General features: G+C 65.5%; 48 protein-coding genes, 1 tRNA gene and 1 pseudogene (2 of these 50 cut by a window edge). 27 read left to right on the plus strand and 23 right to left on the minus strand.

The annotated features are described in order from the left end of the window. Window positions 1-2987, plus strand: partial view of a DEAD/DEAH box helicase gene (locus ASF90_RS15180; protein WP_055851892.1) — the 3' portion only. The gene continues 1408 nt to the left of window position 1, outside the view; only the last 2987 of its 4395 coding nucleotides appear in the window; the start codon falls outside the window, past its left edge; the stop codon is at window positions 2985-2987. Here ASF90_RS15180 and ASF90_RS15185 read toward each other — a convergent pair. Beyond that, window positions 2927-3545, minus strand: a pseudogene (locus tag ASF90_RS15185) (DNA-3-methyladenine glycosylase). The gene ASF90_RS15180 and the pseudogene ASF90_RS15185 overlap by 61 nt on opposite strands. A 299-nt stretch (window positions 3546-3844) precedes the next feature. On the opposite strand from ASF90_RS15185, the gene ASF90_RS15190 reads away from it, so the two are divergent. Together ASF90_RS15190 and ASF90_RS15195 are read left to right on the plus strand one after the other, a co-directional pair. Next, window positions 3845-5503, plus strand: a complete 1659-nt coding sequence (locus ASF90_RS15190) for a methyl-accepting chemotaxis protein (RefSeq protein WP_055851896.1) — start codon at window positions 3845-3847, stop codon at window positions 5501-5503. An 11-nt stretch (window positions 5504-5514) separates the two neighbouring features. Next, window positions 5515-6024: a chemotaxis protein CheW gene (locus tag ASF90_RS15195; RefSeq protein ID WP_055851899.1), complete on the plus strand. Its 510-nt coding sequence runs from the start codon at window positions 5515-5517 to the stop codon at window positions 6022-6024. Window positions 6025-6362: 338 nt separating this feature from the next. Here ASF90_RS15195 and ASF90_RS15200 read toward each other — a convergent pair whose 3' ends face one another. The 5 genes from ASF90_RS15200 to rnd all read right to left on the minus strand — a co-directional run bounded on the left by ASF90_RS15200 (window position 6363) and on the right by rnd (window position 10148). Further along, on the minus strand, window positions 6363-7448 hold the full coding sequence (locus tag ASF90_RS15200; RefSeq protein ID WP_055851903.1) for a diguanylate cyclase: 1086 nt from the start codon (window positions 7446-7448) through the stop codon (window positions 6363-6365). Between the two features lie 188 nt (window positions 7449-7636). Then, complete coding sequence (locus ASF90_RS23895) at window positions 7637-7813, minus strand: hypothetical protein (protein WP_162847468.1); 177 nt, start codon at window positions 7811-7813, stop codon at window positions 7637-7639. Window positions 7814-7966: 153 nt separating this feature from the next. Continuing rightward, window positions 7967-8042, minus strand: a tRNA-Ala gene (locus ASF90_RS15205). Window positions 8043-8127: 85 nt separating this feature from the next. Next, window positions 8128-8529, minus strand: a complete 402-nt coding sequence (locus tag ASF90_RS15210; protein ID WP_055851906.1) for an H-NS family nucleoid-associated regulatory protein — start codon at window positions 8527-8529, stop codon at window positions 8128-8130. Window positions 8530-9053: 524 nt separating this feature from the next. Further along, window positions 9054-10148, minus strand: a complete 1095-nt coding sequence (gene rnd / locus ASF90_RS15215; protein WP_055851909.1) for a ribonuclease D — start codon at window positions 10146-10148, stop codon at window positions 9054-9056. A gap of 148 nt (window positions 10149-10296) precedes the next feature. On the opposite strand from rnd, the gene ASF90_RS15220 reads away from it, so the two are divergent. Continuing rightward, window positions 10297-12114, plus strand: a complete 1818-nt coding sequence (locus ASF90_RS15220) for a formylglycine-generating enzyme family protein (RefSeq protein ID WP_055852314.1) — start codon at window positions 10297-10299, stop codon at window positions 12112-12114. A 437-nt stretch (window positions 12115-12551) separates the two neighbouring features. Further along, window positions 12552-13799, plus strand: a complete 1248-nt coding sequence (locus tag ASF90_RS15225; protein ID WP_055851912.1) for a virulence factor — start codon at window positions 12552-12554, stop codon at window positions 13797-13799. Window positions 13800-14116: 317 nt separating this feature from the next. Here ASF90_RS15225 and xseA read toward each other — a convergent pair whose 3' ends face one another. Further along, a complete protein-coding gene (xseA, locus tag ASF90_RS15230; protein ID WP_055851915.1) occupies window positions 14117-15454 on the minus strand; it encodes an exodeoxyribonuclease VII large subunit in 1338 nt (445 codons plus the stop codon). 54 nt (window positions 15455-15508) lie between these two features. Continuing rightward, window positions 15509-16576: a tRNA epoxyqueuosine(34) reductase QueG gene (gene queG, locus ASF90_RS15235; RefSeq protein WP_055851918.1), complete on the minus strand. Its 1068-nt coding sequence runs from the start codon at window positions 16574-16576 to the stop codon at window positions 15509-15511. A 24-nt stretch (window positions 16577-16600) separates the two neighbouring features. On the opposite strand from queG, the gene ASF90_RS15240 reads away from it, so the two are divergent. From ASF90_RS15240 to ASF90_RS15265, 6 genes are all read left to right on the plus strand, one after another. Next, window positions 16601-18088, plus strand: a complete 1488-nt coding sequence (locus ASF90_RS15240) for a bifunctional ADP-dependent NAD(P)H-hydrate dehydratase/NAD(P)H-hydrate epimerase (RefSeq protein WP_055851922.1) — start codon at window positions 16601-16603, stop codon at window positions 18086-18088. After that, window positions 18085-18585, plus strand: a complete 501-nt coding sequence (tsaE, locus tag ASF90_RS15245) for a tRNA (adenosine(37)-N6)-threonylcarbamoyltransferase complex ATPase subunit type 1 TsaE (protein WP_055851926.1) — start codon at window positions 18085-18087, stop codon at window positions 18583-18585. The genes ASF90_RS15240 and tsaE overlap by 4 nt, the downstream gene beginning before the upstream one ends. Before the next feature lie 70 nt (window positions 18586-18655). Beyond that, window positions 18656-20323: an N-acetylmuramoyl-L-alanine amidase gene (locus ASF90_RS15250; RefSeq protein ID WP_193552597.1), complete on the plus strand. Its 1668-nt coding sequence runs from the start codon at window positions 18656-18658 to the stop codon at window positions 20321-20323. A 138-nt stretch (window positions 20324-20461) separates the two neighbouring features. After that, entirely contained in the window at window positions 20462-22333 is a 1872-nt protein-coding gene (gene mutL, locus ASF90_RS15255; RefSeq protein ID WP_055852319.1) for a DNA mismatch repair endonuclease MutL, read from the plus strand. Next, a complete protein-coding gene (locus ASF90_RS15260; RefSeq protein WP_055851931.1) occupies window positions 22333-23268 on the plus strand; it encodes a DUF1684 domain-containing protein in 936 nt (311 codons plus the stop codon). The genes mutL and ASF90_RS15260 overlap by 1 nt, the downstream gene beginning before the upstream one ends. Before the next feature lie 33 nt (window positions 23269-23301). Then, entirely contained in the window at window positions 23302-24264 is a 963-nt protein-coding gene (locus ASF90_RS15265; protein ID WP_055851933.1) for a TraB/GumN family protein, read from the plus strand. Between the two features lie 47 nt (window positions 24265-24311). Here the strand turns inward: ASF90_RS15265 and phaR are convergent, their stop codons facing one another. From phaR to gluQRS, 3 genes are all read right to left on the minus strand, one after another. Then, on the minus strand, window positions 24312-24887 hold the full coding sequence (gene phaR, locus ASF90_RS15270) for a polyhydroxyalkanoate synthesis repressor PhaR (protein ID WP_005994381.1): 576 nt from the start codon (window positions 24885-24887) through the stop codon (window positions 24312-24314). Between the two features lie 159 nt (window positions 24888-25046). Continuing rightward, entirely contained in the window at window positions 25047-25787 is a 741-nt protein-coding gene (locus ASF90_RS15275) for a beta-ketoacyl-ACP reductase (protein WP_055851936.1), read from the minus strand. Between the two features lie 85 nt (window positions 25788-25872). Further along, window positions 25873-26772: a tRNA glutamyl-Q(34) synthetase GluQRS gene (gene gluQRS / locus ASF90_RS15280; protein WP_055851939.1), complete on the minus strand. Its 900-nt coding sequence runs from the start codon at window positions 26770-26772 to the stop codon at window positions 25873-25875. Between the two features lie 97 nt (window positions 26773-26869). On the opposite strand from gluQRS, the gene htpX reads away from it, so the two are divergent. Then, window positions 26870-27748 carry a protease HtpX gene (htpX, locus tag ASF90_RS15285; protein WP_055851942.1) on the plus strand — a complete coding sequence of 293 codons (879 nt, stop codon included), beginning with the start codon at window positions 26870-26872 and terminating at the stop codon, window positions 27746-27748. Between the two features lie 227 nt (window positions 27749-27975). Here the strand turns inward: htpX and ASF90_RS15290 are convergent, their stop codons facing one another. The 4 genes from ASF90_RS15290 to ASF90_RS15305 all read right to left on the minus strand — a co-directional run bounded on the left by ASF90_RS15290 (window position 27976) and on the right by ASF90_RS15305 (window position 32431). Beyond that, window positions 27976-30045, minus strand: coding sequence for an EAL domain-containing protein (locus ASF90_RS15290; RefSeq protein ID WP_055851949.1), 2070 nt, complete (start codon window positions 30043-30045; stop codon window positions 27976-27978). A 117-nt stretch (window positions 30046-30162) separates the two neighbouring features. Next, complete coding sequence (locus ASF90_RS15295; RefSeq protein ID WP_055851953.1) at window positions 30163-31344, minus strand: NAD(P)/FAD-dependent oxidoreductase; 1182 nt, start codon at window positions 31342-31344, stop codon at window positions 30163-30165. Next, on the minus strand, window positions 31341-31889 hold the full coding sequence (locus ASF90_RS15300; RefSeq protein WP_055851955.1) for a YaeQ family protein: 549 nt from the start codon (window positions 31887-31889) through the stop codon (window positions 31341-31343). Before ASF90_RS15300 ends, ASF90_RS15295 begins: the two co-directional genes overlap by 4 nt. Before the next feature lie 56 nt (window positions 31890-31945). Next, window positions 31946-32431, minus strand: a complete 486-nt coding sequence (locus ASF90_RS15305) for a YaiI/YqxD family protein (protein WP_055851959.1) — start codon at window positions 32429-32431, stop codon at window positions 31946-31948. Between the two features lie 268 nt (window positions 32432-32699). On the opposite strand from ASF90_RS15305, the gene ASF90_RS15310 reads away from it, so the two are divergent. After that, window positions 32700-32909 carry a cold-shock protein gene (locus tag ASF90_RS15310; RefSeq protein ID WP_055851961.1) on the plus strand — a complete coding sequence of 70 codons (210 nt, stop codon included), beginning with the start codon at window positions 32700-32702 and terminating at the stop codon, window positions 32907-32909. Window positions 32910-33293: 384 nt separating this feature from the next. Continuing rightward, window positions 33294-33992 (plus strand): glutathione S-transferase, encoded by a 699-nt coding sequence (locus ASF90_RS15315; protein ID WP_055851964.1) that lies wholly within the window; start codon window positions 33294-33296, stop codon window positions 33990-33992. Between the two features lie 117 nt (window positions 33993-34109). Here the strand turns inward: ASF90_RS15315 and ASF90_RS15320 are convergent, their stop codons facing one another. Next, window positions 34110-34985, minus strand: a complete 876-nt coding sequence (locus tag ASF90_RS15320; RefSeq protein WP_055851966.1) for an alpha/beta hydrolase — start codon at window positions 34983-34985, stop codon at window positions 34110-34112. A gap of 280 nt (window positions 34986-35265) precedes the next feature. On the opposite strand from ASF90_RS15320, the gene ASF90_RS15325 reads away from it, so the two are divergent. Both ASF90_RS15325 and ASF90_RS15330 read left to right on the plus strand, forming a co-directional pair. Beyond that, window positions 35266-36822 (plus strand): YdiU family protein, encoded by a 1557-nt coding sequence (locus tag ASF90_RS15325; protein WP_055851969.1) that lies wholly within the window; start codon window positions 35266-35268, stop codon window positions 36820-36822. A 92-nt stretch (window positions 36823-36914) separates the two neighbouring features. Beyond that, complete coding sequence (locus ASF90_RS15330) at window positions 36915-37475, plus strand: adenine phosphoribosyltransferase (RefSeq protein WP_055851973.1); 561 nt, start codon at window positions 36915-36917, stop codon at window positions 37473-37475. Between the two features lie 354 nt (window positions 37476-37829). Here ASF90_RS15330 and dbpA read toward each other — a convergent pair whose 3' ends face one another. Further along, a complete protein-coding gene (dbpA, locus tag ASF90_RS15335; protein ID WP_055851976.1) occupies window positions 37830-39206 on the minus strand; it encodes an ATP-dependent RNA helicase DbpA in 1377 nt (458 codons plus the stop codon). A gap of 108 nt (window positions 39207-39314) precedes the next feature. Here dbpA and ASF90_RS15340 point away from each other — a divergent pair, with 108 nt between their 5' ends. Then, window positions 39315-41210 (plus strand): ATP-binding cassette domain-containing protein, encoded by a 1896-nt coding sequence (locus tag ASF90_RS15340; RefSeq protein ID WP_055851979.1) that lies wholly within the window; start codon window positions 39315-39317, stop codon window positions 41208-41210. A 190-nt stretch (window positions 41211-41400) separates the two neighbouring features. On the opposite strand, the gene ASF90_RS15345 is transcribed toward ASF90_RS15340, so the two are convergent. Next, window positions 41401-41826 (minus strand): barstar family protein, encoded by a 426-nt coding sequence (locus ASF90_RS15345; RefSeq protein ID WP_055851981.1) that lies wholly within the window; start codon window positions 41824-41826, stop codon window positions 41401-41403. Then, on the minus strand, window positions 41823-42263 hold the full coding sequence (locus ASF90_RS15350) for a ribonuclease (protein ID WP_055851983.1): 441 nt from the start codon (window positions 42261-42263) through the stop codon (window positions 41823-41825). Before ASF90_RS15350 ends, ASF90_RS15345 begins: the two co-directional genes overlap by 4 nt. 263 nt (window positions 42264-42526) lie before the next feature. Between ASF90_RS15350 and ASF90_RS15355 the strand changes: the two genes are divergently transcribed. After that, on the plus strand, window positions 42527-43138 hold the full coding sequence (locus ASF90_RS15355) for a superoxide dismutase (RefSeq protein WP_039407641.1): 612 nt from the start codon (window positions 42527-42529) through the stop codon (window positions 43136-43138). A 536-nt stretch (window positions 43139-43674) separates the two neighbouring features. Here ASF90_RS15355 and ASF90_RS15360 read toward each other — a convergent pair. Continuing rightward, window positions 43675-44508: an inositol monophosphatase family protein gene (locus tag ASF90_RS15360; protein WP_005994417.1), complete on the minus strand. Its 834-nt coding sequence runs from the start codon at window positions 44506-44508 to the stop codon at window positions 43675-43677. A gap of 116 nt (window positions 44509-44624) precedes the next feature. On the opposite strand from ASF90_RS15360, the gene ASF90_RS15365 reads away from it, so the two are divergent. From ASF90_RS15365 to ASF90_RS15375, 3 genes are read left to right on the plus strand one after another with little or no spacing between them, the layout of a single operon-like run. Then, window positions 44625-45389, plus strand: a complete 765-nt coding sequence (locus ASF90_RS15365) for an RNA methyltransferase (protein WP_055851986.1) — start codon at window positions 44625-44627, stop codon at window positions 45387-45389. Window positions 45390-45440: 51 nt separating this feature from the next. Further along, window positions 45441-46370 (plus strand): phosphate/phosphite/phosphonate ABC transporter substrate-binding protein, encoded by a 930-nt coding sequence (locus tag ASF90_RS15370; RefSeq protein ID WP_055851989.1) that lies wholly within the window; start codon window positions 45441-45443, stop codon window positions 46368-46370. Next, window positions 46367-48484: an EAL domain-containing protein gene (locus ASF90_RS15375; protein WP_055851992.1), complete on the plus strand. Its 2118-nt coding sequence runs from the start codon at window positions 46367-46369 to the stop codon at window positions 48482-48484. The genes ASF90_RS15370 and ASF90_RS15375 overlap by 4 nt, the downstream gene beginning before the upstream one ends. A gap of 253 nt (window positions 48485-48737) precedes the next feature. On the opposite strand, the gene epmB is transcribed toward ASF90_RS15375, so the two are convergent. Further along, on the minus strand, window positions 48738-49766 hold the full coding sequence (gene epmB, locus ASF90_RS15380) for an EF-P beta-lysylation protein EpmB (RefSeq protein WP_055851996.1): 1029 nt from the start codon (window positions 49764-49766) through the stop codon (window positions 48738-48740). 101 nt (window positions 49767-49867) lie between these two features. Between epmB and efp the strand changes: the two genes are divergently transcribed. The 6 genes from efp (at window position 49868) to ASF90_RS15410 (ending at window position 54889) form a co-directional block, all read left to right on the plus strand. Then, complete coding sequence (efp, locus tag ASF90_RS15385) at window positions 49868-50434, plus strand: elongation factor P (RefSeq protein WP_055851998.1); 567 nt, start codon at window positions 49868-49870, stop codon at window positions 50432-50434. 5 nt (window positions 50435-50439) lie between these two features. Next, the gene (locus tag ASF90_RS15390; protein ID WP_055852001.1) at window positions 50440-51288 is read left to right on the plus strand and encodes a hypothetical protein; all 849 of its coding nucleotides are present in this window, start codon (window positions 50440-50442) and stop codon (window positions 51286-51288) included. 18 nt (window positions 51289-51306) lie between these two features. Further along, window positions 51307-52644 carry a TRZ/ATZ family hydrolase gene (locus ASF90_RS15395; RefSeq protein ID WP_055852004.1) on the plus strand — a complete coding sequence of 446 codons (1338 nt, stop codon included), beginning with the start codon at window positions 51307-51309 and terminating at the stop codon, window positions 52642-52644. Between the two features lie 29 nt (window positions 52645-52673). Further along, complete coding sequence (gene ubiG / locus ASF90_RS15400; RefSeq protein WP_055852321.1) at window positions 52674-53393, plus strand: bifunctional 2-polyprenyl-6-hydroxyphenol methylase/3-demethylubiquinol 3-O-methyltransferase UbiG; 720 nt, start codon at window positions 52674-52676, stop codon at window positions 53391-53393. A gap of 112 nt (window positions 53394-53505) precedes the next feature. Then, window positions 53506-54171: a phosphoglycolate phosphatase gene (locus ASF90_RS15405; protein ID WP_115560267.1), complete on the plus strand. Its 666-nt coding sequence runs from the start codon at window positions 53506-53508 to the stop codon at window positions 54169-54171. Window positions 54172-54199: 28 nt separating this feature from the next. Then, window positions 54200-54889 carry a hypothetical protein gene (locus tag ASF90_RS15410; RefSeq protein ID WP_055852011.1) on the plus strand — a complete coding sequence of 230 codons (690 nt, stop codon included), beginning with the start codon at window positions 54200-54202 and terminating at the stop codon, window positions 54887-54889. 176 nt (window positions 54890-55065) lie between these two features. Here ASF90_RS15410 and ASF90_RS15415 read toward each other — a convergent pair whose 3' ends face one another. Both ASF90_RS15415 and ASF90_RS15420 read right to left on the minus strand, forming a co-directional pair. Beyond that, window positions 55066-56736, minus strand: a complete 1671-nt coding sequence (locus ASF90_RS15415) for a glycoside hydrolase family 28 protein (protein ID WP_055852014.1) — start codon at window positions 56734-56736, stop codon at window positions 55066-55068. A gap of 386 nt (window positions 56737-57122) precedes the next feature. Beyond that, window positions 57123-57193 carry the end of a putative acyl-CoA thioester hydrolase gene (locus ASF90_RS15420; protein ID WP_055852017.1) on the minus strand. The gene runs 1111 nt beyond the window's last position, so the window shows 71 of its 1182 coding nt (coding positions 1112-1182); its start codon lies beyond the right edge, outside the window — the gene reads right to left on this strand; it ends in the stop codon at window positions 57123-57125.

Below are 57193 nucleotides of genomic sequence, written 5' to 3' on the forward strand. Positions count from 1 at the left end.
CGCGTGCCGGGTATCTGCATCGCGATGCGGTGCATCGGCGGCTGCATGCGCGCCGCGGTGCGCGCATGACCGCGCTGACCTCCGGCGGCACCATTCCCGAAACCGGCGATTACAGCGTGGTGCTGGAGCCGCAGGCCGAAAAGATCGGCACGGTGAACGAAGATTTTGCGGTCGAAAGTCTCACCGGCGACGTGTTCCAGCTCGGCAATGCCAGCTACCGCATCCTGCGCGTGGATGCCGGGCGCGTGCGCGTGGAAGATGCCAAGGGCGCGCCGCCGAATATCCCGTTCTGGCTGGGCGAAGCGCCTGGCCGCAGCGACGAGCTGTCAGCAGCGGTGTCGCGCCTGCGCGGCGAGATTGCGGCCCGACTCGACAACGCACCGCATCAGGCAGCACGTGATTGGCTATGCAGCACGCTGGGCTGCTCTGCAGAAGCGGCGCAGCAACTGGTGGACTATCTGGCGCATGCCTGCGCGGCGCTGGGCGCCATGCCCACGCAGCAGTGTTTGGTGATGGAACGGTTTTTCGATGGCAGCGGCGGAACGCAATTGGTGATCCACTCGCCTTACGGCAGCCGCATCAATCGCGCATGGGGGCTGGCATTGCGCAAGCGCTTCTGCCGCACCTTCAATTTTGAATTACAGACCGCAGCGACAGAAGACGCGATCGTGTTGTCGCTGTCGACCAGTCACAGTTTTGCGCTGGAAGAGGTTGGCCGTTATCTGCATTCGTCGTCGGCCGAGCATGTGCTGATCCAGGCGCTGCTGGATGCGCCGCTGTTCGGCGTGCGTTGGCGCTGGAATGCGACCAACGCAATGGCGCTGCCGCGTTTCACCGGTGGCAACAAGGTGGCGCCGCAGTTGCAGCGGATGAAGTCCGAAGACCTGTTGGCGACCGTGTTCCCGGATCAGGTGGCCTGTGCGGAGAATCTGGTTGGCGAGCGCGAGGTACCGGATCATCCGTTGGTGACGCAAACGCTGGACGATTGCCTGCATCAGGCGATGGACAGCGAAGGCTGGTTGCAGGTGCTGCGCGGGCTGGAATCGGGTGCCATCACGCTGGTGGCGCGTGATCTGGCGGCGCCGTCACCGCTGGCGGCCGAAGCCTTGAATGCGCGTCCGTACGCATTTCTGGACGATGCGCCGCTGGAAGAACGCCGCACCCAGGCGGTGCAAAGCCGCCGTTACACCCCGCAGAACAGCGACGACCTGGGGCGCTTGGACCCACAGGCCATCGCGTCGGTGCGTGAGGAAGCCTGGCCGCAGCCCCGCGATGCCGAAGAGATGCACGAGGCCCTGGTCGGGCTGGGCGTGCTGCCGGTCGATGAAATGGCCGGTGCGCAGTGGCAGCCGTGGTTGACGGCACTCGCCGCCGATGGTCGCGCCAGTTGCCTGCTGATGGACGGCGCTCCGGCACTGTGGATCAGCGCAGAGCGGATCGATTGGTTCATGCCGTTGTATCCGCACGCCTCGGCGCAGCCGCCATTGAAAGCGCCGGCCGACTGCGGTGTGACCGACTGGGAGCGCGACTGGGCGGTGCGCGAGCTGTTGCGCGGGCGCTTGTCGGCAGTGGGCCCGGCACAAGTGTCGGCATTGGCCGCCGCATTGCGCTTGCCCGAAGACGAGATCGCGCTGGCATTGCTGGCATTGCAGCGCGAGGGCTATGTCATGGCCGGCCAATTCAGTGCGCATGCGCCGTCGGAAGAATGGTGCGAACGCCATTTGCTGGCGCGCATCCATCGCTACACGCTGGGGCGTTTGCGGCGCGAGATCGAGCCGGTGTCGCAGCGCGATTACGCGCGCTTTCTGTTCGAGTGGCAGCATGTGGACAGCGATAGCCGGGTTGCCGGACCGGACGCATTGGCGGGGGTTGTCGGGCAACTGGAAGGCTTCGAAGCGCCGGCCGTGCTGTGGGAAAGCGAAGTGCTGCCGGCGCGTGTGCGCGACTATCAACCTGCCTGGCTAGATGATTTATGCACCGCCGGACGCACCGTGTGGGCGCGCTTGCGGCCGGGCGGTGGACGCAGCGGCGCCGCGTTGCGGGCGACTCCAATCGTGCTGCTGCCGCGCCGTGACGCGCAGCGCTGGAGTGGCCTGGCACGTGCGGTCGACGACGCACCGCTGGGGTCGCGCGCGCAGCGTGTGGTGGAGGTCTTGCAGCAGCAGGGTGCGTTGTTCTTCGACGAGATTTCCGATGCCGCGCACCTGATGAGCACCGAGCTGGAAGACGCCCTGAGCGAACTGGTGATGCGTGGCCGTGCGCATTGCGACAGTTATGCCGGGCTGCGCGCGCTGCTGGTGCCGGCCTCCAAGCGGCCGTCGGCGCTCTCGCGGCAGCGGCGTCGTGCCACTGCTCTGGGCATACGCGATGCCGGGCGATGGGCGCCGGTGCGTGCGCTTGCCGAGCTACCGCTGGCCGAAGCCGGCGAGCGGCATCAAGAGATGCTTGAACACGTCGCGCGCACGCTGCTGCGCCGCTACGGCGTGGTGTGCTGGCGCTTGCTCGAGCGCGAGGCGGCGTGGTTGCCGCCCTGGCGCGAACTACTGCGCATGTATCAACGCCTGGAAGCGCGCGGCGAAATCCGCGGCGGCCGTTTCATCGCCGGTCTGTCTGGCGAGCAGTTTGCATTGCCGGATGCGATCGCGGCCCTGCGCCGCGTGCGCGCCCAGGCTCCGCAGCAGCGCTGGGTGTGCGTGAGCGCAAGCGATCCCAGCAATCTGTTGGGCAGCATCCTGCCTGGCGAGCGCGTGGCACGCGTGCCGGGCAATCGCGTCGCATCGCTCGACGGCGTGCCGATGGCGGTGTGGGCTGCCGATCGCTTCCAACCGCTGCAGGACCTCACCGCCGAACACACCGAGCAGGCCTTGCGCCTCCTGCAACGCGGGCCAGGTGCGGCCGAGCCGACGCCGATGCAGCAATGGCTGGCTCAGTCGCCTGGCAGCGCCGCACGCGTGCCGGTCACGCGTGGTAGCGGACGCGACAAATAGGCGCTGTCGGGCACCACCCAGCGCCATGGCTGGTCGACGGCCTTGCGGATGCCGATGCGCGGCGTCGCGAGCGCAACCGCCGGCGGCGGGGTGCCATCGTCTTCGATCCATAGACGTGCGCCAGCATCGGTCAGGTCCAGTCCGTTGTCGGCCGCAGTGACGCCGAACGCCTGCGCCAGACGGCCGGGGCCAGTGGTCAGTGCCTTGGCCGGTGCGGCGCCGCGTGCCGCCTGCATGGCCTGCACGCCAGCGAGCGGCTGCAGCGCGCGGATCAGCACGGCGTGCCCGGGGGCGCCGCCGCAGACTGCATTGATCGCCCAGTGCATGCCATAGATGAGACACATACAGATGCCCGGGTGGGCCGAACATCACCTGCGTGCGCGGGGTGATGCCACGGAACGAATGCGCGGCTGGATCGTCGCTGCCGCAATAGGCCTCGACCTCGGTGATGCGGCCGCGCCGGCCATCGGCACTGACCAGCACCTTGTTGAGCAGGCGCGGCGCAACCTTGCGCGAATCGTGTGCGTAGAAAGCGCGGGGCAGTGGCGTGGGCGACATGGCATCAGCCTAGCCGCCCGGTCGTGATGTCTCTGCGGACTGTCCCGGACATCCCGCGGAGCGTGGGTAGGGTTTTTCCGAATGCGCCAGGTCAGGAGCGCCGGACCTGTCACAAAACTGCATATCCAATCTCATGAATAGGCGCTGTACCGATCGAAGCATATCAAGCGTGTTTTGCCAGCGCCGATAGCTATCAACGATTGGTTAGACGAGTCCGCATCGTGCGATCGGCACGCGCAGCACCGTCGATTGCCCATGCAACGCATGCAGCCCACGCAGCACTCAAAGAGAACTCCCCAATGTTAGGCAACTTCAAAATCGGAACCAGGCTGATCGTGGCGTTTCTGATCGTCTCGGCGATCGGCGCGTGCATCGGGTGGGTCGGCTATTCCAACTCCGGACGCATCAGCGACCTGTCGGCCTCGCTGTACGAGCGCGAGCTGCTCGGCCTGTCCAACGTCAAGGAAGCCAACATCAATCTGATCTACGCAGGCCGCGCACGCGCCAACCTGTTGCTGGCCAGCAGCGCGGAAGAACGCCAGTCGCATGTGCAAAACATCGACAAGTACACCGCCAAGGTGGTCGATCACATGACCCGTGCGCGCGGCAGCTTTCAGACCGAAGAAGGCAAGACCAAACTGGCGCAGTTCGATCGTGCGTGGCAGACCTATCTGGATGAGCGCGGCCGCTTTATCGAAGCCGCCAACCGCGAAGCAATGCGCGAGGCCAATCCCGAACTTGCTGCATTGTCGCGTGCGGTGCGCGCCAGCTCGGATGAAGTGGATACCTTGATGACCGATCTGAGCGGACTGCGCGAGCGCAGCGCCGCCTCGGCCAACGCAGAAACCGGCGCCATCCATGCGCGCAGTTCCAAATTGCTGATCGCCATCATTTGCGGCGGTGTGTTGCTCGGCGCCGCGCTTGGGGTGGTGATCAGCCGCAGCGTCACCGGCCCGATCCGTCGCGCGGTTGCAGTCGCCAATGGCCTGTCGGAGGGCGATCTGACCATGCGCATCGATGTACACGGTCGCGACGAAACCGCGCAGTTGCTCGAAGCCATGCGCACCATGGTGCAGAAGTTGTCACAGGTGGTGGGCGAGGTGAATACCAGTGCCGAGACCCTGGCCAGCGCGTCCGAAGAAGTCAGCGCCACTGCGCAGTCGTTGTCGCAGGCCGCCAGCGAACAGGCGGCCGGCGTGGAAGAAACCAGCGCCTCGCTGGAGCAGATGACGGCATCAATCAGTCAGAACACCGAGAACGCCCGCATCACCGACGGCATGGCCACCCAGGCCGCGAAGGAAACCATCGAAGGCGGCGAAGCGGTGGTGGCCACCACCCAGGCGATGAAGCAGATTGCGCAGAAGATCGGCATCATCGACGACATCGCCTATCAGACCAATCTGCTCGCGCTCAATGCCGCCATCGAAGCGGCGCGTGCCGGCGAGCATGGCAAGGGATTTGCGGTGGTGGCGGCCGAAGTGCGCAAGCTCGCCGAACGCAGCCAGGTGGCCGCGCAGGAAATCGGCGAGGTGGCCAGTTCCAGCGTCGAACTGGCCGACCGCGCCGGGCGCCTGCTCGACACCATCGTGCCGAGCATCAAGCGCACCTCGGATCTGGTGCAGGAAATCTCCGCCGCTTCCGAAGAACAATCCTCGGGTGTAAGTCAGATCAACTCGGCGGTGGTGCAGCTGAGCCAGACCACCCAGCAGAACGCCAGCGCCTCCGAAGAATTGGCCGCCACCGCCGAAGAAATGAGCGCGCAGGCCGAGCAGCTGCAACAGAGCATGGCGTTCTTCCGGCTGGGCGGGCAGGGCGCTGCGAGCACGCCGCCCAAGCGTGGCAAGCAGGTCGCTGCACGCCCGGCACGTGTTGCAGGTGCGCGCGCTTGGCGTGGCACTGCAGCGCCGGCATATGCGATGTCCGAGGGCCCGGACGAAGGCCAGTTCGCTCGCTTCTGAGAGATCGATCAATGACCGCACAGACTTCCGATGTCATGCCGGGCGATGCCGATGCAGCCGCCCAATACCTCACCTTTCAGCTGGACGGCGAAACCTTCGCCACCAGCATTCTTGGGATTCGCGAAATCATCCAGTACCGCACGCCGACGCCAGTACCGTCGATGCCGGCGTGCGTGCGCGGTGTGATCAATCTGCGCGGCGCGGTGGTGCCGGTGGTGGATCTGCAGGCACGGCTCGGGCGTGCCGACAGCGCCATCAACAAGCGCAGCTGCATCGTGATTCTGTCCACCGAGCAGGCGCAGGGCACGCAGGTGATCGGCGTGCTGGTCGACGCCGTCAATGCGGTGATCGAACTGGCCGATGACGATATCGAAGCGGCGCCGGCGTTCGGTACGCATATCCGTCGCGATCTGCTGCGTGGCATGGGCAAGGTGGGCGAGCGCTTCGTGGTGCTGCTGGAGATGGAACAGGTGCTGCAGGTGGACGAGATTGCCGGCAACGCCGACGCGCTGGCTGCCTGAGCCCACTTGGAATTCTGGCGAGCCGATGCTGGTTGATTGAGAGTGCAAACGACTGCCAGCGCGTAGAGAGACTGCGCGTCGTGAGTCGCGGTGATTCGTAAGCCGGGCGCGTTGGTTGGGTAGCGGGCGCGGCAGTAGTTTGACTGCCGCTCGCTGCCCAAGGCAAATCACGTAGCACAAATGCATTCGGCGTCAGAACGTCGCAGGCGCGCATCAACCAATGTTGAACACGTGTTACGTAGCGCCGTGTACCCGCAGTGCTACGTGCATGGCACTGCAGCGTCTGTTACTCAGGGCACACAGTAAAGACAGCGCGAGCAATTCAGCTCGGGCGAGTGTCAGCCCTGCAGATGCCAGCCGCTGAACCGCTGCACGCGGTTGCGTCCATCGCAGATCGCGCCCTGCAACGCATGTCGCGCGCGCGCCAGCAAGGTGTTGCTGTCGAGCGTCTCGCTGGCAGGCACATCGACCAGCCCGATGCTGGCGGTCAACGTACCGATGGGCCAGTGCGCGGTTTCGACTGCTTGACCGATGTCTTCTGCAGCGTGCGCTGCAGCAGACGCCCCCGCTACCGGAAGCGCCACGCACAGCCGATCGCAGTCCAGCCGCGCCACGATCGCGGTCTGCGGCAGCTGCGCCTCGACCAGTCTTGCCGCCTGCACCAGCGTCGCTTCCGCTGCGGCAACGCCCGATTGCAGTTTGTGCCGCTTGAAGCCATCCAGATCGATCAGCAAAAAGCCCAGCGACTGTTCCGGCGCTGCGGCACACGTGTCTTGCAGACGCTGCAAGCCATGCTCCAGCCCGGCGCGGTTCCAGAGCCCGGTGAGCGCGTCGCGTAATCCATCGAGCTCGACCAGCTCGGCCGCACGCCGTAACTCGATGGTGTCCACGACCTGCCGCGCCAGCACCCGCAACGCATCGCGTTCGGCGCCCGACAGCCGCCGTGGCGTGCGATCGAGCACGCACAAGGTGCCTAACGCGATGCCATCGGAGGTCAGCAGGGGCGCGCCGGCGTAAAAGCGGATCTGCGGCTCGCCGGTGACCAGCGCGTTGTTGACGAAGCGCGCATCCAGATGCGTGTCGGCCACTTCCATGAGCTGGTCGGGCGCAAGAATGGCGTGCGCGCAGAACGACAGCGTGCGTGGCGTCTCGCTCGGCTGCATGCCGATCTTGGATTTGAACCACTGCCGCTGCGTGTCGACCAGCGAGACCAGCGCCATGGGCGTGCGGCACAGGGTGGCGGCGTCGGCGGCGAGCGCGTCGTACTGCGGCTCGGGGGCGGTATCCAGAAGCTGGTAGGCATGCAGTGCGGCCAGACGGTCGTCTTCATTGGCTGGCGGGCGCGCACCCAACAAGGCGCCAATGTCGCCCGGCAACAAGGTGGCGTGGATCAGGTGCAACGCGGGCGCGTCGGGAAGCTGCATGCAAGGCCTTTGCAACAAGCGCCATCAAGGCGATCAAGTGTCTGCAGCGATGGTCGCTGCCGTTAGGTGCGCCGAAATGTCGGCCGCCCCAGCGGCTGACATGTCAGGATCTTGCCACATCGGCGGGCCGCAGACGCGGCTTCGAACCCACGCCGATGCTGCAGTACTCGGTCTGTCGAACGGTGCGGCTATTCGCCCTGGCCGGCAGTCCCCTTGGGGCGGCGGCTGTGCTCGTCATGCACTTTCAGATCTTCCTGGCCCGGGCGCTGCTTGGCGGTTTCGTCCTGCTTGCGCGAGTCCTGGCTGTCGGAGACGCCGCTGGCGTCGTCGTCGGCACTGTCGGGTTGGCGCTGTTGGTTGCTCATGGCGAAGGGTCCGCTGGGATGGAGAGGCGGACGTTAGCGCGCGCGATGTGATATCGGCGGCATGGCCTGTCCCTCCGCCCGCTTGGCGCCGTTGGGACAGCTGAAACAAAAGAGCCCTGGACGCGAACGTTCAGGGCTCTTCGTTTGATGCGGTGGTGGAGCGGAAGGGGATCGAACCCTCGACCTTCGCGATGCGAACGCGACGCTCTCCCAGCTGAGCTACCGCCCCACGTGACTCGATTCTAACCACATGCCGCACCGTTCGCCAAGGCAACCGGCAGCGGACTGCGGCAAACCGGTCAATCCCGCACGGATTACTCGCGAATCAACGGGAACTTGAGGTCCGGGTTCTTGGCCTTCCATTCCTTGTACGACACCGAGCCTTCCCAGGCAGCGAAGGCCTTCGGGGTACGGCCGCGGCCAGACCAGGTTTCGCCGGTGTGCGGCAGCTCGTACTTCGGCTTCACTTCGCTACGGCCGCTCTTGACCACTTCCTTGCGCGCAGAAGTGGTGCCCAGATAGGCCGCGATATCGTTGCGCTGCTTGGTATTGAAGTGACCGGCAAACTGCTCAAGCAGCGAGACGATGGTGGCATGCGCAGAGGATGCCTCGCTCGCGCGCTCGGTTTTCTCCTGTTCTTCCAGCTTCTGCAGCTCGTCCAGCAGCTTGGCTTTGGCTTGCGCGATGGAATCCAGTTTCGAAGAGGTATTGCTCACAGAGGTATGGCCTCGGAATAAAGAGTGGAGACGCCGCCCTAGGGGCGAGCGCCATTATGGCATGCGGCCCGGGGGCGACCGCTGCGTGTGCGGGGGCTTGCACACGACGTGAACAGCCTTTTCACAAGGTCTGCCTGGCCGCTTTCGCATTGTCGTTGCGGGCGCTGCCAAGCTTACACGCAGGCCAGCAAATCCGACCATGACGAGAGCGGGAGCAGGCGATGAGCAATGACCAGCGCAGCATCGGCTTACGCGACTATGACCGCATCATTCTGCCGATGCAGACGATGAGCCGAAGTACCGGGCCACGACGCTAGGAGTGAGCGACCTCGCACTGCGCGCAAGAGTGATGTCTGGGGCTGCTACCAGCGCAAGGACACTTGGGCAGGGGATGGACTGTTTCCAACACACTCTGGCGCGTTGCGCAGCGCCGGAGTGACCCGGACGCATCGCTTCGAGCAGACCGCATCTGGCAAAAAAGAAAGCCCGCATCGCTGCGGGCTGTCGTCTGCGTAACGCCGGGTTCACTGCGCCGTGTTGTCGGCCAGTAATGGCATCAGCTGCGCTTCCAGTATTTCGCGTCGCCACTGGCCCAGCGCGGCAGGCCAGCTGTGCTGCTCGATCAGGGTTTCCAGATGCCGACGCGAGGCGAGCAGGCCGTCCGCTAAGCCAAGTTCGCGGCTGCGCTGCGCCACCGCATCCTGCAAACGCTTGAGCACGGCCTTGTTGCCATCGGTGGCGGCCTGCGCCAGCGGTGCGGTGTCTTCGTCGGGTAGCGGCGTGTTGAGCGCGTCCCACACCGCGTTGGCGAGCTTGCGCGGGGCCTTGGGGAATTTGTCGAACTGACGCAGCAAGGCGTCCAGATCCGCGGGCGGAAAGCGCGCCACCTGGCTGGCCAGTTCGTTGTCCAGAATCCAGCTGCGCGGGCGGTCGCTCTGACGCGCCTGCAGATCGCGCCAGCGCAGCAGCCGCAGCAGCCGACGTTGCGCGGCCGGCTCCAGAAATTGTGCAGTGCGCAGGCTCACATGCGGCCAGCGCTCGCCGTCATCGTGCTCGACCGTGGCAAGCAGGCGCTCGGCGTCTTCGGCCAGCCAGCCCAGGCGATCCTGTTCGGTGAGGCGACGGGTCAGCTCGTCGTGAATCGCGAACAGGTAACGCACGTCGTCGGCGGCGTATTCCAGTTGCGATGCCGACAGCGGGCGACGCATCCAGTCCGAGCGCGTCTCGCCCTTGGTCAGCAAGGTGCCGGTGACTTCCTGCACCAGCTTCTGGTAGCCCATGCCGCCACCCACACCGGCCAGCGCGGCAGCGATCTGGGTGTCGAACAGCGGACGCGGCAACACGCCGCATGCGCACTTGAAGGTGACCAGGTCTTCGCTGGCGCTATGCATCACCTTGACGATGTCGGTGGCGGTCAACCACTCCTTGAGCGCCTCGTTCATGCCCGGGATCAGCGGGTCGATCAACAGGATCTCCTCGCCGATGGCCATCTGCACCAATGCCAGTTGCGGCCAGTAGGTGCGTTCGCGAATGAATTCGGTATCCAGGCCGATGCGCGAAGGACGCGCCGCCTGCAGGCGTTCGGTCAGCTCGGAGGGGTGGGTGATCCAATGGGGCACGTGATTTCCGTCGACAGCAAGGGTTTGCGCAGAACGCGCAGAATAGCCTAACGTCGCGATCGCCTGTCGTGCGGCAGAGCACTGGAAGGAGCAGGTGGTGGGTAAGTGCGGTAACCGGATGGCAGCGTGGGCACTGGTCGCGCTCAGCATGTGCGCCTGTTCGCGTGCCCCCGCGCCGACACCGGCGCCCGCGGCTGCGCGACAGCCGGCAGCGTCTGCGCAGCCGAACAAACCGAATGTGTCCATCGGTGGCGAAGAATCCGCCGAGACGGTCGCGCAGTGGCAGCCACCGGCGGTGGAGCTGGGCGACGAGCCCTTGGCGCAGGCACGCAAGCGCGCCGACCAAGCCCTGCAGGACGACCGCCTGTATCGCGATGCGGACGATGCGATCCCGCTGTATCTGGCGATCGAACAACGTGCCGGTGGCAAGGATGCGGCCAGCCGGCGTGGCCTGGAACAGGCACGCGCACGCTTGATCGAACGCGGGCAGGCGCTGGTTGCACAGACCGATCGGCAGGACGATGCGCTAGACCAGGCGCGCGAGCTCGCCATCGTTGCCTTGGCGCTTGCACCCAAGGACCCGAAGGTACGCGCCTTGCAAAGCGATGTTGAAACCGCGCAACGCGTGCTCGGTTTCAACCGCGCCGGCGAAGAAGATCTGCGCGGTGGCCGCCTGGGCGAAGATGGCAATGGCGCGCTGGCGAATTTTCGCGATGCCGCGCAGCTGGACCCCGACAACCCACGCACGCGCCAGGGCCTGGCGGCAGTGGAAAGCGGCTTGCTGGAACGCGCCGAACAGGCCGCCGACGCTGCCGATTTCATCGGCGCGCGTTACTGGTTGCAGATGGCGGGGCAGGTGCGCGACCGCGCGCCGACCATTGCCGATGCGCGCGCGCGCATCGAGCGCACCCGGCGTGCGCAGATTGCCGCCTTGCACGACGCCGGTCTGCACGATCTGACCTCGCCGCGCGGGCTCAAGGCGGCCGGCGAGAAACTGGCGGAAGTGCTGCGTATCGCCGATCCGGGCGACCCGATGGCCGGCGACCTGCGGCGTCGCCTGGAATTGGCCACCCACTACGGCAGCTTCCGTCCCGGGCAGGTGTTCACCGATGGGCTCAAGGTCGGTGGCCGTGGGCCGCAGATGATCGTGGTGCCGCATGGCGCCTTTCAGATGGGCGCAGGCGACGCCGAACCGGGGGCATCCGACAACGAGCGCCCGGCGCATTACGTGCGCTTCGCGCGCGGCTTCGCACTGTCGATCACCGAAGTGACGGTCGCCGAATTCCGCCAGTTCGTCGAAGCCACCGGCGCGCGTCCACGTGCCACCCGGCGCGGACACTCGGTGGTGTACGACGAGCGCAGCGGCAACTTCATCCGCCGCAGCGGGGTGGACTGGCAGTCCGACTACAACGGCGCGCAGGCCGCGCCCAACAGTCCGGTGATGCACGTCAGCGTCCGTGATGCCGAAGCCTATGCGTCATGGCTGTCGGAACAGACTGGCCGGCATTACCACGTGCCCAGCGAGGCCGAGTTCGAGTACGCGGTGCGCGCCGGCACCACCGGACGCTATCCGTGGGGCAAGGCCGGCTCGCCACCGCGCGATGCAGGCAATTTCACCGGCGGCAACGACGTCTCGCGCAGCGGCCGGCACTGGAATAACGGCTTCGTCGGTTACGGCGATGGGTTCTGGGGGCCGGCACCGGCGGGCAGCTTCCGCGCCAATGCGTGGGGCCTGCACGACATGGGCGGCAACCTGAGCGAATGGGTGGCCGATTGCTGGCACGCCAGTTATCGGCGAGCACCGGCCGACGGCGCGGCGTGGTTCAACCCGGGCTGCCGGCAGCGCATGATCCGCGGTGGCAGCTGGGCCAATTCGCCGCAGCAGACGCGTGCGGCCTGGCGGCAGTCGCAGGACTCCGATAGCACCAGTGCGCGCATCGGTTTCCGGCTGGCACGCGGGATCTAGTTGCGCGGTTGCGGCGAAGTAGGCGCCGAGCGTGCGGTCGGGTTGCCCGCGTTTGGCGCGGCAGAGTCGCTTCTCGCCCAGTGGAGCTGCCTTGGCTGCTAGCCAGCGGTGACGCGGTGGCACTTTGCCGCGTGGACGACACGCTTCGCCGGCCGAGCAACACCGTCCAGAGCAGACACAGCGGCAACCGCACACGCACGCTGGCACGGATGACGTAGGGATCAAGGTAGGTCGATCCGACAATGCTGCCGCTGCAAGGGAACATGGCCGGTAATGACTGCGTCCTTTGCCGCCTTCAGGACCAGGAGCTAACCGGCCGCCATCTGCAGCGTTCCCGAGTCCCATGGCTTAACCGCAGCGAACACCCGCCCGCACCAGGCCGGAACCGTTGGCGCAGACCGAGGTCGAAGCGCCAGCGCTTCTGAAGGACTGCTGCGATGGGCATGGGGATCAAACTGTTTCGTTGGGTCGTGGCAATCCTGCTGATCGGCGGTAGTGGCTATGCCGTTGCGCGGCATATGCAGGACGGCAACACCGCCGGGCATTACCGCTCGGTGGAAGTGGTCCGCCCGGAAGGCGCGCCCAAGGCGATGGTGGTGCTATTGCCCGATAGCGGCCATCCGCAGCAGGCGCAACAACTGGCCGACATGCTGAGCAACGACGGTGCGTTGGTTGCGGTGATCGATACCGCCAGCTACCGTGAACGTGTGCGCTCGCACCACGCCGCTTGCAGCTCGCTGGCCGACGACGCCGAGCGGCTCGGCAAGAAATTGCTGCGTGCCGAACACGTGGACGCGTTCCTGCCGCCGGTGCTGGTGGGGCAGGGCGATGGCGCGGTGCTGGCGCGTCAGGCCTTGGCGTCTGCCGCGCCCGACGTGCTCGGCGGCGCGGTGGTCGCCGATGCCGGCACCAAGGAGGCGGGCCTGGCCTGTTCGCGCGATGTGCCCGATGCCAATCAGGGCTTCCTCGATGATTTGGTCGACGATGCCAGCCCCATGCAGATTGCCGCAGCCACGCGCGGCCACTTCCAGGCAGCGCAGGCGCAGGGTCTGGGCGATCTGCCGTTGGTCGAACTGCACGCCCCCGGCAGCGACAAGCTGGTGGTGATGCTGTCCGGCGATGGCGGCTGGCGCGAGCTGGACAAGGGCATTGCCGCGCAGTTGCAGCAGCAGGGCGTGTCGGTGGTGGGCTGGAACAGCCTGCGCTACTTCTGGGCCAGCCGCACGCCGCAGCAGGTGGGCGCAGATCTTGACCGGGTGATCGCCGCCTATCGGCAACGGTGGCATATCCATCACGTGGCGCTGGTCGGTTACTCGTTCGGCGCCGACGTGCTGCCGTTCGCCTACCCGGACCTGTCGCCGCAGCAGCGCGCCTCGGTGCAGTTCGTCAGCCTGCTCGGGCTTGGTCATCAGGCCGACTTCAAAGTGCGCGTCGGCGGCTGGCTGGGCTGGCATAACGACGCCGAGCGCGATGTCGAACCTGCGATCCAGTCGCTGGATGCGCATCGTCTGCAATGTATTTACGGCAGCGAAGAAAAAGACACGCTATGCCCGGAGCTGCGCACGCGCGGCGTGGAGGTTGTGATGCGGCCTGGCGGGCATCACTTCGATCACGACCCGGTGGTGCTGGCCGGCGTGTTGATGCAGGGCTGGCAGCATGCGGCGCAGATACCTGCCCACGGCTAGCGCGTGTTCATGCCCTTGCCATGCGTGCAAAGCCTCATGGCGGTTTGAGATATCGGCAGGCGGTTGCGGCTGCGCGGGCAAAGTACGCAACGCAGCGGCGGCGCACACGAGGGCATTGCTGCAAGCCTCCGCTGCTCATCGTTGTCGCGACCACGCAGGATGCGGTCGCCAACGCGCTGTCGGTCATGCGGCACAAGTACCTGCATCCGCGCTACTAAGAGCAGTCACTGCACACCATCGCCGCGACGATACCGCCTGCGGTCTGACAGTGCGCCGTGAGTTATCCGGCACAAGCACCCGCACGCGCGTTGTCGCCGTCAGTCGTCGCTCGGCTCGACCCGCACCGCGATGCTGCCATCGGCCAGTTGCGCACGCAGGCGCTCGCCCGGCGTCACGTCGGCGGCGCTGCGCACCACGCTGCCATCGGCAGGACGGGTGACGATGGCATAACCGCGTGCCACGGTGGCGAGCGGGCTGACCGCTTCCAGCGAGCGCACTAGGCCGCGCAAACGTAATTGATCGTGCTGCAGCCGCCGTTGCATCGCCGCCTGCGGGTGTAATGCGCGCAACCGTTGCTGCAAGGTGGCCAGATTGCGTTGCGGGTTCTGTGCCTGCAGGCGCGTCTGCCCGCGTTGCACGCGTGCCTGCAGACGTTCCAGCAGTTGGGTCATGCGCGCGCGCAACTGCCGGCCGGCTTCTTCCTGGCGGCGCTGCAACAGCTGCAATCGCGCTTGCGGGCTGTGCGCCCGCAAGCGCAATGCAAGCCGGTCGGCGCGTTGCATCGCATTGCCCAATGCGTGCTGTTGCAGCTGGGCGATGCGCGCGCGTGCGCGCCGCACCCGTGCCACCAGTTCGCGCTGATCGGGCACCAGCAATTCGGCCGCCACCGACGGTGTGGGGGCACGCACGTCGGCCACAAAATCGCTGAGGCTGAAGTCGGTCTCGTGGCCCACCGCCGACACCACCGGCGTCTGCGCAGCGGCAATCGCACGCGCCAGGCGCTCGTCGTTGAACGCCCACAGATCTTCCAGCGAACCGCCGCCACGGGTGATCAGGATGACGTCGTAGCGCCCGGACGCATCGGCGCGCTGCAGCAGCGAGGTGACTTGCGCCGCAGCGCTGTCGCCTTGCACCAGCGACGGCAACAGGTCCACTTCCAGCAGCGGGAAGCGTCGTGCCAGCACGCTGAGCACGTCGCGCACCGCCGCACCGCTGGGCGAGGTGATTACCGCCAGTCGCCGCACGTGCGCAGGCAACGGCTGCTTGCGCTCGGCATCGAACAGGCCTTCTGCCGCAAGTCGCGCACGCAGTTCGTCGAAAGCCCGCCGCAGCGCGCCTTCGCCGGCTTCTTCCATGTGGTCGAGCACCAGCTGGTAGTCGCCGCGCGCTTCGTACAGGGTCAAGCGGCCGCGTGCGAGCACGCGCAGGCCTTCGCGTGGCTGAAACTTCAGCCAGGTGCTCTTGGGCTTGAACATCGCGCAGCGGATCTGCGCGCGCGCATCCTTGAGCGTGAAATACAGATGGCCGGAAGACGGGCGGGTGACGCTGCTTAGTTCGGCTTCCACCCAGACCAACGGGAAGCTGCCTTCCAGCAGGTCGCGCGCCAATGTGTTGAGCTGGCTGGGAGTGAGGATCTGTTGGTTGCGTTCTGCCATCGCCGCATTATCCCGCAGTGGCGATGCGCATGCGTGAGCGCAGCGGCTGGAAACTCAGATGCCGTGTTGCGCCAGTGCCCAGCCCACGTGTTCGCGGACCAGCTCCGACGCGTCGTGGCGACGGGCTTCCAACGCCGCCAACACCTCCGGCGTGCCGGGCGCATTGCCCAGGCCGACGGCGATATTGCGCAACCAACGCTGATGGCCGCTGCGGCGGATCGGGCTGCCTTCGGTACGTTGCAGGAACTCGGCTTCGTCCCAGGCGAACAGCTGCGGCAGCGTCGCCACATCCAATGCGTTGCGGGCGCGGAAGTCGGCCTCATCGGTGCGTTGGGCGAACTTGTTCCAGGGGCAGACCAGCTGGCAGTCGTCGCAGCCGAAGATGCGGTTGCCGATCGGCTTGCGCATTTCTTCGGGAATCGCACCATCGTGCTCGATGGTGAGATAGGCGATGCAGCGGCGTGCATCCAGCCGATACGGCGCAATGATGGCCTGGGTCGGGCAGATATCGATGCAACGCGTGCAGGTGCCGCAATGCGCTGTGGCGGGCGTGTCGACCGGCAGCGGCAGATCCAGGTAGATCTCGCCCAGAAAGAACCACGAGCCGCCGTTGCGATCGATCAGGCAGGTGTGTTTGCCGATCCAGCCCAGCCCGGCGTTGCGGGCCAGCGCGCGCTCCAGTACCGGTGCGGAATCGACGAATACGCGGTAGCCGAAAGCGCCGATCTCGCCCTGGATGCGCTCGGCCAGCTTCTGCAGCCGGTTGCGCATCAGCTTGTGGTAATCGCGGCCCAATGCATAACGCGCCACGTATGCGCGGGTGCCATCGTGCAAGGTCGTCCAGGCCTCGGTGTCGTCCTTGCGGCCGTAATCCATGCCCACCGACAACACCCGCAAGGTGCCCGGCACCAGCTCCTGCGGACGCGAGCGCTTGTCGCCGTGCTGGGCCATCCAGTGCATCGTTCCGTACAGGCCTTCTTCCAGCCAGCTGCGCAGATGCGCCTCGTCTTCGCCCAGCTCGATACCGGTGATGCCGCAGCGTTGAAAGCCCGCTTCGCGCGCAAGCGCACGGATGCGCGCTGCAGCATGGGTGGGGTCGGGGTGGGCGAGGGCGGCAGACATGGCGACAAGTATAGAATTCCCGGCATGTACGCACCGCTCGCTCTTTACGACACTGCTGCCGCGCGCACGCTCGATGCGCAGGCCACCACGCTGCTGGGTGGCGATGGCTACACCTTGATGCAACGTGCCGGGCAGGCCGCCTGGCAATGGTTGCTGGAACGCTGGCCGCAGGCGCGACGCATCGTGGTGGTGTGCGGCACCGGCAACAACGGCGGCGATGGCTACGTGCTGGCGCGACTGGCGCAACGCGCCGGATGCCAGGTGTGCGTGGTGCATCTGCCCGAGCACGGCCCGGCCTCGGCGCTGGCCCAGCGCGCCTGCACCGATTATCTGGCGGTTGGCGGTGCGATCGAGCTGTTTCCAACTCCGCTGGCGCAGGCCGATGTCATTGTCGATGCGCTGTTCGGTATCGGCCTGAACCGCGCGCCCGATACGCAGACCGCCGCCTTGATCGAGGCCATCAACGCGGCCGGCACCCCGGTGCTGGCGCTGGATGTGCCCAGCGGGATCGATGCCGACCACGGTGTCGCTTTCGAGACCGCGGTGCGCGCGGAGATCACCTTGCAGTTCATCGTCCCGCATCTCGGCCTGTATACCGGCGACGCACTGGAATATACGGGCGAACGCGGCATCGCCGCGCTGGACGTGCCGGTCTCCGCATTCGATGGGCTGCATCCGGCCGCACACAGCTGGGACATTGACGCCCTGTCCGCGCACTTGCGGCCGCGTCGGCGCAATACGCACAAGGGCGAATCGGGGCGTGTGCTGTGCGTCGGCGGCAATCTCGGCAGCGGCGGCGCAATCCTGCTGACCGCCGAAGCCGCATTGCGCAGCGGCGCAGGGTTGGTGCAGGTCGCCACCCGCGCCGAGCATGTCACCGCACTGCTGGCGCGCTGCCCCGAAGCGATGGTGCGCGCCGTGCAGGCGGGTGACGACATCGCCGCACTGGCCGATGCCGCCGATGTCGTTGCGCTTGGGCCGGGACTGGGCCAGGACGACTGGGCGCGCGCGTTGTGGCAAGGCGTGCTGGGGTCGGACAGTGCGGTCGTCATCGATGCCGATGGCCTGAATCTGCTGGCGGCCACCGCCGCGCCGCCGCGCGGCCCGCGCGTATTGACCCCGCATCCCGGCGAAGCAGGGCGGCTGCTGGGAATCCCCACTGCGCAGGTGCAGCGCGATCGCTTGGCCGCCGCTGCCGCGTTGGCCCAGCGGTTTGATGCAGTAGTGGTGCTCAAGGGGGCCGGTACGGTGGTGGCCGCGCCGCATGCGGTGCCGCGGATCGTCGACGCCGGTAATCCCGGCATGGCCGTCGGCGGCATGGGCGACCTGCTGACCGGAGTGATCGCCTCGTTGCTGGGGCAGGGCTGGTCGGCCTTCGATGCCGCCAGCCTTGGCGCCTTGCTGCACGGCTGCGCCGGCGATGCGGCCGCACGCGATGGCGAGCGCGGCCTGTTGCCCACCGACCTGCTGCCGCAGCTGCGTCGTCTCGCCAATGCCGGAGCCAGCGCATGAATCAGCTCGACGCACATCTGATCGACGCCGAAGCCACAGAAGCACTCGGCCGCGCCCTGGCCGCGGTGCGGCCTGTCACGGCGATGGTGCAACTGCATGGCGACCTCGGCGCTGGCAAATCCACGCTGGCGCGTGCGCTGCTGCGGGCGCTCGGCGTCACCGGCCCGATCCGCAGCCCCACCTACACCCTGGTCGAGCGTTATCCGCTGAACAGCGGCGACGAAGCCTGGCATCTGGACCTGTACCGCATCGGCAATGCCGGCGAGCTGGATTTCCTCGGCTTGGACGAAGGCAGCGCCAGTTTGTGGTTGGTCGAATGGCCGGAGCGCGGTGCAGGCATCTTGCCGCCGGTGGATCTGGACGTGGAATTGGCCGTGGAGGGCGACGGGCGCAGCGTACGGTTGCTGGGCCGCAGCCCAGCCGGGCGCGACTGGCTGCATGCGGTGGCTCAACAGGCTGAGTTGCAGCCTCTTTTTGCCAGCGGACAAGAAGAATGAACGCCAGGTTACGGATTATTAAGGGAAATCACCTTGCAATTCGCCCGGTTGGATGATTGAATCCAGCGCCATGACACCGGGGATCCGACAGTTCTGCGCTTCCGCCCTGACCGCCAGCCTCAGCCTGGCGGTTTTTGCTGCGTGGGCCGGCGAAATCAAGACCGTCGGTGTCAGCACCGGCGCCACTGGCACGCGTGCAGAGATTCAGCTGGCCGGTAGCGGCGGTTTCAAGACGCTGTCGTTGGCCAACCCCAACCGTTTGGTGGTGGATTTCCCGGATTCGGCAGCCGCACGTGGTTTGAAATTGCCGCCAGCGAGCGGCCTGGTCACCTCGGTGCGCACCGGGCAGCCGGTGCCCGGCACCTTCCGGGTGGTGTTCGAGCTGGCAAGCCCGGTCACCGCGCTCAAGCCGCAGATGCAGACGCTGGGTAGTGCCTCCACCCTGGTGATCGAGTGGCCAGGCGATCCGGCGCCTGCGGTTGCGGTTGCGACATCTATTGCGGCCAGCACGCCTGCCGCACTGCCGCCGCCGCGTCCCGTCAACGCACAAGCAGAAGCCGCGCGTGCAACCGCAGCCCTGGCTGCGTCCGCGCAGCGTGCGTCGTCGCTGCCGCCAGCACCGCCAGCGCCGGTCGTCGTGCCTGCCTCGGCGATGCCGACGGTCACCCCGGCAGCGGTGCCGACCACCGTCGCCACCGGCGTGCCGACGCCGCGTCCGGCAACGGCTGCAGTGGCTGCACCGACGACTCCCGCTGGCAGCATCCCTAATCGCGGTGTCGCGGGCCCCACAACTGGTGCGGCTGCGACCGGCGGTGCGTCCGCTGCCGCAATCTTGAACGGCGGCAGCACACAGATGGCTGCTGCCGGCACCGGTGCGGTCGTGTCCGGCACTGCGTCCGGCGCCAGCGCCGACGACGATCTGCCACCGCGCCCGGTGCTGCCCAGCGAAGCCTCGCGGGTCAAGATGGCGCCGGGCATGCGGCCGCTGATCGTTGCCATCGATCCCGGTCACGGCGGCCAGGATCCGGGTGCGATGGGTCCGACCGGCAAGCGCGAAAAAGACGTGACCCTGGCGGTCGGCCGCGAACTGGCGCGCCAGATCAACGCCACGCCCGGCATGAAGGCGTACTTGACCCGCGATACCGACGTGTTCATTCCCTTGCCGATGCGTGCGCAAAAAGCACGTGCCGCCAAGGCCGACATTTTCATCTCCATCCATGCCGACGCTGCGGAGAATCGCAGTGCAACCGGCTCGTCGGTGTATGTGCTGTCGACCAAGGGCGCCTCCTCGCAACGCGCGCGTTGGCTGGCCGATAAGGAAAACGCCGCCGACCTGGTTGGTGGCGTGCGTCTGCAACAGACCGAAAGCACGCTGGCCAATGTGCTGCTCGACCTGGCACAAAGCGGCCATATGAAGGCCTCCGAAGATGCCGCCGGCCATGTGCTGGGTGGCCTCAAGCGCATCGGCAACAATCACAAGCCGCAGCTGGAGCGCGCCAACTTCGCGGTGCTGCGGACGTCCGACATGCCGGCGATGCTGGTGGAAACCGCCTTCATCTCCAATCCGGACGAAGAACGCCGCCTGATCGACCCGGCCTACCAGCGCAAGATCGCCTCCGCCGTGCTGGATGGCATCGATACCTTCTTCACCCGTCAGCCGCCTCCGGGCACCTTGTTTGCCGCGCGCGCGCAGGCCGAAGCCGATGCCGTCGGCACCGTGGCCGGCGGCAGTCGCTGACCCGCTCGGCTATCATTCCGCACTGATTCCTTGAGTGACGGCGCCTGCGCGCCGCCGGATTGCCGTGCCGACGTTCGTCTTGCCTGCTACACCCGCGATGCACCCTGTTTTGCGCTGCCAGCGCCGAAGCGCGCGCTGATGGCGATCCGTCAGTTACCCGAGATCCTGATCAACCAGATCGCTGCCGGCGAAGTCGTCGAGCGGCCCGCATCGGTGGTCAAGGAGTTGGTCGAAAACGCCCTCGATGCCGGCGCTACCCGCGTGGATATCGATCTGGAAGAGGGCGGCGTGCGCCTGATCCGTATCCGCGATAACGGCGGCGGCATTCCGTCCGATGAACTGCCGTTGGCGGTGTCGCGGCATGCCACCAGCAAGATCGCCTCGCTGGACGATCTGGAAACCGTCGCCACGCTCGGCTTCCGCGGCGAAGCCTTGCCTTCGATCGCCTCGGTCAGCCGCTTTACGCTGATTTCGCGTCGTCACGATGCCGAACACGGCTCGGCGTTGCAGATCGAAGGCGGGCGGCTTGGCGAAGTAACGCCGCACGCGCATGCGCCCGGCACCACGGTGGAAGTGCGCGAGTTGTTCTTCAACGTGCCGGCGCGTCGCAAGTTTCTGCGTGCCGAACGCACAGAACTTGGGCACATCGAAGAGTGGCTGCGCTCGTTGGCGTTGGCGCGCCCGGATGTGGAATTGCGCGTCTCGCACAACGGCAAACCGTCGCGCCGCTACAAGCCGGGCGATCTGTACTCGGATGCGCGGCTGGGCGAAACCTTGGGCGAGGATTTCGCACGGCAGGCTTTGCGGGTCGATCACAGCGGTGCCGGTCTGCGCCTGCATGGCTGGGTTGCGCAACCGCATTACTCGCGGGCCAGTACCGACCAGCAATATCTCTACGTCAACGGCCGTTCGGTACGCGATCGCAGCGTGGCGCACGCGGTCAAGATGGCCTACGGCGATGTGTTATTCCATGGCCGCCAACCGGCGTATGTGCTGTTTCTGGAGCTGGACCCGGCGCGCGTGGATGTCAACGTACACCCGGCCAAGCACGAGGTGCGTTTCCGCGAAGCGCGGCTGATTCACGACTTCGTCTATCGCACCTTGCAGGATGCGCTGGCGCAGACACGCGCCGGCGCGACGCCCAACAGCATCGGTAGCGACGGTGCGGGTTATGCGGCGACTGTTGGGATGGGCAACCTCGCTGGCGACGGTGCCACACCGTATGCCGGCGCATCCGGCAATGGGGGTGGCTCAGGCAGCTACGCCAACTGGACGCCCTCGCAGACGCCGTTAGGTCTGCGCGTGGACGAAGCGCGTGCGGCCTATAGCGCGTTGTATGCGCCGCCATCTGGCAGCGCGCAGCAGTCCGCCAGCCTGCCGCAGTTCTCCGGAACCGGTCTGCCAGTCACGGCCGAAGACAGCGGCGTGCCGCCATTGGGCTATGCGGTGGCGCAGTTGCACGGCATCTACATCCTGGCCGAAAACGCCGAAGGCCTGATCGTGGTGGACATGCACGCCGCGCACGAACGCATCGGCTACGAGCGGCTCAAGAACGCGCACGACAGCATCGGCCTGCATGCGCAGCCGTTGCTGGTGCCGATGACGCTGGCAGTGGGCGAGCGCGAGGCCGATACCGCCGAGCGCGAGGCCGAGACGCTGGCTACCCTGGGCTTCGAGATCACCCGCGCCGGCCCGCAATCGCTGCACGTCCGCAGCATTCCCGCCTTGCTGGCCAATGCCGAGCCGGAGGCGTTGCTGCGCGATGTGCTGGGCGACCTGCGCGAGCACGGTCAGAGCCGCCGCATCGCCAGTGCACGCGACGAGCTGCTGTCGACCATGGCCTGCCACGGCGCGGTGCGCGCAAATCGACGTCTCACCGTGCCTGAAATGAACGCGCTGCTGCGCGATATGGAAGCCACCGAGCGCTCGGGTCAATGCAACCATGGCCGACCCACCTGGGCTCGGTTTACGCTGAGCGATATTGATCGTTGGTTTCTCAGGGGGCGTTGATGGCAGTGCATACGGGGAAGGGCTGGCTGCTCGGCATGCTGGTGGCAGCGACGCTGGTCGGATGTGGGCGCGATGCGCCGCCGCCTGCCGCGCCGGTAGCGTTGGACAAGACGTTCCTGGCCGACAACGCCGCCTGGCGCGAAAGCCGGATCAACGAACTGCGTGCGCCCGATGGCTGGACCAGTCTGGTCGGGCTGCATTGGCTGTCGCTGAAAGCGCATTACATCGGCAGTAGCGCCGACAGCGGCATCCGGCTCGCGGTCGGGCCGCCGAAGATGGGCATGGTGTCCAGCGAGGGCGGGGCAGTCTGGTTCGTGCCCGAACGTGGCGCTGCGCTCAGCGTGGATGGCAAGCCGCTGACCGGCAAGATCCGCTTCCAGTCCGATCGCGATCCGCAGCCCACGTTCATCCATTTCGACGATGGCAAGGGTGTGCTCAGCCTGATCCATCGTGGCGACCGCTACGCATTGCGGGTCAAGCACGCCGATGCGCCATCGCGCAGCAAATTCGCCGGGCTGGAGTACTGGCCGGTAGATCCTTCCTGGCGCATCACCGCACGCTACGTACCCAACGATGTCGGCAAGACCATCCCGATCGTGGACATCGTCGGCATCATTAGCGATCAGCCCAACGCCGGCGCCATCGTCTTCGAGCGCGATGGCAAGACCTATCGCCTGGAAACGATCGGCGAACCTGGGCGGCCGGTGTTCGTGGTGTTCGCGGACCGCACCAGTGGGCACGGCAGCTATCCGGCCGGGCGCTTCCTGGACGTGGAAGTGCCGGATGCGTCCGGTCATGTGGTGGTGGACTTCAATCGCGCCTACAACCCGCCGTGCGCGTTCACTCCCTTCGCAACCTGCCCGTTGCCGCCGCCGGAAAACCGGATCGATCTGGCGGTCTCGGCCGGCGAGAAAACCTACAAGGTGCCGCACTGACGTGATGAGGTGGATATGGTGAACGTTGATGCGATGACGGTGCGCCTGCGTGCGCGCGTTGCTGCCTGGTGCAGTGGCGCGCTGATCGGCCTGGCGCTGTGGAGCGGGGCGGCCGCACCGGCCTGGGCGCGCGGTGCCAACGACGCACCTGCCAGCCCGCCGGTGCCGCTGTTGTGGAAAGTCGACGGCAAGGGCGGCACGCTCTATCTGCTGGGCTCGTTCCACGTGCTCAAGCCCAGCGATTATCCGCTGTCGCCGGATGTGATGCAGGCATTCGCCAAGGCCGACCGTCTGCTGTTCGAGCTGCCGCCGTCGGATGCGCAATCGCCGCAGCTGGCCAGCCGCATGCTGCAGGTGGCACGACGCACCGATGGGCGCACCCTGCAGGACGTGCTGGACGCAAAGACCTGGCAGGCGCTCAGTGCCTACGCGCGCAAGTACGGCATGTCGATCGACGCCCTGCAGTCGCTCAAACCCTGGTTTGTCGCACTGTCGATCAGCCTGGCCGAGATGAGCCGGCAAGGCATGGACCCGAACGCGGGTCTGGACCATTACCTGATGGATCAGGCGCAGGCCAACGGCAAGCCCGCCGACGGCCTGGAGCGCGCCGAAGAACAGATCGCCCTGCTGGATGGCATGTCGCCCACCGAGCAGCATCAGCTGCTGGAAGAAGCGCTGGACGAAGCCGATACCACCGATCAGCTGCGTCGGCTGCATGCGGCGTGGCGCAGTGGCGACGTGCACACGCTATCCACGCAAATGGCCGAAGACATGCGTCGCCAGTACCCGGCGCTGTATCAGGACATCAACGTCGAACGCAATGCGCGTTGGGTGCCGCGGCTGGAAAAACAGCTGGGCAAGGGCAGTGGAACCACCTTGGTCGTGGTGGGCGCCCTGCATCTTTTGGGAAACGACGGTGTGGTGGAGCGCCTGCGTGCGCGCGGCTACCACGTAGAGCGGATCTGCTCGGCCTGCGCGGAGCAGGCCGGCCGCTGACTGCTCGCGCCTCCAGCCCATCAGGCTGGCAGGCGCGAGCAGTGCTGTCATCCGCGGTTGCGGGCCTTGCCGGTGGTACCGGTATGGCTGTTGGACGCACCGTGCGTGCCGGTGCCCATCGGGCCGCTGCCCATGCTGCCGGCGCCAGGCGGGGTCGGCGGTGTGCCAGGGCCACCCGGACGACCGAAACCGGCGCCGAAGTTGCGCTGAAATTCCTGCCACAACTCCAGGTTGCGCTCGGTCAGCTGGTTCATCATCGCCCAGGGGGTCTGCCCGAGCAGGTTGCCCATCTGCTGGCGGAACTGCTGCTGCTGGTCCAGAAACACCTGCATGCTGCGCTCCAGGTAGTTACCCATGAAGCCCTGCAGCGAATCTCCGTAGAAACGGATGATCTGACTCAGTAACTGGGTGGAGAGCATCGGCTCGCCGTCCTGTTCCCGGTCGGCAATGATCTGCAACAAGACGGCACGACTTAAATCTTCGCCACTCTTGGCATCGCGGACTTCGAACTCTTCGCCGTCGATGATCAACTGGCGCACATCTTCGATGGTGATATAGCTGGAAATCTCGGTGTCGTAGAGACGGCGATTGGGATACTTCTTGATGATGCGAAGTCCGGCCATGGAACGTTCACTCACACTGATAGTGCGCGCAGGATGGCGCAGCGCAGCAGCGGTTGCAACAGTCAGAAGCCCTTATTTGCTTAAGCGGACACATTAAAAATGTTGCGCAGCATGGTTTTTGATCCAAATCCATGCTGCACCGCAAAGTTGCAGCAAACGTTACCAGCCCATGTGGTGCCCGCCGTTGATGTCCAGATTGGACCCGGTAATCCAGGCGGCCTCTTCCGCCACCAGAAACGCTACGGCATAGGCGATCTCTTCCGGGCGTCCCAGCCGGCCGGTCGGGATGTCGGCCACGATCTTGGCGCGGACCTCTTCCGGTACCGCCATCACCATGTCGGTGGCCACGTAACCGGGCGAGACCGTATTGACCGTGACCCCGAACGCGGCGTTTTCGCGCGCCAGCGAAATGGTGAAGCCGTGCATGCCGGCCTTGGCGGCTGCGTAGTTGGCCTGGCCGTACTGGCCCTTGAGCCCGTTGATGGAACTGATCTGGATCACCCGGCCCCAGCCGCGCTTGCGCATGCCTTCGATCACCGGGCGGGTGACGTTGAACACCGAGTTGAGGTTGGTGTTGATGACGTCGTGCCATTGCTCGGCAGTCATGCGGTGGAAGGTGGTATCGCGGGTGATGCCGGCGTTGTTGACCAGGACCTCGATCGGCCCCAGCGACGCTTCCACCTCCTCGACCAGTGCACGCGCATGCTCGGACGACGCCACATCGCCGCGGAACAGGGCAAATGCGTAGCCCTGCGCCTGCATGCGCTGCTGCCAGTCGCGCGCCTTTTCCTCGTTGCGGAAGTTGCTGGCCACCTTATGGCCCTGGTCGGCAAGGCGCTTGCAGATGGCGGTACCGATACCGCCGGTGCCGCCGGTGACCAATGCGACGCGAGATGTCATGACGACTCCAATAAGCAGGTAAGTCCGGGGCGATCAGGGTGCCGGCGCAGGCGCCGCACCCGGATGCCGATGCTGGGTCGCAATTCTAGTCACGCCGGGGCTGCGATGCGCGCCCATCGCTGCCCAGGGCGCAGGTGCGCGGTAGCAGGTCGGGCGAAAAATGCTGCACGGCGTGCTGCAGCAGCGTGTCGATATCCGCACGCGGCGGCAGGGCGGACGCCACCTGGCCGAGGGCCTGCCAGGCGGCACGCAGCGCCGGCAACGGATTGGCGTCGTCCAGTGCGGGCGCACCATGCGATTTGGACAACTTGCGGCCATCGGCATCCAGGATCAGCGGCAGATGCAGATAGCGCGGCTGCGGCAGGTTCAGGGCGCGCTGCAGCAGGAGTTGGCGCGGGGTGGAGTCGAGCAGGTCGGCGCCGCGCACGACATCGGTGATGCCTTGCAGTGCATCGTCCACCACCACCGCCAACTGGTATGCCCAATAGCCATCGGCACGGCGCAACACCACATCGCCAACGTCGGCGTACACGTCCTGCTGCACATGGCCTTGCAAGGCATCGTCGAAGCCGAGCGGCGCTTGTGGCGGCACCCGCAGGCGCACCGCGCGCCGGTCGCCCAGCGGCGCGACGCAGGCGTGGTGGATGCCCCCCATCTCGGCCAGATCGGCACGGCTGCAGCTGCATTCGAACGCCAGTCCGGCCTCAAGCAGTGCGGCGATTGCGCCGGTGTACTGCGCATCGCGGTCGGATTGACGGATCACTGGCAGGTCCGAGATCAGCCCGAACGCGGCCAGGCTGCGCAGCTGGCGTTCGGACGCGCCTGCTTCAGCGCGTGGCGGGTCGATGTCCTCGATACGCACGCACCACTGCCCATCGGCATGGCGAGCGAGCAACCAGCTGCCGAACGCCGCCAGCAGGGAGCCGAAGTGCAGGGGGCCGGTCGGGGAGGGCGCGAAGCGGCCGCGGTAGAGGGGCAATGGCATGGGCAGCTGAATCGTCGGTCAGGTGCTTGCTTGATTTCAAGTCGCGACGGCCGCAAATCCGCAACAGTTCACCCTGCATCAGTGGAGCAAGCGCGTCATGTTCAACCGCATTTTCCTGTTCCTGCTGACCAATCTGGCGGTGTTGTTCCTCGCCAGCATTGTGATGTCGGTCTTGGGCGTCAATTCCGCGCAGATGAGCGGCTTGCTGGTGATGGGCGCCATCTTCGGTTTCGGCGGTGCGTTCATTTCCCTGCTGCTGTCCAAATTCATGGCCAAGCGCAGCACCGGTGCGCAGGTCATCACCGAGCCGCGCACCCCGACCGAGCGGTGGTTGCTGGAGACGGTACGGCGTCAGGCGCAGGCCGCCGGCATCGGCATGCCGGAAGTGGCGGTCTACGAGGGCCCGGAAATCAATGCCTTCGCAACCGGCGCCAATCGCAACAATGCCCTGGTCGCGGTCTCCACCGGCCTGCTGCAGAACATGAGCCAGGACGAGGCCGAAGCGGTGCTAGGTCATGAAATCGCCCACGTTGCCAACGGCGACATGGTGACCATGGCGCTGTTGCAAGGCGTGTTGAATACCTTCGTGATCGTGTTGGCGCGCGTGGTCGGCGGCATCATCGACAGCACCTTGTCAGGCAATCGCGAGGGCGGCCGCGGCTTTGCCTACTACATCATCGTGTTCGCGCTGGAGATGGTGTTGGGCATGTTCGCGACCATGATTGCAATGTGGTTCTCGCGTCGGCGCGAGTTTCGCGCCGATGCCGGTGGCGCGCAGCTGGCCGGGCGCAGCAAGATGATCGCCGCGCTGGAGCGGCTGTCGCTCAACCACGGCCAGAGCACCTTGCCCTCGCAGGTGCAGGCGTTCGGTATCTCCGGTGGTGTGGGCAATGGCTTGCGTCGCCTGTTCCTGAGCCACCCGCCGCTGACCGAGCGCCTTGCCGCGTTGCGTGCGGCCAATGGCGCTGCACTGTAAGCGGCACCGGAGATCGCGGCGGCTCCGTGTGATGCACAAGGCGCTGCCGTCATCAGCATCGATCGTCGGTGCAACGGCCACATGAGCGCACCGCCGATGCTCAACGAAACAGTGCCCGCTGCATCGCCTGGTCGGAATCCGGTCGACTGCGTATCGGCTTGAAAGACAACAAAAAACCCGCGCATTGCGGGTTTTTTGTTGTCCTGCGTTGCCGGCTTTCGGTTGGATCAGCCGAATTCGTAGTTCATCAGCGGGCCGGTCGGTGCGACAAAATCGCCCTGCACATAATCCACTCCGGCACTGAAGAAGCTGCTCATCGACTGCGCATCGGCGACGAATTCGGTCACGGTCAGAATGCCGGCCGGCTGCGCGCGCGAGGTGATTTCGCGGATCTTTTCCTGGCTTTCGCGGGCCGAGGCCACGTCGCCGGTGATGCCGCGGTCCAGCTTGAGGAAGGCCGGCTGGAAATGCGCGAGCAGCTGGAATGAGTCCAGGCCCGAACCAAACTGCTCCAGCCCGACTTTGCAGCCCATCGCTGACACTGCCGCCAGAAACTGCTGGGCATTGCGCAGATGCGTAAACACCTTCGATTCCGGCGTCTGCAACCACAAGCGCTCGCCCGGCACGCCGTACACCGCCAACTGCTCGCGGATGGTGTCGATCATCTGCGGGTCGGAGAACGAGTTCGGCCCGACACGCACCAGTAGATGCGTTTTGTGCCCCGCACGTTGCCGTTCACCGAGCTGACGGATGGCGCGGGCCACCACCCAGCGGTCGATTTCGGTGACCAGGTCGTGCTCTTCGGCAATGGCCATGAAGGCATTCGGCGACATCATCTCGCCGTTGCGATCCAGGCGCAGGAACGCCTGATACAGCTCCAGCGGCTCGCCCTGCAGATTGAGCACCGGCTGGTAATGCAGCAGGAAGCCATCGCCAACCAGTGCCTCGCGCAGTTGCTCGACCCAGCGCTCGATGCGTTCTTCCTCGGCGCGGTCGGAGGCGGCCGGGTCGTAGATGCTCACCGCGTTGCCGCCGAGTTCGGCGGTGGTGCGCACCGCCTCGGTCCCGCGATTGAGCACCTGGCCGATGCTGGCGATCTTTTCGCCGATCTGCACGCCGCCGATGCTCACCGTGACCGTGGCCGAGCGCGAGCCGACGCTGAAAACATGCTGTGCGAACGCATCGCGTACCGTTTCCGCCAGCGCGTGGGAGCGTGCGTAGTTGCCGTCCAGCAACAGGGCAAAGCTGTGCTCGCCGAAGCGCGCCGCCACCACGCTTTCATCGACGATACCGGCCACATGCGCGGCCATCGCGGCGATCAGAGCGTCGGCCGAGTCCAGGCCGATCTCGGGAAGGATGCGCGCATAGTGATCCGGCTCGATCAGCAGAAAGCCAGATTGGCCTTCGCTGCGGCCGGCGCGCGCCACCGCCTGTTCCAGCGCCACCATGAAGGTGGGCCGGTTGAGCAGGCCGGTGACCTGATCGCGCTGGCGTAGATCTTCGACCTCGCGCGCCAGTTCCGGGTCGAATTCCTCGCGGCGGCGGAACACCACCTGGATGCATGGCTCGCCTTCGTAGGTGGCGGTGGCAAATTCCATCGTCGCCGGGAAGGTGTCGCCTTCCAGTCGGCGCGCGTCGACCTTGTACTGCGCCGGCGTCGGCTCGCCCTTGGCCATGGCCTTGAGCAATTGCTTGAAGTCGTCGACGTACTGCGCGGCGATCATGTCCAGCAGCGACACGCCTTCGACATCGTCGAACGACTCGAAACCGAACATTTCCAGATACGCCTCATTGGCGCGGATATGCATGCCTTCGTGCACGTAGGCGATGGGGTCGCGCGAAGAGGCGATCAGTGCGTCGCAGCGGCGCTCGGTTTCGCGCATCTGCGCTTCGATGCGACGCAGACCGCGACGCGCCTGCAGGTCGGCCCATTCCGAACGCACCAGGGAGAGCAGGTGTTCGGGACGGTGGCGCAGCACGATGGCACGGATGCCGTGCGCAGCGGCCTCGACCAATGCGTTTTCTTCGATGCGCTCGGCCAGCAGGATGATCGGAATGTCCTTGCCGCTGCCGGCGATCTGCTGCTGCAGAGCGCTCATCGGAATCTGCAGCGCCTGCCCATGCAGGGCCAGATCGATCTGGCCGGCAAGCATGCTGGCGAGCTCTTCCGGAGATTGCGGGCGCGAAGGCCGCACCGCGATGCCGCCGTTGCGCAGCGCCGTCACGATCGCCTCCGCACGCTCGACACTGTCGTCGACGATCATCAGGCGGAGGGTGAGATCTTTACCTCTTTGCATGCGCAACTCCCTGGCGACGGGCTTTAATACACGAAGGTCATCGGCTGCGTCCATGTCTGTGGGCAAAGCCGCATCCGGTGTGAGACTTGGGCCACGCTTCCGCGCGATGAAGAGGGATCAGGCCACGCTGCCTGCGGCATGTCCCGATGCCCAGGCCCACTGAAAGTTGTACCCACCCAGCCAGCCGGTGACATCCAGCACTTCGCCGACGAAGTACAGGCCAGTCACCAGACGCGACTCCATGGTCGCACTTGAGACCTGATCGGTATCGACTCCGCCCAGCGTTACTTCAGCGGTGCGGTAACCCTCGGTTCCGCTGGCAATCAGCGGGAAGGCGGAAAGCAGGTCGGCCGCGCTCTGCAGCTGCGGTGGATCCAGCTGACGCACCGGTTTGTCCGGCAACCACGCTTCGCACAGGCGTTGCGCAAAGCGTCGCGGCATCACATCGCCCAGCACATTGCGCAGCTCGGTGGCCCCGCGTTGCTGCTTCTGCTCGCGCAGCCATGCGCCCGCGTCGTGTCCCGGCAGCAGGTCGAGCCGCAAGTCGTCGCCAGGTTGCCAATAAGACGAGATCTGCAGGATCGCCGGCCCGCTCACGCCGCGGTGGGTGAGCAGCATGAAGTTGCGGAAACTGACCCCGTTGCAGTGCGCCTCCACCTGCAGGGCGAGGCCGGACAAGTCCTGCAGACGTTCCTGATGCTTGCCGCTCAGGGTGAGCGGCACCAGCCCGGCGCGCGTCGGCAGCAGCGTATGGCCGAATTGCTTGGCCAGGGCGTAACCGAAGCCGCTGGCGCCCATGCTGGGAATCGACAGCCCGCCGGTGGCGACGATCAGCGATTGCGCCTGTACGCGCCCCAGGCTGGTGTCGACCGTGAAGCCGTCGCTGTCGCGGCGGACCGAACGCACCTCGCATTGGGTGTGGATCTGCACCCCGGCTGCTTCGCACTCGTCCAGCAACAGCCGCACGATCTGCTTGGATGAGGTATCGCAGAACAGCTGGCCCAGCTCTTTCTCGTGATAGGCGATGCCGTGACGCTCGACCAGCTCCACGAAATCGCCCGGGCTGTAGCGCGCCAGCGCAGACTTGCAAAAATGGCGATTGGCGGAAATGAAGTTGCCCGGCGTGGTGCCGGTATTGGTGAAATTGCAGCGCCCGCCGCCGGACATCAGGATTTTCTTGCCGACCTTGTTGGCGTGGTCCAGCACCAGCACCTGACGGCCGCGTCGGCCGGCGGTGAAGGCGCTCATCAGGCCGGCAGCCCCGGCACCGATGACCAGCACGTCGCAACGCATGTTCATTCGGCTGGCGCTTGCCGCACCATCGGGGTCAGGGTGACGCTGCCGTGGTCAGCCAGCATCTGCACTTCGCCGTCCTGGATGATCACGTCAAAACGCATGCCGCGCTGGATCAGCGCTCCCAGGGCCTCAGTGGCCTGCGATTCCAGTTCGATCACGCGCAGGTTGCTGTGCCGGCCCATGGCGTTGGCGTGTTTCTTCCACCAGGTTTCGGTGGCCTGGCCGCCGTAGCCGATCACTACCGCTTCGCGCGAACGGTTGCAGGCCTTGCGTACGCGGCTCTCGTCGGGCTGGCCGAGGTCGATCCATAGATCCGGGTCGCCGGTGTAGTCGCGCCGCCAAAGGTCGGGCTCGTCGTCGTTGCTGAGGCCGCGGCCAAATTCCAGGCGGTCGTCGGCGAACAAGGCGAACGCGAGCAGCCGCACCATCAGGCGCTCGTCGGTTTCGGAAGGATGTTGGGCCAGGGTCAGCGGATGGTTGGCGTAGTAGCCGCGGTCCATGTCGCTGATCTGAAGTTCCGCCCTGCGGACGGTGGCGGTGAGAGCCATCAGGATGCCGATTGCAAAGGGCGCTCATGATACGCGCCCGCTCCATCTGCGGCGCGTTAGGTCGGCGTGCGCGGTTGCGCGGCCAGCCAGCGGTCCAGCTGGGCAGCGAATGCCTGACGATCGCGTGCGTGCAGTGCCGGCGGCCCGCCGGTCGCGATGCCTGCACCGCGCAACTCCTCCATGAAGCCACGGACCGACAGGCGCTCCTTGATGGTATTGCTGGTGAACGCTTCGCCGCGCAGGCCGACCGCCGTAGCACCGGCTTCCAGCGCGCGTGCGGCCAGCGGAATGTCCTGGGTCACCACCAGGTCGCCTGCGGCCACCCGTTCGGCGATCGCGTCGTCTGCCGCGTCCGGGCCGCCAGGCACCTGCAAGGCGCGGACATGGGGCAGGGACGGCGTACTGAGATAGTGATTGGCGACCAGAGTCACGGCGGTGCCGGTGCGCGCAGCGGCGCGGAACAGGATGTCGCGGATCACCGCGGGGCAGGCGTCGGCATCGACCCAGATCTGCGCGCGTGTCGGTGTTTGAGGCGTATTCATCGCACTATTGTGGATGGGGAGGGACCTGACAGACAGTCGGATTTGGCCTGACTGCAAAAGATTTGACGCGAGGTGTCGCTTTTTGCCGAAAACACGAGTACTGTGCACGCACTGTGTTTGCAAGGGTCACCGTGAATCGTGGCCTGATGCAGCCGGATCGTTACAGATCTCGCTTCATCGTTCCGCTTTACCAACGCCTGCAACTCAGTCTCAGCTCCGGCTTTTCGGACGCTGCGATTTATCAATCAATAGTTCAGGAGTTAGTAAAATGTCAGATCGTCAGATGGGTGTCGTGAAGTGGTTCAATGATGCCAAGGGCTTCGGCTTCATCACCCCGGAAAGCGGCCCGGACCTGTTCGTGCATTTCCGTGCCATCCAGGGCACCGGCTTCAAGTCGCTGCAGGAAGGCCAGAAGGTCTCCTTCGTCGCCGTGCAGGGCCAGAAGGGCATGCAGGCTGACCAGGTGCAGGCGGTCTAATCCGTCTGCAACCTTAGGGTTGCCAAAAACGCCGGTCGCGAAAGCGGCCGGCGTTTTTTATTGTCGGCGTTTTTATTATCCCTTAGTGACCCTGCGCCGGTGTGGTCGTGTGTGTCTCCACGCCACGGCTGGTCTGCATCCAGTTCGTGCCTGTCCGATGTTCGATTTGCCGAGTTTCCCGGTCTTCCTGCCGCCTCCAGTCGTCCAATCACGTTAGTTGGCCAGCCTGCCTCTGCGGCGGTTACTCAACACGTACGTTACGTCGGGCGATACGCAAGAACGATCAAGCGACAGACCGACGATTGGTCGGCGGGCGGCAGTGCTTGCGTGCGGCAATGACGTCCAGGTGGGTAGGATGGCGTTTTCCGTGTGCGGCCGCTTGCCATGATCACTGTTCACCATCTCAATAACTCCCGTTCGCAGCGCGTGCTGTGGCTGCTCGAAGAGTTGGCGCTGCCTTATCAGATCGTGCGCCATGAGCGCGATGCCAAGACCATGTTGGCCCCGGCAGAGTTGCGCGCGATCCACCCGCTGGGCAAGTCGCCGGTCATTGTCGATGGCGGCCTGACCATCGCCGAGTCGGGCGCCATTCTCGAGTATCTGACCGAGCGCTACGACACCGAATGCGCACTGTCGCCGCCTGCACGGCCGATCGACTCCCCGGAGCGTCAGCAGTTCCGTTACTGGATGCACTACGCCGAGGGCTCGGCCATGCCCCCGCTGTTGATGACGTTGATCTTCGCTCGCATCCGGAGCGCGCCGATGCCGTTCTTCGCCAAACCCATTGCGCGTGCCATCGTGGACAAGGCGATGTCGGGTTTTGTCGGACCGCAGGTGAAGTTGCATCTGGGCTGGATGGAGCAGTCGCTGCAGGCCAACACCTGGTTTGCCGGCGAGCGCTTTACCGCTGCCGATATCCAGATGAGTTTCCCGGCCCAGGCTGCGGCGGCACGGGGTGGCGGGCTGGAGAACTATCCGCGCTTGCGCGCGTTTCTGGAACGGATCGAGGCGCGCCCCGCGTATCAGGCTGCACTGAAGAAAGGTGGTCCCTATGCGCTGATGGGACGCAACAACAACGACTGAGGCTGGAGATGACAACGGCGGCGTGGCTTCGGCAGCCACGCCGCTGCTAGATCACCGGCCCATGACGGAACTGACAGCCGCGCACTCGCTCATCATGGTCGCCAACCCATCCCAGCCTTAGCGCGCTTTGCACTGCCGAAGAAATTGCACGGTGTCGCGAAGTTCCGGCGAATCGGCCGGCGGCTTGCGGAAGGCGAGCACCAGGCCCATGTGGCCGACGCCTGGATAAAACTTGACCTGCACGTTTTCTCCCTTGCTGCGCATGGCTTCGGCCAGCGCAACGCTGTTTTGTGGCTCGACGATGCGGTCGGCGTCGCCGTGCAACAGCAGCATCGGCGGTTCGTTGCCGTCGACGTAGAGCACCGGTTGCGACTTGGCCTGATCGGCTGACGAGGTGCCGAAGATCTCGACAATTTCGGGATCGGTCATCGGAGCAAAATCATAGGGCCCGGCCAGGCCGACAAAGCCGCACAACTGCTGCGGTTGCAAGCCTTGCGCTTGCAACCAGCTGCGATCGGTCGCCAGCAGCCCGGCGATGTGGGCACCGGCCGAGTGCCCCATCACGGCCAGCCGCGTGGGGTCGCCGCCGTACGCATGCGCGTGCCGATAGCTCCAGGCGGTTGCGCTGGCGGCGTCGGCCATGAACCCTTGCAGCCCCACCTGCGGGAACTTGCGGTAGTCGGCCACCATCGCGACGACACCTTGACGGGCCAGTGCGCGGCCCATCCAGCGATAATTGGCCCGCTTGCCGTGCTTCCAGGTGCCGCCATAGAAAAACACTACAACCGGCGCGTCCACCACACCCCGTGGCTGGTAGACGTCCAGTGCCAGACCATGTTCGGGGTCGAAGACCTGGTTGGGATGTTCGACGACGCCATCGCGGCTGGAGGCGGCATTGATGCCACCGAAGAACACGCTGCTGCAGGCCGTCAGGCTGAGCGAGCCGAGCAGCAGGAGGGCGGGACGGATCCAGCGGAATGCGCGAAGAGGCATGGGCGATGTCGGTCAGGAAGGGGCGTGAGTCGGTGGGGTACGAACGAGTGGTGCGCGCTGGATCGCGTGCACGTCCATCGGCAGCGATGTCCGCCAATTGCGCATTGCATCGGCGGCCGTGTGGCGATTGCGACGCGTATTAGCGGTGATCTGTTGTCGCCAGCATGTGCAGGAGGAGCTCGCTTGGTGTCGGTATGCGAAGTGAAGATACGCTGCGCACGCGCGCCCGGATGCGGGGTGGCCCATGTCAAGTTCACCGTCGGTGGCCTAGTCTTGCGGCATGACAACGCTGCACTTTGATAATCGCCTGCGCCAACAGTTGCCCGGCGACCCAGAAAACGGTTCGCGCCGTCGCGAGGTCAGCGCCGCCTGGTCGTCGGTGCTGCCGACCCCGGTTGCTGCGCCGCGCGTGATCGCCTATTCGGCAGAGATGGCGCAGGCCCTCGGGTTGGACGCGGCCGAGATTGCGAGTGCGCGCTTTGCCGAGGTCTTTGGCGGCAATAGCCTGTATCCGGGCATGCAGCCATGGGCTGTCAATTACGGCGGTCACCAGTTCGGCCATTGGGCTGGCCAACTGGGCGACGGCCGGGCGATTTCCTTGGGCGAAGCGATCGGTGTGGATGGCGGGCGTTACGAGTTGCAGCTCAAGGGCGCCGGTCCGACGCCGTATTCGCGCGGTGCCGATGGCCGGGCAGTGCTGCGGTCGTCGATTCGCGAATTCTTGTGCAGCGAAGCGATGCACCATCTCGGCGTGCCGACCACGCGTGCGTTGAGCCTGCTGACCACCGGCGATGCAGTGGTACGCGACATGTTCTACGACGGCCGGCCGCAGCGGGAGCCGGGGGCGATTGTGTGCCGGGTGGCGCCGTCGTTCATCCGCTTCGGCAATTTCGAATTGCCAAGTGCGCGCGGCGATGTCGCCCTGTTACGGCAATGGGTGGAGTTCACCATTGCGCGCGATTTCCCGGAACTGGACGGCAGTGGCGAGGCGCTCTATGCGGCGTGGTTCGCGCAGATCTGCGAACGCACTGCGGTGATGGTGGCGCACTGGATGCGGGTGGGCTTCGTGCACGGGGTGATGAATACCGACAACATGTCGATCCTGGGCCTGACCATCGATTACGGCCCGTATGGGTGGATAGACGATTACGACCCGGACTGGACCCCGAACACCACCGATGCGCAGGGCCGCCGCTATCGCTTCGGCACCCAGCCGCAGGTGGCGTACTGGAACCTGGGCCGTCTGGCGCAGGCGCTGGCGCCGCTGTTTGCCGACGCCGCCCCCCTGCAGCAAGGGCTGGACCGGTTTCGCGACACGTATCTGGCGTGCGACCGCAACGACGCCGCTGCCAAGTTGGGGCTGGCCGAGTGCCGCGACGAGGACCTGCAACTGCTCGATGCGCTGCGCGATCTGATGCGCGAGGCGGAAATGGACATGACGCTGACCTTCCGCGCGTTGATCGACCTCACACCTGAGCAGCCGGACCCACAGCTGCTGCACGAGGCGTTCTACGACGAACACAAGCGCCTGGCCACTGCGCCGCAGCTGCACGACTGGTTACAGCGTTATGCCGCTCGGCTGCAGCAGGACAGCTTGTCGCTGGAGCAGCGGCGCGAGCGGATGCGCCTGGCCAACCCGCGCTACGTGCTGCGCAATTACCTGGCGCAGCAGGCGATCGACAAGGCCGAGCAGGGCGACCCATCGGGCGTGCAGGAAGTGCTGGAGATCATGCGCCGGCCGTATGACGACCAACCAGGCAACGCGGCGTTCGCTGCCCGCCGGCCGGAGTGGGCGCGCGATCGCGCCGGGTGTTCGATGCTGTCCTGCAGTTCCTGACGCGCTCAGATGCACGGATGCCATAAATGCCGCGTCAAGCGCTACGCAGCCTAGAATAGGGCGGTCCCCACCGGCAACGACGCCATCCCACCATGACAGACTGCACCCGCTGCGCCGGCACCAACTCCTCCGGCCCCAATCACTGGTCGGAACGGATTCGCGACATCGGCGATTTCCCCAAGCCGGGCATCGTCTTCAAGGACATCACGCCGCTGCTGTCCGATGGCCCGGATTTCGCCTCTGCGCTGGATGAGATGGCGCAGCCCTGGCGCACCACGCCGCTGGACGCGGTGCTGGGCATCGAAGCGCGCGGCTTCATCCTGGGCGCGGCCTTGGCGCGCGAACTGCGCACCGGGTTCGTGCCGGTGCGCAAGCCGGGCAAGCTGCCGGGGCGCACCCTGATCCAGGAATATGCCCTGGAATACGGCACCGATCGCATCGAAATGCACGAAGACGCATTGCCGCGCGGCGCGCGTGTGCTGATTGTCGACGACGTGCTGGCCACCGGCGGCACGTTGCGTGCTGCGCTGAGCCTGGCCGCACAGCTGGAGCTGGAAATCGTTGGCGCGGCGGTGCTCGTCGAGCTGAAAGCATTGCAGGGCCGCGAGAAGTGGGTAAACGATGTGCCGCTGCTGGCGACCTTGGCTTACTGAGGTCGACCGCCTGACCTAGCGCGCTTGCCGGTAGATAGAGTCGCGGTGGGTGTTCGGAGTGCGCTTGCCAGCAGGCAGGCGCAATGGCCCTCGGGGTGCACAGCGAATGCGTCTGCATCGCAGCTCTCGGCCATGCTCTGGTACCTGCCCAGAACTGCGCGCTACCGGTTGTTGGCCGCGCCGAATCGTGTGTCGCGGCAGTCAATGCTACGAGCAAGTGCACGCATCGGCGTAACGCCAGCAAGGCCTCGCATGCGGCCGGCATTGCACCGGCCGCATCTGTCGCGTGAGATTCGCTGAACTCGGCCAACGCCGCATCCAGGTGCATGTGCTCGCGCACGCTACGACTGCTGTTTAGAGCTTGCTGACCCTGAACCGGCGTCCCTTGATCTTGCCCGCGTGCAGATGCGCCAGCGCCTTGGCGACGTGCGCGCGCGCGATGGCGACGTAGGAGCGGGTGGGGTAGATGGCGATCTTGCCGATGGCTGCGCCCGACAGTCCGGCTTCACCGGTGAGCGCGCCCAGGATGTCGCCGGCACGCAGCTTGTCGGTCTTGCCGCCGTCGATCCTCAATGTGGTCATCGCCGCCTGCGGCAGCTGCGCCGGGCGCGCGGTCGCCAACGGTGCACGCGACCACTTCAGCGGCTGGCCCTGTTCGACTTCCAGCGCCTGCGCGCGCGCTGTTTCGCGTGAGGCCACCAGGCTGAGCGCAAGCCCACGCTTGCCGGCGCGTGCGGTGCGGCCGATGCGGTGGCGGTAGGTTTCGGTATCGGTGGGCAGCTCGTAATTGACCACGGCCGCCAGGTCTTCCACGTCCAGCCCGCGTGCGGCCACGTCGCTGGCTACCAGTACGTTGCAGCTGCGGTTGACGAAGCGCACCAGCACTTCATCGCGGTCGCGCTGTTCCATGTCGCCATGCAGCGCGAGTGCGGAGAAACCGAACTCCTGCAGCGAGCCAGCCACTTCATCCACTTCCTTGCGGGTATTGCAGAACACCACGCTGGATTCGGGATTGAAGCGCAGCAGCAGGCCGGCGACCGCCTTCTGCCGATAGGTCGGGTCGACCTCGAAGAACTGCTGATCGATTTCCGGCGCATTGTCGGCGCCTTCGACGGTGATTTCGATCGGGTCCTTCAGGATCTCGCGTGCCAGTGTGCGGATGATGTCCGGGAAGGTGGCCGAAAACAGCAGGCTCTGGCGATGTTTGTCGCAGCGGCTGGCGATTTCGCGGATGGGTTCTTCGAACCCCATGTCGAGCATGCGGTCGGCTTCGTCCAGCACCAGCGTGCGTACGCCGCCCAGATGCAGGGCGCGCTTGCGGGCCAGTTCCTGGATGCGGCCGGGCGTGCCGACCACCACTTGCGGGTCATGCGCCTCCAGCGATGCCAGCTGCGGGCCCAGCGGCATGCCGCCGGTGAGCACCACCAGCTTCATGTTGGGGATGCCGGTGGCCAGCTTGCGCAGCTGCTTGCCGACCTGGTCGGCCAGTTCGCGGGTGGGGCAGAGCACCAGCGCCTGCGCACGTGTCAAGGCAGGATCGAGCTTCTGCAGCAGGCCCAGCCCGAACGCGGCGGTCTTGCCGCTACCGGTCGGCGCCTGGGCGATGACGTCCAGCCCCTGCAGGATCGGCGGCAGGCTCTGCGCCTGGATGGGAGTAAGGACGGTGTAGCCAAGGGCGTCGATGCCGGGGGCCAGGGCCGGCGACAGCGGCAGCGCGGAGAATTCGTTCATGGCGCATTTTAGCCGGGAATCGGGAGTGGGAATCGGGAATCGCAAAGGTAGTGGCTGCGGCTTTTTCCATTCCCGATTCACCATTCCCGATTCCCGTACAATTGGCGCATGCCTTTAATCACTCTGCAAAGCGTCGACTACAGCGTCGGCGGCCCCTTGTTGCTGGAAAAAACCGACCTCACGATCGAGCCGGGCGAGCGTATCGCCCTGATCGGCCGCAACGGCGCCGGCAAATCGACCTTGATGAAACTGATCGCCGGCGAGCTCAGGCCCGACGACGGCGAAGTGCGCGTGCAGCAGGGCGTGCGCATCGCACGGCTGGAGCAGGAGGTGCCGCAGGGTACCGGCGGCAGCGTGTTCGACGTGGTGGCCGATGGCCTGGGCGAACTGGGCCACTGGCTGGCCGAGTTCCATCAGCTCAGCCATGCCGAAGTGTTCGATGCCGATGCATTTGGCAAGGTGCAGGCCAAGATCGACGCGGCCGACGGTTGGGCGCTTGATCAGCGCGTCACCGAGACCCTGACCAAGCTGGAACTGGACGGCGATGCGGAGTTTGCGCGCCTGTCCGGCGGCATGAAGCGCCGCGTGTTGCTGGCGCGCTCGCTGGTGTCCTCGCCGGATGTCCTGCTGCTGGACGAGCCGACCAACCATCTGGATATCGAAGCGATCGATTGGCTGGAGTCGTTCCTGAAGAACTGGAGCGGCAGCGTGCTGTTCGTGACCCATGACCGGCGCTTTCTGCGTGCGTTGGCGACCCGCATCGTCGAAATCGATCGCGGCCAGGTCACCAGCTGGCCGGGCGACTGGGCCAACTACGAGCGGCGTCGCGAAGAACGGCTCAATGCGCAGGCGCAGGAAAATGCGCGCTTCGACAAGATGCTGGCGCAGGAAGAAGTCTGGATCCGCCAGGGCATCAAGGCGCGGCGTACCCGCGACGAAGGCCGTGTGCGACGTCTGGAATCGATGCGCAACGAGCGCGTGCAGCGTCGTGACCTGACCGGCAATGTGCGCATGGAAGTCTCGCAGGGCGAGTCGTCCGGCAAGAAGGTGATCGAGGCCAAGGAAGTCGGCTTTGCGTTCGGTGCGCGCACGATGGTCAAGGACTTTTCGACCATCATCCAGCGTGGCGATCGCATCGGTTTGATCGGCCCCAACGGCAGCGGCAAGACCACCTTGCTCAAGTTGTTGCTGGGCGATCTGCAGGCGCAGGAAGGCGAAATTCGCATCGGTACCAATCTACAGATTGCGTATTTCGACCAATACCGCTCAACCCTGCGCGAGGATTGGAGCGCCATCGAAAACGTGGCCGAAGGCCGCGATTTCCTGGAGATCAATGGCAAGCGCAAGCATGTGCATGCGTATCTGCAGGACTTCCTGTTCACGCCCGAGCGCGCACGCGCGCCGATCACGCGGCTATCCGGTGGCGAGCGCAATCGCCTGCTGCTGGCGCGGTTGTTTGCGCAGCCGTCCAACCTGCTGGTGATGGACGAACCGACCAACGATCTGGACGTGGAAACGCTCGAGCTGCTGGAAGAGTTGCTCGGCGAGTACACCGGCACCTTGCTGCTAGTCAGCCATGACCGCGACTTCCTCGACAACGTGGTGACCTCGACGCTGGTGATGGAAGGCGATGGCCTGATCGGCGATTACGTCGGCGGTTATAGCGATTCGTTGCGTCAGCGGCGTACGCCGGCGACCAATGCGATGGCAGTCGCCAAGGCCTCGGCGACGGCTGCGGCGACCACGCCCGTGGCGGTTGCGGTGTCAGCGGTAGATGCCGCGCCCAAGCGCAAGCTCAGCTACAAGGATGCGCGCGAACTGGAGCAGTTGCCGGCCTTGATCGACAGCCTGGAGCAGCAGGTCGCAGCGCTCACCAATGCGATGAACGACCCGGCCTTCTATCAGCGCGACAGCGCAGCGATGGCCGCGCATACCGCCGCGCTGGGAGATGCGCAGGCGCAGCTGGATGCGGCGTTCGCGCGCTGGAGCGAGCTGGATAGTTGATTGCCGGACCGGTGCGCGACTGCGTGCCGGTCTTATGGGTTGGTAGGAGCGGCAAACACGCATCGCGAGGTGGGCGCGGCCTGCTTCGTGGTCCCATCAATCTTTGATCGCTCTAACCCAACATTGCGTCATTTGTGGCCAACACGTTGCCGCTATCGCAACAGCGTTCGAGAGGGTTTGTTAGCCGCCCTCAATCGCAAGCACTCGCGGGCGCCACAAACGCTGCAAATGTGAGCCCGCGAGCGGCCCAGGCAGTGGCGGCTTCATCGAGAATATCCAGCAAGGTATCGCGCTCATTCGGCGCTGCCTGCGCCAATGCCTCGGCGCCGTCGATCAACAACGCATAGCCGCGCGGGGAGGGCAGCCAGGCCAGATCGCGCAGCGCATCGCTCAATGCATCCCAGTTGCGGCCGAAGCTGGCGGGAAAATCCAGTTGGGTGGCCAGGCGCATCAACAGCATGCGCTTGTCGTTGCAGGTGGCCAGATCCACGCGCAGGATTCGCAAGCCGGCATCGCGTGCCAGCGCTGCCATGGTGTCCAGATCGTCGGTGTCGGCCTGATAGACGCCCGATTGCTGCGGGTCGGACAGGTCCAGCGCAAAGTCGCCCGCGCTCATGGCGCCTGCTCCGGTGTCGGGCCCTGGAACGATTTGAAGGTTTGGTAATGATCGTCGCTGTAGTACCAGGTCTGCGGCGGGGTGCCGCCGGTGACGATGCGCCGTGCGCCGCGATCGGCGCTGCCGGGTGTGTCGACGGTGTATTCGCGGTAATAGCCGCGCGGGCGCTCCGGTAGCCGGTGTTCGCGATTGCCGAACACGCCGCCATCCTGCGGATACGGAAACGGCCCGCCGCGCTGGATCAAGACGATGGCGGCCATCGCTTCGGCCGGCAGAAAGGCCGGCAGGTGCGGCACCTGACGCGCTGGCAGTGCTGCGGCGATCGGTGCGTTGAGCTGCGGCGCAAACTGCGGCTTGGGCGTCTGCAGCGTCCGCATGCCCCATAAACCGGCAACGAGCAGCACGATGGCGACGATCAGCAAAGCGGGCTTGCGCATGAAGACGATCCGGAAACGAAGAGTGTGCGGCAGAGCAAGTATGCCGCTGCGCGACTGTGTCGACTTTGAACGCGGCAGGACATCTGCGCGGTTCACATCCAAGTAACCGGGGGCTGGTGCAAGGTGTGCAGCCAACAGGGCGCGGCACCCGATCGAATGGGATGAAGTTTCCCTGCCGCTGCCCTTGGTAAGCGCCGTCGGCGTCCTTACCATTTACCCCGCAACGCCCGGTCTTCGCCGGGCGGCAAGTCCAGGAGACACGCATGGCCTACACCCTTCCGCAGTTGCCCTACGCCTACGACGCGCTGGAACCGAACATCGATGCGCAGACGATGGAAATCCATCACACCAAGCATCACCAGACCTACATCAACAACGTCAACGCGGCGCTGGAAGGGACCGAGTACGCCGACCTGCCGATCGACGAGTTGGTGTCCAAGCTGAAGAGCCTGCCGGAAAACCTGCAGGGCCCGGTGCGCAACAACGGTGGTGGCCACGCCAACCATTCGCTGTTCTGGACCGTGTTGTCGCCCAACGGCGGCGGCGAGCCCAAGGGCGAGGTCGCCAAGGCGATCGACAAGGACATCGGTGGTTTCGAGAAGTTCAAGGAAGCCTTCACCAAGGCTGCCGTCAGCCGATTCGGCTCGGGCTGGGCATGGCTGAGCGTGACCCCGGACAAGAAGCTGGTGGTGGAAAGCACCGCCAACCAGGACAGCCCGCTGTTCGAAGGCAACACGCCGATCCTGGGCCTGGACGTGTGGGAACACGCGTACTACCTGAAGTACCAGAACCGCCGCCCGGAATACATCGGCGCGTTCTATAACGCGGTCAACTGGGACGAAGTCGAGCGCCGCTACCACGCTGCGATCGCCTGAGTTTTAAGCTGACGCTGTAACGCAAGAAGGCCGGGAGCGATCCCGGCCTTCTGTGTTTGCTGCGGTCTGTCATGTAGGAGCGCACCTGGGCGCGAGAGGCTTTCTGGTGGAAAAAAGCTCGGTCGCGCCCGGGTGCGCTCCTACGATTGCTGGAGCGGCAATCATAGCTTGGCGTCGAACTTTCCTGGGTAATCGGTGTTGACGCTGTAATGCAAGAAGGCCGGGAGCGATCCCGGCCTTCTGTGTTTACTGCGGTCTGTCATGTAGGAGCGCACTTGGGCGCGAGGGGCTTTCTAGTGGAAAGCTTCGGTCGCGCCCGGGTGCGCTCCCACGATTGCTGGAGCGGCAATCAGAAACTGGCGTCGAACTTTCCTGGGTAGTCGGTGTTGCTGCTGTAACGCGAGAAGGCCGGGAGCGATCCCGGCCTTCTGTGTTTGCTGCGGTCTGTCATGTAGGAGCGCACCTGGGCGCGAGGGGCTTTCTGGTGGAAAGCTCGGTCGCGCTCGGGTGCGCTCCTACGATTGCTGGAACGGCAATCAGAACTTGGCGTCGAACTCGCGCGCGTAGCCGGTGTTGACGATGACCTTCTGTAGTGCGTCGCTGATCTTGATGTTGCCGGCCACGATCTGCTGGGTTTCCGGGCCCATGTTGTCCATGCGCGGCGGGGTGGCGCCCTTGTAGTCGCAGACGCGGCCACCTGCCTCGCGCACCAGCAGCACGCCGGCGGCGATATCCCAGGCTTTGACGCCGGCTTCGAAGTAGGCATCGGCGCGTCCGCAGGCCACGTAGGCCAGATCCAGCGCGGCCGAGCCTGTGCGGCGCACGTCCTCGGCCTGCACCAGCACCGCATCGACGCACTTCAGCTGCGCACTGATCCGTGCGCGCTCACGCGGCGGGAAGCCGGTGTGGATCATCGCGCCTTCCAGATCCTTGCGCTCGGCAATGCGGATACGGCGGTCGTTGAGCACCGCGCCGGCGCCGCGGCTGGCAGTGAACAGCTCGTTGCGCAGCGGGTCGAAGATCACCGCGTCGGTCGGTTCGCCGTTTTCCACCAGTGCGATCGACACGCAGTAATGCGGAAACCCGCGCAGGTAGTTGCTGGTGCCGTCCAGCGGGTCGATGACCCAGGTGTAGCGGCCACTCTTGCCGCCCTGCACGCCGCCTTCTTCACCGAACACCGCGTACTCGGGGTAACCGCGCTTGAGTTCCTTGATGATGACTTTTTCGGCATCGGCATCGACTTCGCTGGCGTAGTCCATGCGGCCTTTCTGCACCACGTTGAGTGCATCCAGCTTGTTGATACCACGCAACAGCACATTGCCGGCGAGGCGGGCGGCTTTGACCATGACGGTGACGGCGGGTTTCTGCATGGTTAAAGCTCCCGTGAAGGCAGAATCGAAAATGGCGAAGGTAAAAGAGCGGTCCGGCACCAAAGCCGGCCGCGCAGTTTACCATCTACGACCGAATAGCTCCCCAATCTCCGTTCATGTCCGTCAGCCAGCGCATCCGTTTTGTTCTTGTCGGTACCCAGCATCCAGGCAACATCGGCGCCGCCGCGCGTGCGATGAAGACCATGGGTGTCTCGCGTCTGGTACTGGTGGCTCCCGAGCGCGCGCTCGATGAAGACGCGTATCGGCGCTCGGCCGGCGCCGAGGACGTGTTGGGCGATGCGCCGCTGTTCGCCACGCTGGGCGAGGCGGTAGCCGACTGCACGCTGGTGATCGGCTGCACGGCGCGCGCGCGTCGGGTGGCCTTGGAAGAGTTGCTGCCGGACGAAGGTGCGCAGCGGGCCTTGGCCAAGGCGAGCGAGCCGGCCGAAGTGGCGTTCGTGTTCGGCCGCGAGCGCACTGGCCTGACCAACGACGAATTGCAGCTCTGCCACGCGGCGGTGCATATCCCATCCGACCCGCAGTTCAGTTCACTCAATCTGGCGGCGGCGGTGCAGGTGCTCGCCTACGAAGTACGGCTGGCACAGCTGGCAGCCGGCGAGGCCGAGCCAGCACCGGCCGCCGCCGCCGGCCTGCGCGACGGGCCGGCCAGCCATGCGCAGCTGGAAGGCATGTTCGGCCAGTTTGGCGAAACCCTGGAGGAGATCGACTTCCACAAGGGGCGCGCGCCGGAGTCGGCGATGCGCAAGTTGCGGCGGCTGTTGTTGCGCGCAGAAATGACCGAGCAGGAGGTGCGGCTGATCCGCGGCATCCTGTCCGATGCGCAGCGCATGGCGATGCTGGCCAAGCGTGCCGGAAACTGACGTCTGTCACATCTTCACAGATTCGGCTAGGCTGTCCGCGGCTCTAGGGGAGTGTCCGTTTTGCGCGGTCTACAATGGTGTCTGATTGCCTGCTGGCTGGTGGCCGGGGCAGGCTTGGCCGCGACGGCTGCGGCAGCGCCCTCCTCGGTATTGGTGCTCGGGCGGATCAGCGATGACCCCGCCACGCATTACGATCAACTCAAGCCACTGCTGGACTATGTGGTGCCGCGCATGCGCGAGGTGGGTATTCGTCGTGGCGAGATCCTGATGGCGCCGGATGCGCGCCAGATGTCCAGCTATTTGCGGCGTGGCCGGGTCGACTGGGTCAGCGAGACCACCGGTGCGGCGATGTTGCTGGAGCGGCGCGGCGGCGCGCACCCGTTGCTGATGACCGAACGTGGCGGCGTGCGCGAGTTCCACACGGTTTTTTTCGTGCGCCGCGACAGCCCGATCCAGTCGCTCACACAACTGCGCGGGCATAGCCTGGCATTGCAGACTGCGTCCTCCACCAGCGGTTATCTGGTGCCGATGCTGGAGCTGATGCGCAACGGCATCGCCTGCGACGTGCTGCTGTCGCCCGACGACCCTCAGGTGCCGGGCTCGGTGGGCTATCTGATGGTCGGCTCGAAATTGAATGTCGCTGCGTTCGTGCACAAGCGCCTGATCGATGCCGGGGCCTTCAGTAATCTCGATTGGGACGACGAGCGGCATCTGCCGCCGGTGTTCAAGCGCGATTTCCGTATCGTGTACCGCAGCGCGCCGGTGCCACGTGCAGTGGAAATGGTGCGCTCCGGTATGGACCCGGCAGTGGAGCGTCGCCTGCGCGTGGTGTTGCTGCAGGCAGCATCCGACCCGCAGGCCGGACCAGCGCTCAAGCGCTTTTTCGGCACCACCGCGTTTCACCCGCTGGATGGCGGTAGTCGCAGGCGTCTGGATGTGTTGAGCGCCGGCTTGCGGCACGTCAGGGATGAAATCGAATGAGCCAGGTGCGCTTCGGGTTGCAGGCACGTTTCCTGTTGGTCATGGCGCTGACCTTGCTGTTGGTCGGCGCGATCCTGGCGTCGCTGCTGCAGCGCCAGAGTGCGATGCAGCGCGAGGTGCGCGGGCTCAGCGCACAGATCCTGCACGAGCTGTTCGATCGCAGCCTGCGCACCCGCGGCGAGACGCTGGCGACCGAACTTGCCTCCGGCTTGGCCAATCCGCTGTATTACTCCGACCTGGGGGCGGTAGGCGCGCTGGTGCGCAATGCCTCGCGCCAGCAGGTGGTGACGTATGTGCTGGTGTTCGATCGGCGTGGCCTGCTGGTGCACGACGGCACGCCCAATCTGCAGCGCTACGGTCAGCGCATGGACGACCCTCTCGCGGCCAAGGCGGTGACCGCGCAGGCGATGCTGCTGCAATCCTCGCCCGAGGTGCTGGACGTGACGGTGCCGATCAAGATCGGCGATCAGCGCATCGGCGGGGTGCGCGTGGGCATGTCGCGCGAGCGGGTGCGCAAGATCGAGTCGGGCGCCAATCTGACCCTGGTGCAGAACCTCAATGCGATCGGCAAGCGCGATCTGGGCTGGTTGCTGGTGCTGCTGGCCGCGTTGGTGGCGCTGGGCGTGCTGCTGGCGATCTATGTACAACGCACGCTGGTGGCGCCGGTGCGGCTGTTGGCGGCGGCGGCGCGGCAGATCGAGCGCGGCGACTACGCCGTGCAATTGCCGCCGCATCCGCGTAACGACGAGATTGGCGAGCTGATTTCCGCATTCGGCCGCATGAGCGAAAGCATTGCCCGGCACGACCGTGAAGTGCGTCATATGGCCTACACCGATGCGCTGACCGGGCTGACCAACCGCCTGGGTTTTCGCGAAGGTCTGGACTACCTGCTCAATACCGCGCGCAGCAGCAATAGCAAGCTGGCGCTGCTGTTTGCCGATATCGACGACTTCAAGCGCGTCAACGATACGCTTGGTCATGAGGCGGGCGACGAGGCCTTGTTGCAGTTCGCCAGCCGGATCAGTCGCGCGGTTTCTGCGCTGGGTGGCGACGATGCGATCCTGGCGCGCTTCGGTGGCGACGAGTTCGTGATCCTGCTGCAAAGCGGCGATGTCACCCTGCTCGCTGCACAGCTGGCGGACCGCCTGGTGCATGAATTGAGCCGCCCGTTGAACGTGCAGGGCCGAGAAGTCTTCCTGGGCACCTCGATCGGCATCACGCTGTTCCCCGACGATGCCAACGATGCCACCGCGCTGCTGAAGAACGGCGACATCGCGATGTACCAGGCCAAGGTCGCTGGCAAGAACTGCCACCGCTTCTACAGCCGCGCGGCCGACCATGCGGTGGAGCGACGCGTGCATATGGAGCACGAGCTGCGCGGTGCCTGGGAGCGCGACGAGTTGCGGCTGGTGTATCAGCCGATCTACCGCACCAGCGACCGCCTGTTGGTGGGCGTGGAGGTGCTGCTGCGGTGGCAGCACCCGGCGCTGGGCACGATTGCGCCCTCCACCTTTATCGATATTGCCGAGCAGAGCGGGCTGATCGAGATGATCGGCCCCAAGGTGCTGCGCGCGGCCTGCCTGGAAGCGGCGCAGTGGCCGGAAGTGGGCGAGGGCCTGTTTATTTCAGTCAATGTGTCGCCGCGGCAGTTGCGCAGCGGCGACCTGATCGACACCGTGGCCGAGTGCCTGGCCGAGTCCGGGTTGCCGGCCGCGCGCCTGCATCTGGAACTGACCGAGACGGCGGTGATCGGCGACGAGATGATGGCTGCAAGCCTGCTCGATCAGCTGCACCGCACCGGTGTGAAGGTGTGGCTGGACGACTTCGGCACCGGTTTCTCCGGGTTGAGCCATCTGCGCCAGGTGCCGGTGGATGGGGTCAAGATCGACAAGAGCTTTATCGCCGACCTGCAGCGCGACCCGGACGATCTGGCGCTGACCACGGCCATCATCAACATGGCCCACTCGCTGGGAATTACGGTAGTCGCCGAAGGCATCGAGCAAGAGGCGCAGTTCAACCTGTTGCGCGAGCGCGGCTGTGATCTGGGGCAGGGCTACTGGTTCAGCAGGCCCTTGAGCCCGGCCGATATGGTCAAGCTGATCGCGGCGGGCTAAGCACCGTAGGAGCGCACCTGGGCGCGATTGGCGTTACCGGTGAGGCTTCGTCGCGCCCGGGTGCGCTCCTACGACGGGTTGTGTTTGGGCTGTGCAGTTACAGCGGCTGTTTGCCTGTGTCGCCGGGGACTTCGCGCAATCGGTATGGCACCGGATACCACCGTAGGAGCGCACCTGGGCGCGATGGGCTTTATCGGTAAGGCCCCCATCGCGCCCCGGTGCGCTCCTACGCTGCACTGCTTGAGTTGGTTGATTACAGCGGCCGTTTGCCGGTGTCGCCGGGGATTTCGCGTACCAGGCGCGGGACTAGATAGCCGGACAGGCGCGTGGCCAGTTCCGCATGCAGGGCGCGGGCGCGGGCGTCGTCCACTTCGAAATGCGCCACGCCCGCTACGCGATCGAGCTGATGCAAGTAGTAAGGCAGCACGCCGGCGGCAAAGCTGCGTTCGCTCAGCGCGGCCAGCGCGTTCACGCTGTCGTTGACGCCACGCAGCAGCACCGCCTGATTGAGCAGTTGCACACCGGCATCGCGCAAGGCGTGCATGGCGCTGTCCACGTCGGCATCGAATTCGTTGGCATGGTTGGCGTGGATCACAAACGCCACCGGCCACGGCAGGCTGCGCAGCCAGGCCAGCAGGGGCGTGTCGACGCGTGCGGGCAACACTACCGGCAGGCGGCTGTGGATGCGCAGCCGCTTGAGGTGTGGGATGGCGGCCAGGGCGTCGGTGAGTTCAACCAGTTTGGGCGTGGCCAGCGACAGCGGGTCGCCGCCGGATAGCAGCACTTCGTCGATGTCCGGGTCGGCAGCGATCGCCTCCACCGCCTCACGCCAGCCATCGCGCGCGGCGGTTTCTTCCGCATACGGGAAGTGGCGACGGAAGCAGTAGCGGCAGTGCACCGCGCAACTGCCGGTGGCGATCAGCAGGGCGCGGCCGCGGTATTTCTGGATCACCCCGGCTGCCGTCTTGGCGGCGGCATCGCCCACCGCATCCAGGCCGAAGCCCGGCACCGGCTGCATTTCTGCATCCAGCGGCAGCACCTGCCGTAGCAGCGGGTCGTCGAGGTCGCCGTGCCGCATCCGCGCCACGAAGGCCTGCGGGACGCGCAGCGGAAACTGCGCGGCCGCGTCTGCACTGATGCCGGCCGCTTGCGCGTCCAGGCCCAGCAGTTCCAGCAACGCGCGCGGGTCGCGCACGGCATCGCGCCACTGCTGCTGCCAGCGCGGCGGCTGCAGGGTGGAGGGCGGGGATGGCTGTAAGGCGACGGGGGCTGCGGTTATCATGTGCGGTCACAAAACCAATGCCCGCCGGTTGCGGCGGGCGCCCCATTCTAATCCGACCGGCCACCGTGTGGCGGGTCGTGGTCTTATCGAGGAGCTGCACCATGGCCACTGTTGGCATGAACGACGTCAAGAACGGCATGAAGATCCTGGTCAACAACGAACCGGCGGTCATCACCGAGACCGAATACGTCAAGCCGGGCAAGGGCCAGGCCTTCACCCGCATGAAGTACCGCTTCATCAGGTCCGGCCGCGTGGTCGAAATGACCATGAAGGCGACCGATGACCTGGAAGTGGCCGACGTGGTCGATACCGACATGCGTTACCTGTACAGCGATGGCGAGTACTGGCACTTCATGGACCCGGAAACCTTCGAGCAGGTGCAGACCGACAAGGCCGGCATGGGCGGCGCGGAAAAGTGGCTCAAGGGCGAAGAAGATTGCATCGTGACGTTGTGGAATTCCGCGCCGATCTGGGTGCAGCCGCCGAACTTCGTCGAGCTGAAGATCACCGAGACCGACCCGGGCGTGCGCGGCGATACCTCGGGCGGCGGCGGCAAGCCGGCCACGCTGGAAACCGGTGCGGTGGTGCGCGTGCCGTTGTTCGTCAATCAGGACGAAATCATCAAGGTCGATACGCGTTCGGGCGAATACTCGGCGCGCGTCAAGTAAGCCGGATGCGCCCGCGACGCCTGTCTGTTCGAGCGGTACGCAGTGCCGGTGTCCTGGTGGGGCTGTGGGCTGCGCTCGTAGCGTGCCCAGCCTTTGCGCAATCGGCCGACGCAACCTGCGACGCCGGTGACGTGGCCGCCGTTGCGGCCATTGCAACCTCCGGTGTCGTGGGCGGCGCTGCCGCCACGGTGCCGGTCGAGCGTGCAGTCGCCCAGACCTGCAAGCCGTGGCCGAACGATCCGGCCATCCGGCTGGCAGCAATCGCGTTTGCCGGCGACGCTCAGACCGTGGCTGGCGAGCGCGACCTTGAGTTGCGCGTGGCGATGCTCGATGCCGCCAGCGGTAAGGTGATGGCATTTTATGCGCAGGAAATGGGCGAGGACGCGGCCTTCGAACTCGCTGCCGACAGCCTGCGCCTGGATACGGCGCGCTATGACCTGGCCAAAGGCGTGCGCGCGATCGGCGTGGTGGTGCATAGCGCTGCGCGTGGGCCCAGCTGCCCGGATTTTTACAGCAATCAGGCATTGACCTTGCTGGTACGCGAGGGGCGCAACTTGCGCCCGGTGCTGCAACGCGATCTCTATGCCTGGCAACGTGTGGAAGGCGAGCCGTGCATGATGGGCAGGAGCGATGTCATCACCGAAGTCGCCAATCTGAGCCTGAGCATGGCGCCGCAGGCACATGCCGGCTATGCGGACATCGTGCTGACAGCCAACGTCGCTACCACGGAGAGCACCGCTGGCAGCGACACCGATACCGAACGCACCCGCCGCGTGCGCCAGGTGCTGCGCTACAACGGCCAGCGCTATGTGCCTGTGGCCGGTGGCGACCGCAGCTGGCCGTTCGACAACTAACCCTTTATGGATACGCTCATGACCAATGCTCCTCCCGAAGCGTGCGACCTGTTGATCGAAGCCGGTTACGTGGTGCCGATCGAACCGCATGCGGTGGTGCTCGAAGACCACGCGGTGGCGGTCAGCAACGGCGTCATCGTGGCGATCCTGCCGACTGCCGAAGCACGCGCCCGGTTTGCGCCGAAGCAAACCGTCTCGCGCCCGGAGGCGGCGCTGATGCCGGGTCTGGTCAATGCGCATACGCATAACCCGATGACCCTGCTGCGCGGCATTGCCGACGATCTGCCACTGATGGTGTGGCTGCAGCAGCACATCTGGCCGGTGGAAGCGGCGGTGATCGGGCCTGAGTTCGTGGCCGACGGCACCACGCTCGCCATCGCCGAGATGCTGCGCGGCGGTACCACCTGCGTCAACGAAAACTACTTCTTTGCCGATGTGCAGGCGGCGGTCTACAAGCAACACGGTTTCCGTGCGCTGGTCGGTGCGGTGATCATCGATTTCCCCACTGCGTGGGCATCGTCGGACGACGAATACTTCGCGCGGGCCGGCGAGCTGCACGACCAGTGGCGCGACGATCCGTTGATCGGCACTGCGTTCGCACCGCATGCGCCGTATACGGTGAATGACGCCAACTTCGAGCGCGTGCGCATGCTCGCCGATCAGCTGGACATGCCGGTGCATCTGCACACGCATGAAACTGTGCAGGAAGTGGCCGATTCGGTCAAACAATACGGCCAGCGCCCGCTGGCACGGCTGGATCGGTTGGGCCTGGTCAACGACCGCCTGATCGCCGTGCACATGACCCAGCTCACCGATGCAGAAATCCATCTGTGCGCCGAGCGCGGCGTCAGCGTGGTGCATTGCCCCGAGTCCAACCTCAAGCTGGCCTCGGGTTTCTGCCCGGCTTGCGCGCTGCAACGCGCAGGGGTGAATCTGGCCATCGGCACCGACGGCTGCGCCAGCAACAACGATCTGGATATGTTCAGCGAAAACCGCACTGCCGCGATCCTGGCCAAGGCCGTGGCCAACGATGCCACCGCGCTGGATGCGGCCACCACCTTGCGCGCGGCCACGTTGGGCGGCGCGCGTGCGTTGGGCTTCGGCGACAAGATTGGCTCGATCGAAATCGGCAAACAGGCCGATCTGGTCTGCGTGGATCTGTCTGCATTGGAGACCCAGCCGCTGCATCATGTGCTGTCGCAATTGATCTACGCCGCCGGCCGTCATCAGGTCACCGATGTGTGGATCGCCGGCAAGCCCAAGCTGGTGCAGCGCGAGTTGATCGACATGGATACCGCTGCCCTGGTCGCCAATGCGCGGCAATGGCGCGAACGCATCCGCACCGTCCGCGCCTGATCGCGCGTCATTGCATCCCGGAGTTCCGCATGAATCCCACGACCCAATCCACCTCCAGCAATTTTCATCAGTCCGAGCTAGACAAATTCGCCGCGCTGGCCAACCGCTGGTGGGACGCCGACGGCCCGCAGAAGCCGCTGCATGCGCTCAACCCGGTGCGTCTTGCGTACGTGTCCGCACGCCAGGAATTGGCCGGCGCACGGGTGCTGGATGTCGGCTGCGGTGGCGGCTTGCTCAGCGAGTCGATGGCGCGCCTGGGCGCGCAGGTCACCGCAATCGATCTGGCACCGGAGCTGGTGAAAGTCGCCCGGCTGCACAGCCTGGAATCGGGCGTGCAGGTGGATTACCGCGTGCAGTCGGTGGAAGACCTGGCAGCCGAGCAGCCGGGCAGTTTCGATGCGGTGACCTGCATGGAAATGCTCGAACACGTGCCGGACCCGACCGCGATCATCCGCGCCTGCGCCAGCCTGCTCAAGCCGGGCGGCAAGCTGTTCCTGTCCACGCTCAATCGCACGCCGGCCGCATTCGCGCTGGCGGTGGTCGGTGCCGAATACATCGCACGGCTGCTGCCCAAGGGCACGCACCACTACAAGGACTTCATCAAGCCATCGGAACTTGCGGCGTGGTTGCGCAGCGCCGAACTGCAGCTGCAAGACGTCAGCGGCATGCTGTACGAGCCGTGGCGCAATCGTGCGCGGCTGTCCTCGCGCACCGAGGTCAATTATCTGGCGTATGCGGTGAGGCCGTGACGGGCGGGAATTGGGGAGTCGGGATTCGGGATTGGGAAGGGCAGCTAACTGCGATCTTGATGTCTTTCGATTCCTGCCTTTCTGCTTGTCGTTGGTCGCGGTTGGTGGGCGCGTGAGTTTTCCGCGTGCGGCGTTGTTCGATCTGGATGGCACCTTGCTGGACAGTGCGCCGGATATGCTGGCCACGGTCAACGCAATGCTTGCGGCACGCGAGCGTGCGCCGATTGCGTTGGAGCAGCTGCGGCCGGTGGTGTCGAAAGGCGCGCGTGCGATGGTGGGTGTGGCCTTTGCCGAGCTCGATGACGCTGCGCGCACCGCCTTGGTGCCGGAGTTCCTGCGTCGCTACGAAGGCTTGATCGGGACCCAGTCGCAGCTGTTCGATGGTGTCGAAGCGCTGCTGTCGCGTCTGGAAGCGGCCGGCTGCATCTGGGGCGTGGTCACCAACAAGCCCGAATCTCTTGCACGCTTGATCCTGCCGCAACTGGGTTGGCAACAGCGCTGTGCCGTGTTGATCGGAGGCGATACCTTGCCCGAGCGCAAGCCGCATCCGCTGCCGTTGCTGACCGCCGCCGAACGCATCGGCGTTGCGCCTGCGCAGTGCGTCTACGTCGGCGACGACGAGCGCGACATTCTCGCGGCACGCGCGGCCAACATGCCGTCGGTGGCGGTGTTGTGGGGCTATCGCCTGCATGACGATGTGCCGGCGCGCTGGCAGGCCGATGTGCTGGTGGACCAGCCGCAGCTGCTGTGGAATCCGGCCACGTGGCCGCAGACCTGATTCTTTTGAACTTATTTCTGGACCCGCCATGAGCCAATCCAGCGCTCTCGACAGTTTTCTCGATAAGTGGCGAACCCGCTGGCCGGAGTGGTCGGTTGCCGAGCCGTTCGTTCCCGTAGCGCAGCGCCACCTGACCGCGGCTTGGTTCGCCTTGCTGCAGGAATGGGAGGACATCATGAATATCCCCGGCGACCCGTTGCCGGCCGACGCCAAGCTGGCGTGGTGGCAGCAGGAGTTGCGCGATTGGTCCAGTCAACGCTCGCGGCATCCGTTGGGACGCGTGCTGGAGCCGGTGCGCGCGCCGTGGGCGCAGTTGGCCGAGACCTTGCCGACCATGCAGGTCGTGCGCGCACAGCCGGCATCGCTGCAGCAGGCGCTGGACCAGTTACGGGCTTTTGCCGAGGCAGTGGTCGCTGTGGAAGCCGTGCTGTTTACGCGCACGGTGCCAAGCGATGCCACTGCGGTGTCGGTGCAATGGCTGGATGCGCGGCAACGCGTGGCCGGCGATAGCGCCGCGCCTGGCGGTGTCACCACGGTGGCCTGGCGCACGCAGCTGTTGCACGCATGGCCACGCAAGCCGGCCTTGGCACGGCCGCATCGGGTGTGGTCGCGCCTGGCGCGGTTGCGCTTGCAGCGCGAGCTGGGCGGCAAGGCGGCCTATCCACCGCCGGTGCAGCAGTTGTGGCATAGCTGGCGCGGGGCCAGCGGCGCTGACTGAGCGTAACTGAGTCGGCCGGATGGCCGTATCGTGCAAGCGCACTGGTGCGCCGCCGGCTGGCCAGATGCGTGCCAGTTGCATTGTTGGCTTTGAGCCGATGACTTGCTGCGATCGGTTGATCGCAGCAAGCGATGCATCAGTGTGTGACTGCTGTGCTGTAGCTCAGAACATTCGACTCAGATCGGCGAATCCGGCAGCACCGAGTGATAGGCAATGAAGGCGTCATTGCATTGCAGTGGCGCGCCCGGGCCGGGTTTGCCTTGCAGCTGCACATCGTTGGGCACCGATTCCGTCAGTTGATCGTAAAAGCTCACCGGGCCGCCCTTGAAAGTGAAGTGCGTCGCGCCCGGATTACTCGCAGGCCCACCGAAATGCGGCTGCGCGAAGCTGACCTTGCCACCTTCCAGCACGACATTGTCCAACGAGATGGTGATCGGCCGGGTGGTGCTGGCATCGCGGTATCCGTAGAAACTCAGTTCGCCGCCGCCCAATGTGGTCGAACCCAGCGAATGCACGTTACTGAGCGAAATGCCGTTGAACTGCGGGATCTTGTCGCGCGTCGCCGCATTGGCGTAATTGGCATCGAACACCAACGGGCGCGCAACCCCGCGCATGCAGATGTTTTCGAAACTGATGTCGTAGACCTGCCCGCCACGGGAGGCATCGGACTTAATGCGCAGGCCATTAGCCGAATACGGATCGCGCTGTACATCGTTGGCGTTGAAGCCGTCGATGCTCAACCCGCGCACGGCGATATGGCGCATGCCCGAATCGGTTTCGCTGCCGAGCGAGAACCCGTGGGTGTAGTAGAACTGGTTATAGGCGAACAGCATGTTTTCCGAGGCGATGCTGCGCTTGCTGTTGGCATGCGCCTTGATCGCCACGCCGTCGTCGCCGGTGCCGATGTAGGAGTACGCCAGCAGCACATTCTTCGACTGACCGGGGTCGAACCCGTCGGTGTTCTTGGCGGTTTCCGGCGTGAAGCAGGTAGCGTGCGGATTGACGTCCGGGGTGCTGCCGGCCGGGCATTGGTAGCCAGGGCGCGAATAGACCAGACTGGGTGCCAGGATCTTGATGCCCCACGCGGTCAGGCCCACCACGTTGTCGCTGATGACATGGAAATTGGGCGAGTTTTCCAGGGTAATGTCGTACAAGGTGACGTCGGTGCTGTTGTCGATCTGCAACAGACGCGGCACGTGCTGACTCAAGCCCTTGGTGACGTTGAGGTACGCAAGATCCCACCAGCTGGCCTTGCCGGCATTGGGCCCGGCCGTGAGCGTGCTGCCGCCGCGGCCGTCGATCTTGCCCGCACCGACGATGGCGCTCTTGGCCGCATCGGAGATGTGGATCAGCGGATTGCACGACTTGGCCTTGTCGCTGGTGGCGGTGCCGCAGGTGCCCAGGCCGTTGTCGTAGTCCTGCGGATTGCGCGAGCCGAACAAGGTGACGCCGCGGTCGATCCATAGCGTGACCCCGCTCTTGATGGTCAGCGGCCCACTGAGCAGGCCGGACTCGCCGGCATCGCCGGGGACCAGATGCACCGCGCTGCCGGCAGGGCAATCGTCGATGGCCGCCTGCAGGCGTGCGGTATCGCGCTTGGAGTGGGCGGGATCGGAATCCAGCGTGTCCAGCGAACCGGCCACCGGCACCAGCGCGGCCTTGAGCGTGGCGCAACTCTGCGTCGGCAAGCTCGGCTGCTGGACCACGCCCCACCGGGTGGAGATGCTGTGCGCGGTGTCTGGCACATCCTGCCCATGCGGTCGCGCCGCGTCGGCCTGGAAGGCCGTCATGCCGAACAAGGCGAGTGTGAGCGGCGCGATGGCTGGAAAGGGAAAGGTGGATTGCATGGGGAGTGCTCCGATGGGGCGCGGCGGTGCAATCTGCGCGCGGCATCGATACGTTGCATAACAACTGGATGACCATGCGGGGAGGCACAGTGCATGCAGTGCGGGTATCGATGTCGCCACGTCGATCGCTTAGGGGAGCCGTAAGCGTGGCGACTCGTGCCGGCTGCCGACGTCGGAGGGGCGAACTCGGCACCGCATCCCCGAAGCCAACCAACGCATTGCCTCATCCAGCAATGCGCCGCCATCAGTGGAGCGGAGACGTGCCAAACAACATCGCCTGCTGGCAGGCCGCATCACGCGGGTTGCCAACAGGCGACGAGTGCAGTGCTAAACGCAGGTTTTGCTGCGAGGCTGCTGGAGAGCGGCGCAGCTGTCCTGGCTAACGCTCAGTCGGCGGCGCCCGCACCGCTATTGCCGTGCTCGTAAAAGCGGTTTGCCGAATTGGTGCAGCTGCTGC

The sequence above is a fragment of the Xanthomonas sp. Leaf148 genome, from assembly GCF_001423585.1.
Classification (GTDB): Bacteria; Pseudomonadota; Gammaproteobacteria; order Xanthomonadales; family Xanthomonadaceae; genus Xanthomonas.

Bases quoted from the DNA above. Each gene is read 5' to 3' on its own strand.
- dbpA (WP_055851976.1), bottom strand. From the start codon at position 39,206: ATGAACGAATTCTCCGCGCTGCCGCTGTCGCCGGCCCTGGCCCCCGGC.
- ASF90_RS15350 (WP_055851983.1), bottom strand. From the start codon at position 42,263: ATGCGCAAGCCCGCTTTGCTGATCGTCGCCATCGTGCTGCTCGTTGCC.
- tsaE (WP_055851926.1), top strand. From the start codon at position 18,085: ATGAATCAGCTCGACGCACATCTGATCGACGCCGAAGCCACAGAAGCA.
- ASF90_RS15305 (WP_055851959.1), bottom strand. From the start codon at position 32,431: ATGAATACGCCTCAAACACCGACACGCGCGCAGATCTGGGTCGATGCC.
- ASF90_RS23895 (WP_162847468.1), bottom strand. From the start codon at position 7,813: ATGAGCAACCAACAGCGCCAACCCGACAGTGCCGACGACGACGCCAGC.
- ASF90_RS15250 (WP_193552597.1), top strand. From the start codon at position 18,656: ATGACACCGGGGATCCGACAGTTCTGCGCTTCCGCCCTGACCGCCAGC.
- ASF90_RS15410 (WP_055852011.1), top strand. From the start codon at position 54,200: ATGAGCCAATCCAGCGCTCTCGACAGTTTTCTCGATAAGTGGCGAACC.
- ASF90_RS15355 (WP_039407641.1), top strand. From the start codon at position 42,527: ATGGCCTACACCCTTCCGCAGTTGCCCTACGCCTACGACGCGCTGGAA.
- ASF90_RS15190 (WP_055851896.1), top strand. From the start codon at position 3,845: ATGTTAGGCAACTTCAAAATCGGAACCAGGCTGATCGTGGCGTTTCTG.
- ASF90_RS15265 (WP_055851933.1), top strand. From the start codon at position 23,302: ATGACGGTGCGCCTGCGTGCGCGCGTTGCTGCCTGGTGCAGTGGCGCG.
- ASF90_RS15345 (WP_055851981.1), bottom strand. From the start codon at position 41,826: ATGAGCGCGGGCGACTTTGCGCTGGACCTGTCCGACCCGCAGCAATCG.
- queG (WP_055851918.1), bottom strand. From the start codon at position 16,576: ATGTCTGCCGCCCTCGCCCACCCCGACCCCACCCATGCTGCAGCGCGC.
- xseA (WP_055851915.1), bottom strand. From the start codon at position 15,454: ATGGCAGAACGCAACCAACAGATCCTCACTCCCAGCCAGCTCAACACA.
- ASF90_RS15295 (WP_055851953.1), bottom strand. From the start codon at position 31,344: ATGAACATGCGTTGCGACGTGCTGGTCATCGGTGCCGGGGCTGCCGGC.
- ASF90_RS15395 (WP_055852004.1), top strand. From the start codon at position 51,307: ATGACCAATGCTCCTCCCGAAGCGTGCGACCTGTTGATCGAAGCCGGT.
- ASF90_RS15365 (WP_055851986.1), top strand. From the start codon at position 44,625: ATGTCCGTCAGCCAGCGCATCCGTTTTGTTCTTGTCGGTACCCAGCAT.
- ASF90_RS15310 (WP_055851961.1), top strand. From the start codon at position 32,700: ATGTCAGATCGTCAGATGGGTGTCGTGAAGTGGTTCAATGATGCCAAG.
- ASF90_RS15330 (WP_055851973.1), top strand. From the start codon at position 36,915: ATGACAGACTGCACCCGCTGCGCCGGCACCAACTCCTCCGGCCCCAAT.
- ASF90_RS15220 (WP_055852314.1), top strand. From the start codon at position 10,297: ATGTGCGCCTGTTCGCGTGCCCCCGCGCCGACACCGGCGCCCGCGGCT.
- ASF90_RS15375 (WP_055851992.1), top strand. From the start codon at position 46,367: ATGAGCCAGGTGCGCTTCGGGTTGCAGGCACGTTTCCTGTTGGTCATG.
- gluQRS (WP_055851939.1), bottom strand. From the start codon at position 26,772: ATGCCATTGCCCCTCTACCGCGGCCGCTTCGCGCCCTCCCCGACCGGC.
- ASF90_RS15240 (WP_055851922.1), top strand. From the start codon at position 16,601: ATGTACGCACCGCTCGCTCTTTACGACACTGCTGCCGCGCGCACGCTC.
- ASF90_RS15390 (WP_055852001.1), top strand. From the start codon at position 50,440: ATGCGCCCGCGACGCCTGTCTGTTCGAGCGGTACGCAGTGCCGGTGTC.
- ASF90_RS15320 (WP_055851966.1), bottom strand. From the start codon at position 34,985: ATGCCTCTTCGCGCATTCCGCTGGATCCGTCCCGCCCTCCTGCTGCTC.
- epmB (WP_055851996.1), bottom strand. From the start codon at position 49,766: ATGATAACCGCAGCCCCCGTCGCCTTACAGCCATCCCCGCCCTCCACC.
- efp (WP_055851998.1), top strand. From the start codon at position 49,868: ATGGCCACTGTTGGCATGAACGACGTCAAGAACGGCATGAAGATCCTG.
- ubiG (WP_055852321.1), top strand. From the start codon at position 52,674: ATGAATCCCACGACCCAATCCACCTCCAGCAATTTTCATCAGTCCGAG.
- ASF90_RS15415 (WP_055852014.1), bottom strand. From the start codon at position 56,736: ATGCAATCCACCTTTCCCTTTCCAGCCATCGCGCCGCTCACACTCGCC.
- ASF90_RS15315 (WP_055851964.1), top strand. From the start codon at position 33,294: ATGATCACTGTTCACCATCTCAATAACTCCCGTTCGCAGCGCGTGCTG.
- ASF90_RS15290 (WP_055851949.1), bottom strand. From the start codon at position 30,045: ATGCAAAGAGGTAAAGATCTCACCCTCCGCCTGATGATCGTCGACGAC.
- mutL (WP_055852319.1), top strand. From the start codon at position 20,462: ATGGCGATCCGTCAGTTACCCGAGATCCTGATCAACCAGATCGCTGCC.
- ASF90_RS15360 (WP_005994417.1), bottom strand. From the start codon at position 44,508: ATGCAGAAACCCGCCGTCACCGTCATGGTCAAAGCCGCCCGCCTCGCC.
- ASF90_RS15260 (WP_055851931.1), top strand. From the start codon at position 22,333: ATGGCAGTGCATACGGGGAAGGGCTGGCTGCTCGGCATGCTGGTGGCA.
- ASF90_RS15275 (WP_055851936.1), bottom strand. From the start codon at position 25,787: ATGACATCTCGCGTCGCATTGGTCACCGGCGGCACCGGCGGTATCGGT.
- ASF90_RS15340 (WP_055851979.1), top strand. From the start codon at position 39,315: ATGCCTTTAATCACTCTGCAAAGCGTCGACTACAGCGTCGGCGGCCCC.
- phaR (WP_005994381.1), bottom strand. From the start codon at position 24,887: ATGGCCGGACTTCGCATCATCAAGAAGTATCCCAATCGCCGTCTCTAC.
- ASF90_RS15195 (WP_055851899.1), top strand. From the start codon at position 5,515: ATGACCGCACAGACTTCCGATGTCATGCCGGGCGATGCCGATGCAGCC.
- ASF90_RS15225 (WP_055851912.1), top strand. From the start codon at position 12,552: ATGGGCATGGGGATCAAACTGTTTCGTTGGGTCGTGGCAATCCTGCTG.
- htpX (WP_055851942.1), top strand. From the start codon at position 26,870: ATGTTCAACCGCATTTTCCTGTTCCTGCTGACCAATCTGGCGGTGTTG.
- ASF90_RS15325 (WP_055851969.1), top strand. From the start codon at position 35,266: ATGACAACGCTGCACTTTGATAATCGCCTGCGCCAACAGTTGCCCGGC.
- ASF90_RS15200 (WP_055851903.1), bottom strand. From the start codon at position 7,448: ATGCAGCTTCCCGACGCGCCCGCGTTGCACCTGATCCACGCCACCTTG.
- ASF90_RS15300 (WP_055851955.1), bottom strand. From the start codon at position 31,889: ATGGCTCTCACCGCCACCGTCCGCAGGGCGGAACTTCAGATCAGCGAC.